This window comes from Aeromonas sp. s5 (assembly GCF_040907865.1).
GTDB lineage: Bacteria > Pseudomonadota > Gammaproteobacteria > Enterobacterales > Aeromonadaceae > Aeromonas > Aeromonas dhakensis.
Window position 1 is genome coordinate 113,263 of sequence record NZ_JBFOCO010000006.1, and the last position, 57,530, is coordinate 170,792.

At 62.2% G+C, this 57,530-nt stretch carries 47 protein-coding genes (1 of these 47 running past the window's edge); 20 read left to right on the forward strand and 27 right to left on the reverse strand.

The window, feature by feature from the left end:
• The first annotated feature begins 142 nt into the window (after positions 1-142).
• The 3 genes from sucC (at position 143) to AB5Y94_RS04810 (ending at position 2,612) form a co-directional block, all read left to right on the forward strand.
• Complete coding sequence (sucC, locus tag AB5Y94_RS04800) at positions 143-1,309, forward strand: ADP-forming succinate--CoA ligase subunit beta (protein WP_005300220.1); 1,167 nt, start codon at positions 143-145, stop codon at positions 1,307-1,309.
• A complete protein-coding gene (gene sucD, locus AB5Y94_RS04805) occupies positions 1,309-2,181 on the forward strand; it encodes a succinate--CoA ligase subunit alpha (protein ID WP_005300222.1) in 873 nt (290 codons plus the stop codon). Before sucC ends, sucD begins: the two co-directional genes overlap by 1 nt.
• A gap of 125 nt (positions 2,182-2,306) precedes the next feature.
• Complete coding sequence (locus AB5Y94_RS04810) at positions 2,307-2,612, forward strand: GNAT family N-acetyltransferase (protein WP_368205079.1); 306 nt, start codon at positions 2,307-2,309, stop codon at positions 2,610-2,612.
• Between the two features lie 308 nt (positions 2,613-2,920).
• On the opposite strand, the gene AB5Y94_RS04815 is transcribed toward AB5Y94_RS04810, so the two are convergent.
• Positions 2,921-3,619 carry an SDR family NAD(P)-dependent oxidoreductase gene (locus AB5Y94_RS04815; RefSeq protein WP_368205080.1) on the reverse strand — a complete coding sequence of 233 codons (699 nt, stop codon included), beginning with the start codon at positions 3,617-3,619 and terminating at the stop codon, positions 2,921-2,923.
• 353 nt (positions 3,620-3,972) lie between these two features.
• Between AB5Y94_RS04815 and AB5Y94_RS04820 the strand changes: the two genes are divergently transcribed.
• From AB5Y94_RS04820 to AB5Y94_RS04835, 4 genes are all read left to right on the forward strand, one after another.
• Positions 3,973-4,224, forward strand: a complete 252-nt coding sequence (locus AB5Y94_RS04820) for a hypothetical protein (protein ID WP_368205146.1) — start codon at positions 3,973-3,975, stop codon at positions 4,222-4,224.
• Positions 4,225-4,386: 162 nt separating this feature from the next.
• Positions 4,387-5,124, forward strand: coding sequence for a helix-turn-helix domain-containing protein (locus AB5Y94_RS04825; protein ID WP_368205081.1), 738 nt, complete (start codon positions 4,387-4,389; stop codon positions 5,122-5,124).
• Positions 5,125-5,231: 107 nt separating this feature from the next.
• Complete coding sequence (locus tag AB5Y94_RS04830) at positions 5,232-5,858, forward strand: LysE family translocator (protein WP_368205083.1); 627 nt, start codon at positions 5,232-5,234, stop codon at positions 5,856-5,858.
• A gap of 233 nt (positions 5,859-6,091) precedes the next feature.
• Complete coding sequence (locus tag AB5Y94_RS04835) at positions 6,092-6,559, forward strand: YcgN family cysteine cluster protein (protein ID WP_017787165.1); 468 nt, start codon at positions 6,092-6,094, stop codon at positions 6,557-6,559.
• Between the two features lie 117 nt (positions 6,560-6,676).
• On the opposite strand, the gene AB5Y94_RS04840 is transcribed toward AB5Y94_RS04835, so the two are convergent.
• The 5 genes from AB5Y94_RS04840 to phnR all read right to left on the reverse strand — a co-directional run bounded on the left by AB5Y94_RS04840 (position 6,677) and on the right by phnR (position 13,030).
• Positions 6,677-8,083: an FAD-dependent oxidoreductase gene (locus tag AB5Y94_RS04840; RefSeq protein WP_368205085.1), complete on the reverse strand. Its 1,407-nt coding sequence runs from the start codon at positions 8,081-8,083 to the stop codon at positions 6,677-6,679.
• Positions 8,084-8,101: 18 nt separating this feature from the next.
• A complete protein-coding gene (locus AB5Y94_RS04845) occupies positions 8,102-9,838 on the reverse strand; it encodes a putative 2-aminoethylphosphonate ABC transporter permease subunit (protein ID WP_368205087.1) in 1,737 nt (578 codons plus the stop codon).
• Positions 9,835-10,929 (reverse strand): putative 2-aminoethylphosphonate ABC transporter ATP-binding protein, encoded by a 1,095-nt coding sequence (locus AB5Y94_RS04850; RefSeq protein ID WP_368205144.1) that lies wholly within the window; start codon positions 10,927-10,929, stop codon positions 9,835-9,837. The genes AB5Y94_RS04845 and AB5Y94_RS04850 overlap by 4 nt, the downstream gene beginning before the upstream one ends.
• Positions 10,930-11,197: 268 nt before the next feature.
• A complete protein-coding gene (locus AB5Y94_RS04855) occupies positions 11,198-12,217 on the reverse strand; it encodes a putative 2-aminoethylphosphonate ABC transporter substrate-binding protein (RefSeq protein WP_081843760.1) in 1,020 nt (339 codons plus the stop codon).
• Positions 12,218-12,322: 105 nt separating this feature from the next.
• Complete coding sequence (phnR, locus tag AB5Y94_RS04860; RefSeq protein WP_167576578.1) at positions 12,323-13,030, reverse strand: phosphonate utilization transcriptional regulator PhnR; 708 nt, start codon at positions 13,028-13,030, stop codon at positions 12,323-12,325.
• A 241-nt stretch (positions 13,031-13,271) separates the two neighbouring features.
• Here phnR and phnW point away from each other — a divergent pair, with 241 nt between their 5' ends.
• From phnW to phnX, 3 genes are read left to right on the forward strand one after another with little or no spacing between them, the layout of a single operon-like run.
• A complete protein-coding gene (phnW, locus tag AB5Y94_RS04865; protein ID WP_368205089.1) occupies positions 13,272-14,414 on the forward strand; it encodes a 2-aminoethylphosphonate--pyruvate transaminase in 1,143 nt (380 codons plus the stop codon).
• Complete coding sequence (locus AB5Y94_RS04870; RefSeq protein ID WP_368205091.1) at positions 14,411-15,835, forward strand: aspartate aminotransferase family protein; 1,425 nt, start codon at positions 14,411-14,413, stop codon at positions 15,833-15,835. The genes phnW and AB5Y94_RS04870 overlap by 4 nt, the downstream gene beginning before the upstream one ends.
• Positions 15,828-16,667, forward strand: a complete 840-nt coding sequence (gene phnX, locus AB5Y94_RS04875; RefSeq protein ID WP_368205092.1) for a phosphonoacetaldehyde hydrolase — start codon at positions 15,828-15,830, stop codon at positions 16,665-16,667. The genes AB5Y94_RS04870 and phnX overlap by 8 nt, the downstream gene beginning before the upstream one ends.
• Before the next feature lie 122 nt (positions 16,668-16,789).
• Here phnX and pflB read toward each other — a convergent pair whose 3' ends face one another.
• The 4 genes from pflB to sugE all read right to left on the reverse strand — a co-directional run bounded on the left by pflB (position 16,790) and on the right by sugE (position 22,546).
• Positions 16,790-19,072, reverse strand: coding sequence for a formate C-acetyltransferase (pflB, locus tag AB5Y94_RS04880; RefSeq protein ID WP_134694988.1), 2,283 nt, complete (start codon positions 19,070-19,072; stop codon positions 16,790-16,792).
• A 41-nt stretch (positions 19,073-19,113) separates the two neighbouring features.
• Entirely contained in the window at positions 19,114-19,962 is an 849-nt protein-coding gene (gene focA / locus AB5Y94_RS04885; protein ID WP_368205096.1) for a formate transporter FocA, read from the reverse strand.
• Positions 19,963-20,343: 381 nt separating this feature from the next.
• Positions 20,344-22,104 carry a 30S ribosomal protein S12 methylthiotransferase accessory factor YcaO gene (gene ycaO, locus AB5Y94_RS04890; RefSeq protein WP_024941585.1) on the reverse strand — a complete coding sequence of 587 codons (1,761 nt, stop codon included), beginning with the start codon at positions 22,102-22,104 and terminating at the stop codon, positions 20,344-20,346.
• Between the two features lie 127 nt (positions 22,105-22,231).
• Positions 22,232-22,546, reverse strand: a complete 315-nt coding sequence (sugE, locus tag AB5Y94_RS04895; RefSeq protein ID WP_368205098.1) for a quaternary ammonium compound efflux SMR transporter SugE — start codon at positions 22,544-22,546, stop codon at positions 22,232-22,234.
• A 339-nt stretch (positions 22,547-22,885) separates the two neighbouring features.
• Here sugE and asd point away from each other — a divergent pair, with 339 nt between their 5' ends.
• Together asd and AB5Y94_RS04905 are read left to right on the forward strand one after the other, a co-directional pair.
• Positions 22,886-24,001, forward strand: coding sequence for an aspartate-semialdehyde dehydrogenase (gene asd, locus AB5Y94_RS04900; protein WP_011705815.1), 1,116 nt, complete (start codon positions 22,886-22,888; stop codon positions 23,999-24,001).
• 568 nt (positions 24,002-24,569) lie between these two features.
• A complete protein-coding gene (locus AB5Y94_RS04905) occupies positions 24,570-27,347 on the forward strand; it encodes a M16 family metallopeptidase (RefSeq protein WP_368205100.1) in 2,778 nt (925 codons plus the stop codon).
• 93 nt (positions 27,348-27,440) lie between these two features.
• On the opposite strand, the gene AB5Y94_RS04910 is transcribed toward AB5Y94_RS04905, so the two are convergent.
• The 3 genes from AB5Y94_RS04910 to AB5Y94_RS04920 form a co-directional block, all read right to left on the reverse strand.
• The gene (locus tag AB5Y94_RS04910) at positions 27,441-28,604 is read right to left on the reverse strand and encodes a PLP-dependent aspartate aminotransferase family protein (RefSeq protein WP_368205102.1); all 1,164 of its coding nucleotides are present in this window, start codon (positions 28,602-28,604) and stop codon (positions 27,441-27,443) included.
• Positions 28,605-28,696: 92 nt separating this feature from the next.
• Positions 28,697-29,767, reverse strand: coding sequence for an isopenicillin N synthase family dioxygenase (locus tag AB5Y94_RS04915; protein ID WP_368205104.1), 1,071 nt, complete (start codon positions 29,765-29,767; stop codon positions 28,697-28,699).
• Between the two features lie 442 nt (positions 29,768-30,209).
• Positions 30,210-30,848 (reverse strand): NAD(P)-dependent oxidoreductase, encoded by a 639-nt coding sequence (locus tag AB5Y94_RS04920; protein ID WP_065017736.1) that lies wholly within the window; start codon positions 30,846-30,848, stop codon positions 30,210-30,212.
• A gap of 101 nt (positions 30,849-30,949) precedes the next feature.
• Here AB5Y94_RS04920 and AB5Y94_RS04925 point away from each other — a divergent pair, with 101 nt between their 5' ends.
• Entirely contained in the window at positions 30,950-31,855 is a 906-nt protein-coding gene (locus AB5Y94_RS04925) for a LysR family transcriptional regulator (RefSeq protein ID WP_368205106.1), read from the forward strand.
• 130 nt (positions 31,856-31,985) lie between these two features.
• Here the strand turns inward: AB5Y94_RS04925 and AB5Y94_RS04930 are convergent, their stop codons facing one another.
• Positions 31,986-32,726, reverse strand: coding sequence for an SDR family oxidoreductase (locus AB5Y94_RS04930; RefSeq protein ID WP_010634159.1), 741 nt, complete (start codon positions 32,724-32,726; stop codon positions 31,986-31,988).
• Positions 32,727-32,990: 264 nt separating this feature from the next.
• Here AB5Y94_RS04930 and AB5Y94_RS04935 point away from each other — a divergent pair, with 264 nt between their 5' ends.
• The 3 genes from AB5Y94_RS04935 (at position 32,991) to AB5Y94_RS04945 (ending at position 37,134) form a co-directional block, all read left to right on the forward strand.
• A complete protein-coding gene (locus AB5Y94_RS04935; RefSeq protein WP_368205108.1) occupies positions 32,991-33,890 on the forward strand; it encodes a helix-turn-helix domain-containing protein in 900 nt (299 codons plus the stop codon).
• Between the two features lie 254 nt (positions 33,891-34,144).
• Complete coding sequence (locus tag AB5Y94_RS04940) at positions 34,145-36,289, forward strand: TonB-dependent siderophore receptor (protein ID WP_368205110.1); 2,145 nt, start codon at positions 34,145-34,147, stop codon at positions 36,287-36,289.
• 38 nt (positions 36,290-36,327) lie between these two features.
• Complete coding sequence (locus tag AB5Y94_RS04945) at positions 36,328-37,134, forward strand: siderophore ferric iron reductase (protein WP_368205112.1); 807 nt, start codon at positions 36,328-36,330, stop codon at positions 37,132-37,134.
• A 162-nt stretch (positions 37,135-37,296) separates the two neighbouring features.
• Here AB5Y94_RS04945 and AB5Y94_RS04950 read toward each other — a convergent pair whose 3' ends face one another.
• Positions 37,297-38,217 (reverse strand): LysR substrate-binding domain-containing protein, encoded by a 921-nt coding sequence (locus tag AB5Y94_RS04950; protein WP_076360592.1) that lies wholly within the window; start codon positions 38,215-38,217, stop codon positions 37,297-37,299.
• A 182-nt stretch (positions 38,218-38,399) separates the two neighbouring features.
• Here AB5Y94_RS04950 and metE point away from each other — a divergent pair, with 182 nt between their 5' ends.
• Together metE and AB5Y94_RS04960 are read left to right on the forward strand one after the other, a co-directional pair.
• The gene (metE, locus tag AB5Y94_RS04955) at positions 38,400-40,664 is read left to right on the forward strand and encodes a 5-methyltetrahydropteroyltriglutamate--homocysteine S-methyltransferase (RefSeq protein WP_368205114.1); all 2,265 of its coding nucleotides are present in this window, start codon (positions 38,400-38,402) and stop codon (positions 40,662-40,664) included.
• Between the two features lie 425 nt (positions 40,665-41,089).
• A complete protein-coding gene (locus tag AB5Y94_RS04960) occupies positions 41,090-41,755 on the forward strand; it encodes an ABC transporter substrate-binding protein (RefSeq protein WP_017780069.1) in 666 nt (221 codons plus the stop codon).
• A gap of 72 nt (positions 41,756-41,827) precedes the next feature.
• Here AB5Y94_RS04960 and AB5Y94_RS04965 read toward each other — a convergent pair whose 3' ends face one another.
• Entirely contained in the window at positions 41,828-42,949 is a 1,122-nt protein-coding gene (locus AB5Y94_RS04965; protein ID WP_368205116.1) for a glycosyltransferase family 9 protein, read from the reverse strand.
• A 284-nt stretch (positions 42,950-43,233) separates the two neighbouring features.
• On the opposite strand from AB5Y94_RS04965, the gene AB5Y94_RS04970 reads away from it, so the two are divergent.
• A complete protein-coding gene (locus tag AB5Y94_RS04970) occupies positions 43,234-44,361 on the forward strand; it encodes an HPP family protein (protein WP_226014450.1) in 1,128 nt (375 codons plus the stop codon).
• A gap of 131 nt (positions 44,362-44,492) precedes the next feature.
• Here AB5Y94_RS04970 and AB5Y94_RS04975 read toward each other — a convergent pair whose 3' ends face one another.
• The 3 genes from AB5Y94_RS04975 to AB5Y94_RS04985 all read right to left on the reverse strand — a co-directional run bounded on the left by AB5Y94_RS04975 (position 44,493) and on the right by AB5Y94_RS04985 (position 47,579).
• Entirely contained in the window at positions 44,493-45,746 is a 1,254-nt protein-coding gene (locus tag AB5Y94_RS04975) for a D-amino acid dehydrogenase (protein ID WP_017787189.1), read from the reverse strand.
• A gap of 151 nt (positions 45,747-45,897) precedes the next feature.
• Entirely contained in the window at positions 45,898-47,415 is a 1,518-nt protein-coding gene (locus AB5Y94_RS04980; protein ID WP_368205118.1) for a cryptochrome/photolyase family protein, read from the reverse strand.
• Positions 47,415-47,579, reverse strand: coding sequence for a DUF2256 domain-containing protein (locus tag AB5Y94_RS04985; protein ID WP_081013253.1), 165 nt, complete (start codon positions 47,577-47,579; stop codon positions 47,415-47,417). Before AB5Y94_RS04985 ends, AB5Y94_RS04980 begins: the two co-directional genes overlap by 1 nt.
• Positions 47,580-48,049: 470 nt before the next feature.
• On the opposite strand from AB5Y94_RS04985, the gene AB5Y94_RS04990 reads away from it, so the two are divergent.
• On the forward strand, positions 48,050-49,435 hold the full coding sequence (locus AB5Y94_RS04990) for a tryptophanase (protein WP_368205119.1): 1,386 nt from the start codon (positions 48,050-48,052) through the stop codon (positions 49,433-49,435).
• 106 nt (positions 49,436-49,541) lie between these two features.
• On the opposite strand, the gene pbpG is transcribed toward AB5Y94_RS04990, so the two are convergent.
• The 8 genes from pbpG to nrfB all read right to left on the reverse strand — a co-directional run.
• Complete coding sequence (gene pbpG, locus AB5Y94_RS04995) at positions 49,542-50,462, reverse strand: D-alanyl-D-alanine endopeptidase (RefSeq protein WP_017782682.1); 921 nt, start codon at positions 50,460-50,462, stop codon at positions 49,542-49,544.
• A gap of 401 nt (positions 50,463-50,863) precedes the next feature.
• On the reverse strand, positions 50,864-51,319 hold the full coding sequence (locus AB5Y94_RS05000; RefSeq protein WP_005300289.1) for an NUDIX pyrophosphatase: 456 nt from the start codon (positions 51,317-51,319) through the stop codon (positions 50,864-50,866).
• A gap of 137 nt (positions 51,320-51,456) precedes the next feature.
• Entirely contained in the window at positions 51,457-52,647 is a 1,191-nt protein-coding gene (gene nrfF / locus AB5Y94_RS05005) for a heme lyase NrfEFG subunit NrfF (RefSeq protein ID WP_368205120.1), read from the reverse strand.
• Positions 52,644-53,243 carry a DsbE family thiol:disulfide interchange protein gene (locus AB5Y94_RS05010; RefSeq protein WP_368205121.1) on the reverse strand — a complete coding sequence of 200 codons (600 nt, stop codon included), beginning with the start codon at positions 53,241-53,243 and terminating at the stop codon, positions 52,644-52,646. Before AB5Y94_RS05010 ends, nrfF begins: the two co-directional genes overlap by 4 nt.
• On the reverse strand, positions 53,240-55,201 hold the full coding sequence (gene nrfE / locus AB5Y94_RS05015) for a heme lyase NrfEFG subunit NrfE (RefSeq protein WP_368205145.1): 1,962 nt from the start codon (positions 55,199-55,201) through the stop codon (positions 53,240-53,242). The genes AB5Y94_RS05010 and nrfE overlap by 4 nt, the downstream gene beginning before the upstream one ends.
• A gap of 172 nt (positions 55,202-55,373) precedes the next feature.
• Positions 55,374-56,327 (reverse strand): cytochrome c nitrite reductase subunit NrfD, encoded by a 954-nt coding sequence (gene nrfD, locus AB5Y94_RS05020; RefSeq protein WP_201891609.1) that lies wholly within the window; start codon positions 56,325-56,327, stop codon positions 55,374-55,376.
• Positions 56,328-56,417: 90 nt separating this feature from the next.
• Positions 56,418-57,092: a cytochrome c nitrite reductase Fe-S protein gene (gene nrfC / locus AB5Y94_RS05025; RefSeq protein WP_054545001.1), complete on the reverse strand. Its 675-nt coding sequence runs from the start codon at positions 57,090-57,092 to the stop codon at positions 56,418-56,420.
• A protein-coding gene (gene nrfB / locus AB5Y94_RS05030) for a cytochrome c nitrite reductase pentaheme subunit (RefSeq protein WP_368205122.1) crosses the window boundary here: on the reverse strand, positions 57,089-57,530 show its 3' portion. It continues 152 nt past the right edge of the window; only the last 442 of its 594 coding nucleotides appear in the window; the start codon falls outside the window, past its right edge; it ends in the stop codon at positions 57,089-57,091. The genes nrfC and nrfB overlap by 4 nt, the downstream gene beginning before the upstream one ends.

Below are 57,530 nucleotides of genomic sequence, written 5' to 3' on the forward strand. Positions count from 1 at the left end.
GCGGGGGCCCTCGCGGCCCTGACGGAACGTCTGAGTGAAAGTGAAATTAGAAAGATAACGAGGGGCCACCCTGGCCTCTTTCACAGGGGATTGAGAAACACGAGCCCCGGACGGAAATACCTACAACACGGATAGAGCATCTATGAATCTGCATGAATATCAGGCAAAACAGCTGTTTGCCGAGTATGGCCTGCCGGTCTCCGAAGGTTATGCCTGTGCCACCCCGCAGGAAGCGGCCGAAGCGGCCGACAAGATTGGCGGCAACACCTGGGTCGTCAAGTGCCAGGTCCACGCCGGTGGCCGCGGTAAAGCGGGCGGCGTCAAGCTGGCCAAGAGCAAGGACGAGATCCGTGCCTTCGCCCAGAACTGGCTCGGCAAGAACCTGGTGACCTATCAGACTGACGCCAACGGTCAGCCGGTCACCAAGATCCTGGTGGAATCTTGCACCGACATCGCCAAGGAGCTCTACCTGGGCGCCGTGGTTGACCGTGGCAGCCGTCGCGTGGTCTTCATGGCCTCTACCGAAGGTGGCGTGGAGATCGAGAAAGTCGCCCACGAAACCCCGGAACTCATTCACAAAGCCGCCATCGATCCGCTGGTAGGCCCGCAGCCTTATCAAGCCCGCGAGCTGGCCTTCAAACTGGGTCTGGTCGGCGATCAGATCAAGCAGTTCACCAAGATCTTCATGGGTCTGGGCCAGATGTTCCTGGACTGCGACTTCGCCCTGCTGGAAATCAACCCGCTGGTCATCACCGACAAGGGCAACCTGCACTGCCTGGACGGCAAGATCAACATCGACGCCAACGCCCTGTACCGTCAGCCGAAGCTGCGCGAGATGCACGACCCGTCCCAGGATGACCCCCGTGAAGCGCACGCCGCCCAGTGGGAGCTGAACTACGTGGCGCTGGATGGCAACATCGGCTGCATGGTCAACGGCGCGGGTCTGGCCATGGGTACCATGGACATCGTCAACCTGCACGGCGGCTCACCGGCCAACTTCCTGGACGTCGGCGGCGGCGCTACCAAGGAGCGGGTGACCGAGGCCTTCAAGATCATCCTCTCCGACAGCAAGGTACAAGCCGTGCTGGTCAACATCTTCGGTGGCATCGTGCGCTGCGACATGATCGCGGAAGGCATCATCGGTGCCGTGAAGGAAGTCGGGGTGAAAGTGCCCGTGGTGGTGCGCCTGGAAGGCAACAACGCCGAACTGGGTGCCCGTAAACTGGCCGACAGCGGCCTCAATATCATCGCCGCAACGAGTCTGACTGACGCAGCTCAGCAAGTGGTAAAAGCAGCGGAGGCCAAATAATGAGCGTTCTGATCAACAAAGACACCAAGGTGATCTGCCAGGGCTTTACCGGCGGTCAGGGTACCTTCCACTCCGAACAGGCCATTGCCTACGGTACCCAGATGGTCGGCGGCGTCTCCCCGGGCAAGGGCGGCACCACCCACCTGGGCCTGCCGGTGTTCAACACCGTTCGTGACGCCGTGGAAGCCACCGGCGCCACCGCCTCCGTCATCTATGTACCGGCCCCGTTCTGCAAGGACGCCATCCTGGAAGCCATCGATGCCGGCATCAAGCTCATCGTCACCATCACCGAAGGCATCCCGACCCTGGACATGCTGGACGTCAAGGTGAAGCTGCAGGAAACCGGCGTGCGCATGATCGGGCCCAACTGCCCGGGCGTCATCACCCCGGGTGAGTGCAAGATCGGCATCATGCCGGGTCACATCCACAAGCCGGGCAAGGTGGGCATCGTCTCCCGCTCCGGCACCCTGACCTATGAAGCGGTCAAGCAGACCACGGACGAGGGCTTCGGCCAGTCCACCTGCGTCGGTATCGGTGGCGACCCCATCCCGGGTTCCAACTTCATCGATATTCTGGAGATGTTCCAGAATGACCCGCAGACCGAAGCCATCGTGATGATCGGCGAGATCGGCGGCAACGCCGAGGAAGACGCGGCGGCCTACATCAAGGCCCACGTCACCAAGCCGGTGGTCTCCTACATTGCGGGTGTCACCGCTCCGGCTGGCAAGCGCATGGGTCATGCGGGCGCCATCATCGCCGGTGGTAAAGGCACCGCGGCCGAGAAATTTGCAGCCCTGGAAGATGCCGGCGTGAAAACCGTGCGCTCCCTGGCCGATATCGGCAAGGCCCTGCGCGAAGTGACCGGCTGGTAAGTTAGCCTGTTATCTCAGATAGCAAAATGCCGCCCTTTGGGGCGGCATTTTTATTTCTAATGATTTGGCATCATTATTCATTCTCGCGAATCTAAAAATATTTTGTATCTTGTCACGGGGGATATATGGAAATTTCATTGCTTGCGGATCATCCGCATGATGTATCGACGATAGTTGGCTGGTATTTCGATGAGTGGGTCTCTCAGGTGCCCGGCGTTACGAAAGAGATGGTACGTAAAAAGGTTGAAGTAAAAGCCTTGAATAGAAACATCCCATTTAGCCTGGTCGCGCATGACGATAGCGAACTGGTTGGAACATTGGAACTGAAAATCCAGGAAAATAAAAACTACCCTGAATATGAGTTCTGGATTGGTGGTATCTATGTTCCAGCGCCGCACCGCAGAAAAGGCATCGCCAAAAAAAATGATTAATGTCGCCAAGGATATGGCTGTTTCCCGTGGTGTTGCGACACTCTACTTGCAGTGTGAAACACATAACGTTGATTTCTATCGTCAGCAAGGCTTCAACGCAATACATAAATCAACCCACGGTCACTGGGAAACGACCATCATGGTATGGCACGCGGTTGTATAAACATGGTTGAAAAGGTAGGTCGCTGGATGGGTGACATTTGGCCTACCTGATTGAGAGAGTTTGCCGTGATTGGTTATTCGTATTGAATGGTTATTAGGCTACAAGCCTGCGCGCGATAGCGTATTGTTCGAGTCGATACTGTGATTCACCACGGAAGTTTACCTGTTTCCAGGCAAATAAAATCCCGTGAATTAACATCATCACGTTCGAGCATGTCAACCAGTCTGCTTGCGGATTGCTCCGGTGTCAGCATCGCATCGGCAGGGGCCATTTTGGTGAGCAGTGCCCCGGGGTGGACCGAGATCACTTTAATACCCATGCTCTCCAAATCATCCGCCATGCAGAGTGACAACATATTCTGGGCCGCCTTCGCAATGCGATAAGAGAAAGAGCACTTGATTCCCTTGGTTGCGCCTGTTGCTTGCATGTTCAATGATCCTCTCCTTGAGCTGATATTGACGATCAAGGATGGTTGCATTCTATTTTCATGGTTCAGCAGGGCTTTGACGGTAGAAAGAGCGCCGACACAGTGCGTTTTAAATTCATAAGTGAGCTGGTCGCTTGTACTGCGCTTGGTATCTATACCCGGGGTGCCGGCGGAACCCGCATTATTTATGACAATATCTATCTTTGTTTGCTCGATAAACCCGGAAAGCTGAGACTCGTAGTTTTCATGAGTTACATCAGCAACAAGTACAGAGACTCCAGGGTACATAGACGTCAGCATGTCATAGGCATTGGCGGTTCTGACGACTGCATAAATCTGATACTTGTGTTCATAAAAAGTCTGGACGAGTGCCAGCCCCAATCCTCTGCTTGCCCCCGTTATCAATACTGTCTTCATCACACTACCCATTAATCCATATGGTCAGTTCATGTTCACCCGCAGGTTCGAATAGCAGATCATATTCTAACCTGCGGGGGAGGCTAGTATGCCACAGCTATTTCCTCCCACCAGCGGGTAGAAATGACAACCGTTAGATGGAGATCTGCCAGTCTGATTATCTGGATGGGATCACATGAATCGCCGGTAGTGACATTACCCTCGCACGACAGGCAAAACCGCCACCAACCTTGAAAAATCGGACATAGCACGTATAACCACGCGCTTGTCAGTGTATTGAGTGAGCATTTCTTCATGCAGCAAACAGACCCCGTGCAGAGCGCCCCCTTCTGGCAGGAAAAAGCCTGCAATAGATGACCACGGCCGAGTGGGAATCCCTGTGCGACGGCTGCGGCAAGTGCTGCCTGAACAAGCAGGTCGACGAGGACACCAGTGCTCCGACTAAGGCAACCGCTTTAAAAAGAGCCGGGCTGTCCTTTCAGATTTCAGTGCTGAGCATTATTATCATTGACTTCTCTTGTTGCCCTGTAATTAATCATGCAACAAATTATGCTGAACCAAACTACTATAAGCAGGCAGGGCAGGAAAACTGTCTGGAGTTCTAATCTATTCATCCCCCTCAACAAATGGATACATAGTTCATAACAAGCGAAGCTATGGGTAAGATGGCCAATCTTGATATTCTAAAAGGGTTGGTGTTAGTGTTGCAGGCCATATACATTAGCCATTTTTTCAATGCACATCAGCCAAGACAGACCTGTTGAAGAGTGGATGCACACAGCTTTGGGGAACATATGACGGCTAAATTATCGATTCGCTCATATACTTTTGTGTCACATACCCACGCACATGACCATCACCAATTGGTGTTTCCTTTAATCGGTGCGGTTGACATGCATACAGGCCGGCATGCAGGAAGAGGGGTTCCTGGGCAATGTATCATAACTCTTGCTAGGGATGAGCACACATTTGTACCAGAAAAAGGGTCATATTTTCTGGTTGCAGATTTAAGTGAACTTCCTGCAAATATAGAGAAGCTACAAGAGTCTTTTGTGAAAATCTCCGAACCTGTTCAAGCCTTCTGCTTCTTTGTTCAAAAGCAACTTGAGTACCGAACCAGTCCGACACTGGAAAGTAGTATGGGGAATTGGTTTTTTCAGCTTCTGAGCGAACAACCATTTTTGCTGAATACAGATAAAAGGATCTCCCGAGCAATAGAACACTTGGAAAATGATATCCGAATGTCGCCTTCACTGGATGAATTAGCTTCTGTCGCTTGCCTGAGCATAAGTCAATTCAAAACACTATTTAAAAATGAAACAGGGAAAACACCAGGACAATATCTGCTGCATTTAAGGATGGAAAAAGCAAGGGCATTGCTGGTCAATACTGACTACCCTGTCAACGTCATAGCGGGCGAGGTCGGGTATCAGGATTCATCTGCATTCAGCTCTAGATTTAGTCATTACTACGGCTATCAACCTAGAAAGCTACGAGCGAGATAATGCACGAATCAGCTTTTGGCAATACTAAATCGGCTTTTGAACAAACTGTAAGTGAGAGTTTAATGGTAACTTTCAGGGACAAGATAAATAACCAAAGGTAATTGTCCGTGATTGACTCGACACTCTTTATTTTCATCACTACATCATTGTTGATCGTCTTGGCTCCAGGGCAAGATATGGTGTTGGTACTATCCAGTTCTATAGCAAGAGGCCCGAAAGCTGGAGTGATTACAGCGTCTGGGGTCGCGACTGGATTGTTGGGCCATACATTTCTGGTAGCTTTAGGCTTAGGTGCCTTGTTACAAGCATCAGAGTTAGCCTTTGATATAATGAAGTATGTTGGTGCGGCTTACCTTTTTTATCTTGGAGTAAAATTATTTAAAGCGTCAGCTATTGGCTTTGAAAATGTGGGAGGCGTCGATGGGAGTATGAGTTCCTTCTTCTTTAAAGGAATGATCTCTAACATAAGCAATCCAAAAATAGCAGTGTTTTATTTTGCCTATCTACCTCAGTTTGTCAGTGTTGATAGTGCGTCATCGACACAAGCATTATTGTTTTTAGGGGCATCTTTTGCGTTCCTTACCTTTTTAGTAAAATTACCAATAGGTTACTTGGCTGGAGTGTTATCTCCTTGGATACAGTCTAAACCTGCTGTTCAGATTGGATTAAACCGTTCTTGCAGTGTTATCTTGATAGGTATGGCTGTAAATCTATTATTCTTAAGTCAACTGTGAGCTGATAGAATAGGTGACAATTGATATTTAGTTGATTTTTTATAGATGTAATGTCCTTGTTTTTTAATGGAGGAGGCCTTGAATCATCCTCTGTTACACCGAGATACCTCCTGTACCTCTTCTCCTGTTGGCAGCATCCATTTGGTCGTCATGTCAAAGCTGCCAACCTTGAAAAATCGGTCCATAGCGCGTATAACCACGCGCTTGTCAGTGTATTGAGTGAGCCTATCTTCATGCAGCAGAACGCGCAGCAAACAGAACCCGTGCAGAACGCCCCATTTTGGCAGGCGAAGAGCCTGCAGCAGATGACCATGACGGAGTGGGAGTCTCTGTGCGACGGCTGCGGCAAGTGCTGCCTGAACAAGCTGATCGACGAGGACACCGAGGAGCTGGTGTTCACCAACGTGGCCTGCAACCTGCTCAATACCAAGACCTGCCAGTGCTCCGACTACGGCAACCGCTTTAAGAAAGAGCCGGACTGCCTGCAGATCACCCACGACAAGATTGCCGAATATGACTGGCTGCCGTCGACCTGTGCTTACCGCCTGCTGGCGGAGGGGCAGAGCCTGCCTGAGTGGCATCCGCTTATCACCGGCAGCCGCAGCGCCATGCACCAGGCCGGTCAGTCGGTGCGTGGCAAGGTGGTGCACGAGGTGGATGCCGGCGACTGGATCGATCATATCATTACCTGGGCCAGCTAACGCCAGCCTGTCTATCCGGCCAGCCGCAAGCCGTACCAACTGCGAAGGGGCAGGGGAGTCATCACTCTCCTGCCCCTTCGGTTTTCTGGCTTTTTCCAAAGCGCTGGGTGAAGGCGCCTATTTGTCCGCCTTGCCCGCCGCATCGGCAAGTTTGGCCAGCTGTTTGTCGTACCAGGCCACCGGGCGGTTCTCATCCTCTGCCCGCTCCTTGCGCCGGATGGCGTTGCGCACCGCCATGGCCCCCAGCCAGCGAAACGGCTCGGGCGGAAAATAGCCGCGCGGACCGCTTACCAGCGCGCATTCGCGCCACGGCTTGTCCTCCTCTCGCACCTCGTCTCTCACCAACGCCGCCAGGATCTGGCCGCCCATCCAGCTCTGGGCCACTCCGTTGCCGGAATAGCCGAGGCCATAGACAACGTTGGGCTGCCCTCGCCAGTGGCCGAAGAAGGGGAGGCCATCCACCGAGCGATCGGAGGCGCCGCACCAGCTGGCGGCGATGGGTACCTCTTTGAGCGCCGGAAAGAAGCGGCGCAGGGTGCGAGTGAGGGGGGCAAGATAACGACTCGGCGCATCGAACCCGGCCAGATGGCGGTTGGCAAAGGCGAAGGTGTTGCCCCCCTTGCCGAGCATCAGCCGCCCTTGCGGAGTGGATCGGTAGTAATGCACAAAGGTGCGGCCATCCACCACGGTGCGGCCGTGCGCAAGCTGCTGGGCGGCCAGTGCACCCGGCGCGGGCTCGGTTATCACCATGTCGGAGGAGACCAGCACGATACTGCGGCGAAACTCGCGAAAGTGCTGCGCCATGGCGCTGTTGAGGGCCAGCACCACCTTGCGGGCACGCACCTCGCCCTGCGGCGTTTGCACCCGTGCAGGCTGGCCCCCTTCGAGGCGCTGCATGGGGGAGTGCTCATAGACCTCAATGCCCAATTCCCGTGCCACCCGCAGCAGGCCGCGCACCAAGAGCGCCGGTTGCACCGAACCGGCGTGGGGGCTGTAGAGCCCCTCCAGATGAACGTGGGAGCCGCTCTGGCTCGCCAGTTCATCCTCTTCAATCACTTGCCACTGGTTAAGGCCGGCCTGCTTCAGCGCCTGCAATACCGGCTCCATCAGCCCGCGCTGCGCCTCGCTGGTGGCGGTGTAGCAGGTGCCCTCGACCCTCAGCTGTGCCTCTATGTTGTGCTTTTCGCAGAAATGGGCGATCTCGTGCACCGCCTGCTCGGATCTTTGCACCTGCCAGGCGGCCTGCTCTTCGCCAAAAAGGCGCGTTAAGGTCAGGTACTTGGCCGACCAGGTGAGCAGGCAGCCGCCGTTGCGCCCGGAGGCGCCGCTGCCGCAGCGATCTTTTTCCAGCACCATGATGCGCAAGTGTGGCTCGGCCTGTTTAAGGGCGATGGCGCTCCACAGCCCGGTAAAGCCGCCGCCGACGATACAGACATCGGCCTCGTGGTGGCCGACGAGGGGCGTGGGGGGCGCGGGTTGTTCGGCGGCGAGCGCTTCGGCCAGCCAGAAGGGGAGAGTGGGCATGATGACTCCTCGACAAGGTTATGGGTGGCGCCAGCGCTGGGTGCGATCCAGCAGGGTGCGGCTCAAAAAGAGCTGGAGCAGCTTGACGGTGGCGGTGGCCAGCAGGATCAGGGTAGCCATGGCGGCGGCCGCGGCGGTGTCGCCGGAGTCCTCCATATTGAGCACGGCGATGGAGGCGAGCACGCTGTCGCTCGAATAGAGGAAGATCACCGCCGAGGTGGTGGTCATGGCGTTGACGAACAGATAGATGAAGATCTCCAGCAGTGCGGGCAGGGAGGCGGGCAGGGTGACTCGCCAGAACGCTTTCCAGAGCGGAATGCGCAATGAGATGGCCACCAGCTCCAGCTCCTTGGGCAGTTGTTTCAGGCTGGTCAGCGCCGTCATATGACCCACCGTGTAGTAGTGGATGACGCAGGAGAGCACCATCAGCGGCAGAGTGCCATAGAGAGTGCCAAAGAGCGGATTGCCGTTGAAAAAGAAGATGTAACCCAGCCCCAGCACCATGCCGGGCACCGCCAGCGACAGCATGGCTAGCAGATGCAGCAACTGACGCAGCCATGTAAAGTGGCGCCCCTTCTCCTGCGCCCAGGCCAGCACCATCACCAGCACGGTGCCGATAAGCGCGGTATAGAGGCCCAGCTGCAGGGTGTTGGTAAAGGGCTGCCAGCCGTAGACGCTGTTGCTGTCAAAGGCGTAGTGATCCAGCGTCAGCCCGAGGTTGTAGGGCCAGAACTGCACCAGCGAGCCGTAAACGGCCATCCCCACCAGCGCCAGAAACAGCAGGGCCCAGAGGGTGCACCAGCCGAGGGCCAGCAGATCCCGCAGCCGATTGGGTTTGGGCTGATAGGGCACCGCCTTGGTGCTGCTCTGCTCCTGCATCTTGCTGCGCACCCTGTGCTCCAGGGCAAAGCTGAGCAGCGCCGGCAGCAGCAGGGTGACGCTGGCGACGGCCCCCAGCGAGAAGTTCTGCATCCCGATCACCTGCCGGTAGATGTCGGTGGCCAGCACGCTGTACTGGCCGCCAATCACCTTGGCCACCCCGAAGTCGCAGATGGTGAGGGTAAAGACGGCGATGGCGGCGCTCAAAAGGCCATAGCGGGAGGTGGGCAGGGTGACGGTGACAAAGGTGCGCCAGCCGCTGCTGCCCAGCACCCGGGAGGCTTCATAGAGGCGGGCGTCGCTCTGACCGAGCGCCGTGATGAGGATCATCAGGGCGTGGGGGAAGCACCAGAAGCCCAGACCAATGATGATACCGATGGGGCCGTAGATGCTCTCGCCGCCGAGCAGCCCCTTGGCGATCCCCTGATTGCCAAACCAGTAGACCAGACTGATGGCGGGCAGCAGGGAGGGCATCAAGAGCGGGATAAGGCCGATGAGGCGAAACAGCCCCTTGCCCGGCATGCAGGTGCGGGTGAGGGCATAGGCGTAGCCAAAGGCGATGGTCACCACCAGCGCGGTGATTAAAATCCCGAGCCAGAGGGTGTTGCCGATGGTGCGCCCCAGATGAGGGGAGTCGAAATAGGCGCTGAAGTTGGCAAGGCCCACCCAGAGGCCGTTCTCATCCTGCAGGCTCTTTTGCAGCATGGTGAGCAGCGGCATCAGCAGACCGCCGGTGAGCAGGGCGATGCCGAGCACCAGCAGGATCAGTTGCAGCAGCTGATCCCGGCTCCAGCCGCGACAAAGCCGCTGCCAGCGGATGTTTTGTCGGGCTGTCGCTGGCGGCAACAGGGAGGAGGTCGTGAAGGGGGCTGTCATGGGCACTCTCCTTCAAACAGTTGCATCGCCCCGGCGGGCCAGTGCAGCGAGCAGCGCATGCCGCTGCGCCAGCCACCCTGTTCGTGGCGGGGCAGCTCGTGGGTCGGGCGCTCCACCAGGATCTGCTGCGGGCCCAGATAGGTGTCGGCGGTGCAGATAAGGCGCTGGGCGGCGCCGAGAAACTCTACCTGATCAATCTGAGCGTCGATGCCGTGCTGCCCAAGACAGGGTTCGCTGGGCGCACTCAGGGTGATTGCCTCGGGGCGGATCGCCACCTGCAATTTGCTGCCGGCCGCGGCCCGGTTGGCGAGTGTCAGCGGCTGCTCGTTAAGGCGCACCTGAGTGGGGCTTAGCACCAGGGTGTCGAGGAAGTTCATGGTGCCGACAAAGCTTGCCACGAAGCGGCTGGCTGGCTGGTGGTAGATCGCCTGCGGGGTGCCCACCTGCACGATGCGGCCGCCCTCCATCACCACGATGCGATCGGCCATGGTCAGCGCCTCTTCCTGGTCGTGGGTCACCATGATGGTGGTAATGCCAAGGCGCTGCTGCAGGGCGCGGATCTCGCTGCGAAGGTGGGTGCGTACCAGTGCATCCAGCGCGCTGAGCGGTTCGTCCAGCAGCAGCAGGCCGGGGGAGAGGGCCAAGGCCCGGGCCAGCGCCACCCGCTGCTGCTGGCCGCCGGAGATCTGGCTCGGGTATTTGTGGGACTGGGCTGTGAGATCCACCAGCCCCAGCCAGTGATCGACCCGCTCCTTGATGAGATCCTGTGCCAGCCCCTGATTCTCAAGGCCGAAGGCGATGTTCTGGGCCACCGTCAGGTTGGGGAAGAGGGCATAGGACTGAAACACGATGCCAAAGTCGCGCTGCTGGGGCGGCAGCTGGGAGATATTGCGCCCCCCTTGCCAGATCTCGCCGCTGTCCGGCAGATCCAGCCCGGCGATGGCTCTGAGCAAGGTGGTCTTACCGCAGCCGGAGGGGCCAAGAAAGCAGATAAACTCCCCCGGCTCAATGGTCAGGGAGATCCCCTTGAGGGCCTGAAAAGTCCCAAACTGCTTGTTGAGATGTTGAATGTCCAGATAGGGCTGGGTCATGGTGCGACTCACTACTGATTTGGTATATACCAGTTTGCGGGTGAAGTGTGACGGTCAGGTGATCTAAGGATGACGGCTTGATGACAGTTAGATGACGATGGGTAGCCAGCAGCTAGCTTGGCCGCTTGTGGATGGGGGCGCCACCCATTGAGGACGACACAAACAGGGGAGGCGATGCCAAAAAACGAAGGCCAACCTGGGTTGGCCTTCGGCAATGGATCTGTCGACGGCGATTTGCTGCCATTGCACAAACCTGTCCTCAACGGGATTACTGCTTGGCTTCGGTCTTGCCGTCGAAGCTGGCGCTCCACTGGGCCAGGATGGCATTGCGCTCGCGGGCGGCCCAGCCAAAGTCGTTGTCGATCATCTGGCTGTTGATGTCCACCGGATAGCCGGCTCTAGGCTTGGCCATCTCCGGGATGGCGACCACGGCGAACGACTTGTTGTAGAGAGCGTTGGCCTGTTCGGTGGCGGCAAAGTCGAGCAGCTGTTTGGCGGCCTCCAGCTTGGGGGTGCCCTTGATGATGGCGGCGGCTTCCATGTCCCAGCCCGAACCCTCTTTCGGGAACACCACCTCGATGGGGGCACCCTTGGCCTTGAGGCTGGTGGCCGGGAAGTCAAAGGAGATACCGATCACCGTCTCGCCGCTGGCGGCCAGCTTGCAGGGGGCCGAACCCGAGTGGGTGTAGCGGTCGATGTTCTGGTGCAGACCGTTCATAAATTGCCAGCCCTGCTGCTCGCCCATGGTCTGCAGCCAGCCGGCGACGCTCAGGTAGCCGGTGCCGGAGGAGCTGGGGTTGGGCATGATCACCTTGCCCTTGTAGACGGGCTTGGTGAGATCGGCCCAGCTAGTCGGCGCCGGGATCCCCTGTTTCTCCGCCTCTACCTTGTTGAAGCAAATGGCGCTGAAGAAAGCGTCCAGACCGATCCAGTGGGGCTCGGCCTTGCTGTCGCGAAAGCGGCTGTCGAGCCTCTCCAGCCCTTTGGGAGCGTAACCGGTCAACATCTGCTGCTGATCGAGCTGCATCAGGCTGGTGGCTGCCAGCCCCCACACCACATCTGCCTTGGGCTGGGCTTTTTCCGCCAGCAAGCGGGCGGTGACCACGCCGGTGGAGTCGCGCACCCACTTGATGTTGATGTCCGGATGCTGGCGCTCGAACGCGGTTTTCAGCTCGCCGAGCTGCTCCGGTTCGAAGGCGGTGTAGACGGTGAGATCGGTGGCGGCCAGTGCCGGGGCTGTCATGGCGGTCAGCACGGCGGCGGCCAGCAGATGGGTTCCCTGTTTCATCCTCTTCTCCATGTCGGTTGGATTGGTATAAACCAGATTGGTCGAGAGAGAGGCTAGGGGAGCTTTATTACGATCCTGTGACGGCCCCGTGACGTTTTGCCTACGTCACTCCTGGGTATCCACCTCGATCTCCAGGCTGTCGTGGCGCCAGTACTCCAGATCGAAGTCGAGTACCCGGCCGTGTTGATCGAAGTTGAGTCGCTCCAGGCGCAGGGCGGGCAGACCCGCGGTGGCCCCCAGTGCCTTGGCCACCTCGTCCGGCAGGGCGGTGGGGAAGAAGCGCACCTGCATGCGGGCGTAAAGAAGATCGTAATGGGCCTGGTAGGTCTCGGTCAGGCTGCCGTTGAGATCCAGCTCCAGCAGGCCGGGCACCCGCTCTGGCAGGCAATGGTTCTCGCAGTAGCAGATGGCGCGCCCGTTGGCATAGCGCAGCCGCTTGAGCAGAAACAGGCTGTCGAACGGCTTGAGCTGCAGCCGCGCCATCAGCGCCGGGGGCACCGCCTGGCGGCTTTTTTCCAGCAGCTCGGTGCGCGGCTCCCCCCCTTGCTCCCGCACTATCTGGTGAAAGTTGGAGGTGCGTCTGGGATTGAGGCGAAAGCGCGGCGGAGTGACGAACCAGCCGCGGCGATCCTCCCGATAGATAAGGCCATTGGCCTCCAGCTGTACCAGCGCCTCGCGGATGGTGACTCTTGTGGTGCCGTAGAGTTCCCCCAGCAGCCGCTCGGAGGGGAGCTTGTCGTTGGGGGCCAGGCCCCCCGCCAGGATCTGGTTGGCGAGGGCATCCTTGATCTGCAGGTATTGGGGTTTGCTCATGAAAGTCCCTGGTTGTGCAATGGGTTGGGCACAGGTCTGGTCGTCGATCCGGTCGCTAAACAGAGGTGTCAAAGTACATTGGTAAAGACCTGTGTTGCCCCTGTGGTTCTGGCTTCCTAGATTATCGCGATCCCGGCGCCGAAAATGAATTTTTTGTTGCACGTAAGGGCACCCCTTTGACCTTGGCGGGGCTGTTACCCACAATGCGCTCATTCTGGTATATACCAAAAGGAGCGAAGTCATGACCCATATTCCTGCGGCCCCCGCCGCCGCCGATTACCTGCTGCTGACCCCGGGCCCCCTCTCGACCACCGCGACTGTGCGTGCCGCCATGCTGCAAGACAGTTGCACCTGGGATGCGGACTACAACCAGGGTGTGGTGGAGCCCATTCGCCGCGAGCTGGTGCGCCTCGCCACCGGCCCTGAATATGAAAGCGACTACAGCGCCGTATTGCTGCAGGGGAGCGGCAGCTATGTGGTGGAGAGCGTGCTGGGCTCGGCCATCGGCGCCGATGAGTGCCTGCTGATCATCAACAACGGTGCCTACGGCGCCCGCATGGGGGAGATGGCCCGCTGTCTTGGCCTGCGCCACCACGAGCTGGACTGCGGCGAGACAACCCGCCCGGAACCCGCAGCCATCGAGGCGATACTGGTGCGCCACCCCGAGATCACCCACTTGGCCATGGTGCACTGCGAGACCACCACCGGCATGCTCAACCCCCTTGAGGAGGTGGCTGCGCTCTGCCAGCGCCGCGGCATCCGCCTGATCGTCGATGCCATGAGCAGCTTTGGTGGCATCCCCATCGATATGGGCCGCCTTGGCATCGAGTTTCTCATCAGCTCCGCCAACAAGTGCATTCAGGGGGTGCCGGGCTTTGGCTTCGTCATCGCCCGCCGCGCCGCGCTCACGGCCTGCGCCGGTCGTGCCCGCTCGGTCTCCCTCGACCTGCATGCCCAGTGGCAGACCATGGAGCAGCAGGGGGGCAAGTGGCGCTTTACCTCGCCCACCCATACCGTGCTGGCCTTTGCTCAGGCTCTGCGCGAGCTGGAAGAGGAGGGGGGCATCGTCGCCCGCCATCAGCGTTACAGCGAGAATCAGCGCACGCTAGTGGATGGCATGGCCGCCCTCGGCTTTGAACCGCTGCTGCCAGAAAAATGGCAATCCCCCATCATCACCGCCTTCTACTCTCCGGTCCATCCTGACTACCGCTTCGCCGACTTCTACCAGCGGCTCAAGGGGCAGGGTTTTGTCATCTATCCGGGCAAGGTCTCCCAGGCCGACTGTTTCCGTATCGGCAATATCGGCGATGTGACTCCGGCGCGGGTGCGCTGCTTGCTCGCCGCCATGGCCAGCGCCTGCTACTGGCAAGGGGACGCGCGATGACCAGCCTGCTGGCCCTGGGTCGTGATCTGCATGACGAGAAGCTGCACGGCAGCGGCCGCGCCGACAGCGAAGGGGATATCAACCTTGGCGTGGGTCGGGCGCGCTGGTGGGCAGGTCAGAGCGAAGATGTACAGGCCGGATTGGCGGAGGATAGCCGCTACTTTCTCCATCAGGCCCTCTCCACCCCTTGTCTCGATTTGATTGAGGGGGCGCAGGGGAGCTGGCTGACCAGCGTATCGGGCAAGCAGTACCTGGATTTTCACGGCAACAGCGTTCATCAGCTGGGCCACGGTCACCCCAAGGTGGTGGCCGCGGTGCAGCAGCAACTCGCCGACTTGCCGTTCGCTCCCCGCCGCTACACCCATAGGGTCGCCATCGACTGCGCCCGCACCCTGGCCGAACTGGCCCCTGGCGATCTCAACCGGGTGCTGTTCGCCCCCGGCGGCAGCGAGGTGGTGGGGATTGCCCTGAAGCTTGCCCGTTTCATCACCGGCAACAGCAAGGTGGTGTCCCTGTGGGATGCCTTTCACGGCGCCTCCCTCGATGCCATCTCGGTCGGTGGCGAGGCCTGCTTTCGCGCCGGTATGGGCCCCTTGATGGCCGGAGTGGAGCGCATCCCGCCCCCCACCCGCTATCGCGGTGTCTGGTATCGCGGAGAGGGGGATGACCTGCACTACGCCGATTATCTGGAGTACGTCATCGAGAAGGAGGGGGGAATAGGCGCCTTTATCGCCGAGCCCATTCGCAACACCGATGTGCAGGTGCCCTCAAGGGCATATTGGCAGCGGGTGCGGGAGATCTGCGATCGCCACCAGGTGCTGCTGATCGTCGACGAGATCCCCAATGCCCTGGGTCGCACCGGCCACTGGTTCAGCTTCGAAGAGTTCGGCATCGAGCCTGACATCATCTGCCTTGGCAAGGGGCTGGGGGGCGGGGTGGTGCCCTTTGCCGCGCTTATCACCCGGGATCGCTTCAATCAGGCGGCGGCTATTTCGCTCGGTCACTACACCCACGAGAAGAGCCCCGTCGGCTGTGCGGCGGCCCTCGCCACCATCACCACCATCCGTGAAGAGGGACTGCTGGAAAAAGCGCGGGAGGATGGCCGCTTTATGGCGCGCGAACTGGCAGCGCTTGCTGAGCTCCACCCTCTTATCGGCCAGGTGCGCGGTATCGGTTTGCTCTGGGCGCTGGATCTGGTGGTCGATCACCAGAGTCGTACCCGCAATCGCCAGGCTGCCGAGCGGCTGCTCTACCGCTGTCTGGAACTGGGGCTCAGCTTCAAGGTCTCCCAGGGCAACGTCATCCAGCTCTCGCCACCGCTCAATATCGCCCGCGCCGATCTGGTGCGCGCCATCGCCATTCTCGATCGCGCCCTTGGCGAGATTGCACTTTCCCCGAAACAGGAAGATCACCATGACTGACTTGCAGACTGCCATCGACCCGACCACAGACATAGAGGCGCTGATCCTCGACTGGGCCGGCACCGTCGTCGATTTCGGCTCCTTCGCCCCCACCTCCATCTTCGTCGAGGCCTTCGCCCGCGCCTATGACTTTGCTGTGACCCTGGATGAGGCGCGCCAGCCCATGGGGCTGGGCAAATGGGATCATATCGCGGCGCTCGGCCGGCTGCCCTCGGTGGATGCCCGCTGGCAGGCTCGCTTCGGCCACCCCATGAGCCACGCCGAGGTGGACCACCTCTATCACACCTTTATGCCGCTGCAGATTGCCGCCGTGACCCGCTTCGCCACCCCCATCCCGGGTGTGCTGCCGGTGCTGGAGGCTCTGCGAGCTCAAGGGCTGCGGATCGGCTCCTGCTCCGGTTACCCCCGTCCGGTGATGGAGGCGCTGGTACCGGCGGCGGCTGAGCATGGCTATCGGCCGGATCACTGGGTCGCCACCGATGACCTCAAGGCGGGCGGCCGCCCCGGCCCCTGGATGGCGCTGGCCAACGTGATTGAGCTGGGAATAAGCGCCGTGCATCGCTGCATCAAGGTGGATGATGCCGTGCCAGGCATCAGCGAAGGGTTGAACGCGGGCATGTGGACCGTGGGATTGTCGGTTTCCGGCAACGAATTTGGCGTTACCTGGGAGGAGTTTGCCGCCATGAGCGAGGCGGAGATCGCCGCCCGGCGCGCGCCGGCCGAGGCCAAGCTGCGGGCGGCGGGGGCCCACTACATCATCGACACCCTGGCGGATATCGCCCCGGTTATCGCCGACATCAACCGCCGTCTGGCGGCAGGCGAGCGGCCCTGAACAAGGCGGGATGAGAGGAGGGGAGAGCCGGCCTTGCCTGCAGGTTTTCAGGCCATGCTCCCTGACTATCAGGCATAAAAAAACCGGCGCCTGGGCGCCGGTTTTTGCTCACCGAGACTCTATTACAGAGAGGCGGTGAAGGTACGGGTGATGACGTCTTGCTGTTGCTCCTTGGTCAAGGAGTTGAAGCGAACGGCATAACCGGATACGCGGATGGTCAACTGCGGATATTTCTCCGGGTTTTCCATGGCGTCCAGCAGCATCTCACGGTTCATCACGTTGACGTTCAGGTGCTGACCACCTTCCAGGTTGGCTTCATGGTGGAAGTAACCATCCATCAGGCCGGCCAGGTTGGCTTTCTGGGCTTCCATGTCTTTGCCCAGGGCATTCGGCACGATGGAGAAGGTATAGGAGATACCATCTTTGGCGTAGGCGAACGGCAGCTTGGCGACGGAAGTCAGGGAAGCAACGGCACCCTTCTGGTCACGACCGTGCATCGGGTTGGCACCCGGGCCGAACGGCGCACCGGCGCGACGGCCATCCGGGGTGTTACCGGTCTTCTTGCCGTACACCACGTTGGAAGTGATGGTCAGCACGGACTGGGTAGCCACGGCGCCGCGGTAGGTGTTGAGCTTCTGAATCTTCTTCATGAAGCGCTCGACCAGGTCGCAGGCGATGTCATCGACGCGAGCGTCGTTGTTGCCGAACTGCGGGTACTCGCCTTCGATTTCGAAGTCGATGGAGACGCCATCGGCATCACGTACCGGCTTGACCTTGGCGTACTTGATGGCAGACAGGGAGTCAGCGGCTACGGACAGACCGGCGATACCGCAAGCCATGGTGCGATAGACGTCACGGTCGTGCAGCGCCATCAGGGAGGCTTCGTAGCTGTACTTGTCGTGCATGTAGTGGATGATGTTCAGGGCGGCGACGTACTGCTTGGCCAGCCAGTCCATGAAGTGATCCAGTCTGTCCATCACGTCGTTGTAGTCGAGGTACTCGGAGGTGACCATTTCGGTTTTCGGACCGACCTGGATCTTGAGCTTCTCGTCCATACCGCCGTTGATGGCGTACAGCATGGTCTTGGCCAGGTTGGCACGGGCACCGAAGAACTGCATCTGTTTGCCGACGATCATCGGGGACACACAGCAAGCGATGGCGTAGTCATCGTTGTTGAAGTCCGGACGCATCAGGTCGTCGTTCTCGTACTGAACGGAAGAGGTCTCGATGGATACCTTGGCACAGTACTTCTTGAAACCGACCGGCAGCTTCTCGGACCACAGGATGGTCAGGTTCGGCTCGGGGGACGGGCCCATGGTGTACAGGGTGTTCAGCATACGGAAGCTGTTCTTGGTGACCAGGGTACGGCCGTCAACGCCCATACCAGCCAGGGTCTCGGTGGCCCACATCGGGTCGCCGGAGAACAGTGAATCGTATTCCGGGGTACGCAGGAAGCGAACCATGCGCAGCTTCATGACCATGTGGTCCATCAGCTCCTGGGCTTCTTGCTCGGTGATCAGGCCTTTTTGCAGGTCACGCTCGATGTAGATGTCCAGGAAGCTGGAGGTACGACCGAAGGACATGGCCGCGCCGTTCTGGGACTTGACTGCCGCCAGGTAGGCGAAGTAGGTCCACTGTACGGCTTCTTTGGCGGTCTTGGCCGGAACGGAGATGTCGCAACCATATTTGGCAGCCATCACCTTCATCTGGGCCAGGGCACGGTGCTGCTCGGAGATCTCTTCGCGCAGACGGATGGTAGCTTCCAGGTTGACACCGTTTTCCAGGTCAGCCTGCAGGGACTTGAACTGGGCCAGTTTGTCGGCCATCAGGAAGTCGATACCGTACAGGGCAACACGACGGTAGTCACCGATGATACGGCCACGGCCGTAGGCATCCGGCAGACCGGTGATGACGCCGGACTTGCGGCAGTTCAGGATGTCTTTGGTGTAGACGTCGAACACGCCCTGGTTGTGAGTCTTGCGGTACTCGGTGAAGATCTTCTCGACCATCGGGTCCAGCTGACGACCGTACACTTCGCAAGAGGTCTTGACCATCTTGATACCGCCGTTGGCGATGATGGCGCGCTTGAGCGGTTTGTCGGTCTGCAGACCGACGATTTGCTCCAGGCCCTGATCGATATAGCCGGCATCGTGAGCGGTAATGGTGGAGGGCAGGTCGGTATCAAAATCGACCGGCGCGTGAGTGCGGTTCTCGATCTTGATGCCTTCCATGACCTTGTCCCACAGCTTGGTGGTAGCTTCGGTCGCGCCAGCCAGGAAGGACTCGTCACCTTCATACGGGGTGTAGTTCTTCTGGATGAAGTCACGGGTGTTGACAGAGGTCTGCCATTCACCGGCTGCGAAGCCTTCCCATGCTTGTTGGAACTGTTCGTTAAGTTCTGCCATTTTCATTACCTCTCAAGGTATTTATGTGTCTGCCGCCATCCTTAATGATGGCGACGGAAGATAAACCAGTAAGTCAGTCCTACCATGACGCCACCACCAATGATATTGCCAATGGTGACAGGGATCAGGTTGTGCAAGACGAAATTGGATACGGTCAGGTCGGCAAAGGTCGCCGGGTCCTGGCCGATGGCCAGCCAGAATTCCGGGCCCGCGACGCTGTGAATGGCGATACCGACCGGGATCATAAACATGTTTGCGATGCTGTGCTCGAAGCCGGAGGCGACGAACATGGCGACGGGGAGCAGCATCACCATCACCTTGTCGGTGGCACTGCGGGCGCCGAAGGCCATCCACACGGCGAGACACACCATGAGGTTACAGAGGATGCCAAGCGCCACGGCTTCGAAGAAGGTATGGTGGATCTTGTGCTGGGCCACTTTCATGGCGTTCAGCCCCCACTGACCATCCGCCGCCATGTACTCGGCCGACATGATGATGAGGCCGACGATGATGAGCCCGCCGATGAGGTTGCCGAAGTAGACGAGTCCCCAGTTCTTGAGCAGCTGGGCCCAGCTGATGCGATTGGCCGCCTTGGCCACCAGGGTCAGGGTGGTGGAGGTGAACAGCTCGGCGCCGAGCAGCACACAGAGGATGAGGCCGAGGGAGAAGCAGAGACCACCGACCAGCTTGGCCATGCCCCAGGACATGCCGCTCGAGCCGGTAGTGACGGTGATGTAGAAGACGAAGGCGATGGCGATGAAGGCGCCTGCCGTGATGGCCAGAGGGATAGTCTTGTATGCGGGCTTGGTGGCCTTGGCATAGGTAATGTCTTCGGCCAGTGCGGCGATGGCTTCGGGCTTCAGACAATCAAAGGGAGATTCTGCTTTCAATTCTCGTTACCTGCATATTTTGCCTGTGGAAATCATAACAAAGGGGCAGATCCCCAAAATTGACACCGATCAAGAATTACAGATTGTGAATGTAATTTTACTACAAATATTTGAGTCCCCCGGCAGCGATTCTTTACACCAGGTTTCAGCTGAAACAGAAACGTGGTTTTTTTAATGTTATGATTTTAAACAATTTATTTTTCATCCCTGAAAAAGTGTACCGGCAAGGCATCTTTGCATCTCCCCAGCACTCGCTACTCCTTGTTGGCAACCCCCTAAGAGGTATTTTTTGTTTTTTATTTCATCTTTGAATAACAAATGGCCACTTGGCTGACCATAAAAGAGAAGGGGCCATCAGGGCCCCTTCGGAATGTTACCACATCAACCCCATGAATGGGCTCGTTTGGCCTTCTGCAGCTTCTCGTAGGCAGCCAGCAGCTTCTGATGCAGCGGGAACTGGCTGAGGGAGAGATCGGCGGCAGCCAGTCCGTGGAAGCGCGCTTCACCGCTGGCGTGGGCCCAAGCCTGCGCCAGCGTCTCTTCGCCATACATGCGGGCAAACACGGCGCGGTACTGCTCGGGGTCACGATCCTCGTCCAGGAACAGCTCGACGCAGGCGCGCAGGGCACGATAGTAGTTGGCGCGATCGGCCGGGAACACCGACTGGTTGAACTCCATGGTCCAGTCGATGAGATCGAGCGCTGTGTCGAGTTCTCCGGCGGCCAGCGCCAGCATGGCTTTGAGCTCGCCCACCCGCAGGGTGTGCAGGGCGGTGCCCTTGGCGGCGGCGATGCCGAGCAGCTCGCGCACCCGGGTGCGCTCGTCGTGACCCTCTTCATCCAGCTGGTCAAACAGCGCCATGTATTGCTCCGCGTCCCACTCCAGCGCCGGCAGCGCCAGGATGGTTTCCCGCAGGTGGGCACCCATGGTGTTGTTGGCCAGCAGCAGATCTTCGGCCGGATAGATGTCGGACATGCCTGGCACCAGGATGCGGCAGGCGTAGACGCCCAGGTGCTCGTAGTCGGCGATGTAGACCGGCTGCTCCAGCTCGTGGAAGATGCCGATCAGGTGGTCGAACTCCTCCTGCGAGGTGCCGCGGAAGTCCCAGTCGGCAAACTCGAAGTCCGCATCCTGCTTGAACAGGTCCCAGCTGATGAGGCCTGAGGAGTCGATGAAGTGGGTCTCCAGGTTGTGGTGATCCGCCACCTGCTCGTTGTCAAACGAGGGTGGTACGAACACATCCAGATCCTTGAGGCTGCGGCCCTGCAGCAGCTCGGTGACGGTGCGCTCGAAGGCCACTTCGAAGCGCGGGTGGGCGCCGAAGGAGGCAAAGCAGGTGCCGTTGCTCGGGTTGAGCAGCACCACGCAGATGACCGGGTAGCGACCGCCGAGCGACGCATCGAAGCTGTAGATGGGGAAGCCTTCGGCTTCCAGCGCCTCGATGGAGGCCTTGATGCCGGGGTAACGGGCAATGACCTCGGCCGGGATCTCCGGCAGGCTCAGCGCTTCTGCGATGATCTTGTTTTTGACGTGGCGCTCGAACACCTCGGACAAGCCCTGGGTGCGGGCCTCGGTCTTGGTGTTGCCGGCGCTCATGCCGTTGGAGACGTAGAGGTTGCCGATGATGTTCATCGGGATGTAGACGGTCTGGTGATCGGACTGGCGCTCGAAGGGCAGGGCGACGATGCCGCGCTCCTCGTTGCCGGATTGCAGATCCACCAGCATGTCGGCGGTCACTTCACCGTCCGGGTTGTAGAACTTGCGGGTGAAGCTGTCGAGCAGACCGGCGGGCAGCTGATCCCCCTCGATGGGGAACCACTTCTCGTTCGGGTAGTGCACGAAGTCGCCATTGGCAACCTGCTCGCCCAGATAGAAGTCGGCGAAGAAGTAGTTGGTGGAGAGACGCTCGAAATATTCGCCGAGGGCGGAGGCGAGCGCCGCCTTCTTGCTGGCACCCTTGCCGTTGGTGAAACAGAGGGAGCACTCCTTGTCCCGGATGTGCACGGACCAGACGTTGGGCACGGGGTTGAGCCAGGAGGCCTCTTCGATATCAAACCCCAGGGCTTGCAGCTTGGTCTGGAAACGTTCGATGGAGTCTTCCAGCGCCGCGTCCTTGCCGGGAATAAAAGTGTGGTCGGTCATCACGATATCCTGATTTTTATTGGCTCATGTTTGGCCGCAGATAATAGCAGGGGTCGGCGCGTTTGGCAGGCAAAAAACGGGGCCCATGCCCCGTTTTGCTCTCCTTTCAACCGCCTTGGGGCGTGCCTCAGCCGATGAATTTCAGACCCAGGATCCCGCCGATGATCAGCAGCAGGCAGAGCACCCGGGCGAGGGTGGCCGGTTCGTTGAACAGCCAGATCCCCATCAGCACGGTGCCGACTGCGCCGATGCCGGTCCAGACCGCGTAGGCGGTGCCAAGGGGCAGCTGTTTGACCGCCATGGCGAGCAGCAGCACGCTCACCCCCATGGCGAGCAGGGTCAGCAGGGTGGGCAGGGGACGGCTTAAGCCATCGGTATATTTGAGACCGATGGCCCAGGCGACCTCGAACAGGCCGGCCAACAGCAGGAGCAACCAGGACATAAGGAAGATTCCGCAGGAAGCAGGGCCGTCCCTGCGCATCAGGAGGCCTCGGGGTCGTCCCCGAGGGGCAGCGGGGCTGCCGGTCGGTCTCAATGATGCCCCAAGTCGTGACGGGATGCCAACCGGCTGGCCGCAGGTCGGCCAGGCTGACGGATATTGCAGCGAACGGCACAGAATATTGCGCAATTCGACTTGCGCCCGCCGTCACAATCCGTAATGTGGACAGACGCATTTTTCGCAACCCATATTTTGTGAACCGCTTGTAAACGGCCCGCGCCGGACAAGGGATCACGGGTATCACACTCGGTTTCTATAAGCAGCTATCCAGGGTAGGACATTATGAAAAAAGTAGGTTTGGTCGGTTGGCGTGGCATGGTGGGTTCGGTGTTGATGAGCCGGATGCAGGAAGAGAAGGATTTTTCCCGCATTCAGCCCACCTTCTTCACCACCTCCCAGGCCGGTGAGGCCGCCCCCAATTTCGGCGTCGATGCCGGCACCCTGCAGGATGCCTTCGACATCGAGGCGCTGGCCGCACAGGACGTCATCATCACCGCCCAGGGCGGCGACTACACCAAGGATGTCTATCCGCGCCTGAAAGCCGCCGGCTGGCAGGGCTACTGGATTGATGCCGCCTCCTCCCTGCGCATGGAGAAGGATGCGGTCATCATCCTGGATCCGGTCAACGGCGACGTCATCGAACATGCCCTGAACAACGGCATCAAGACCTTCGTCGGCGGCAACTGCACCGTCAGCCTGATGCTGCTGGCCCTGGGTGGCCTGTTCAAGGCCGATCTGGTTGAGTGGGTGAGCGTGGCCACCTATCAGGCTGCCTCCGGCGGCGGTGCGCGCCACATGCGTGAGCTGGTCACCCAGATGGGGCTGCTGCGTGATGAAGTGGCGGTGGAACTGGCGGATCCCGCCTCCGCCATCCTCGACATCGAGCGCAAGATCACCGAGAAGACCCGCTCCGGCACCCTGCCGGTGGACAACTTCGGCGTGCCGCTGGCCGGTGGCCTCATCCCCTGGATCGACACCAAGCTCGACAACGGCCAGAGCCGCGAAGAGTGGAAGGGCCAGGCCGAGACCAACAAGATCCTGGGCATCGAGAACGCCGCCATTCCGGTGGATGGTCTGTGCGTGCGCATCGGCGCCCTGCGCTGCCACAGCCAGGCCTTCACCATCAAGCTGAAAAAGGATGTGCCGCTGGCCGAGATCGAAGCCCTGCTGGCCGCCCACAACGACTGGGTGAAAGTGATCCCCAACGATCGCGACATCACCGCCCGCGAGCTGACCCCGGCCGCCGTCACCGGCACTCTCAGCATCCCGGTCGGTCGTCTGCGCAAGCTCAACATGGGTCCGGAGTACCTGGCCGCCTTTACCGTGGGCGATCAGCTGCTGTGGGGCGCCGCCGAGCCGCTGCGCCGCATGCTCAACATCCTGCTGGACCGCGGGTGATGGCAATCGGGAACGACGACAGGGGGCTCAGGCCCCCTGTTTTTTTGGCAGGAACAGGGCAGGCTCGATGCCATTGACGCTGCAAGGCATGGGGTCTTGGTTTTGTAATGCAGTGGTACTGTTATTAACTAAATAGATATTAACAGTGGCCATCGATTATTTCCTGACTGTTCAATCAGTGCCGGAAATATATTCCCGCCGCCGCACTGGTAGCCGACTCGCTCTATTCCATCTGTACCACAAAATAGGGGGAGGTGGGCTCGCGGGATGGGCGGGATATATGCCTTGTTACAAATGAATATCCATTCAAGATATCCACTGCGAGCCTGATTGATTACACTGACCGCCTGGCCAGGCCGATACCACGAGGCCGCGGCAGCAGGTGATCCGACGCGGCGTGGCGGCCGGCTCGCGGCAACCCTGTGGGGGGCGAAAATAATATTTATATGCTCAATAGTGCGCGTTACGCCCATGGCGTGCCGTCGCCGTTTTCCCCTTGCTGCGAGACCAATGAAGGGCAGCAGCGGTGACCCATAATAATGTTCAGGTTCGAGAATTGGGAAATTACATGAGAGTCGTGTGGAGTTTGCTCTATTTCTTCAGTGTCTTGGCCTTGGCCGGCCCGGTGCTGGTCAAGGAGCAGAAAAGAGTGGCCGATCCACTGATCGTGCCCTATCAGCAATATCGGCTCGACAATGGCCTGACGGTGATCCTGACCCAGGATCACTCCGATCCCCTGGTGCACGTGGCGGTCCACTACCGGGTGGGGCTGGAAGAAGAGGCTCCGGGCCAGTCCGGGCTGGCCCACCTGTTCGAGCACATGATGTTTCAGGGCTCGGCTCACGTGGGGGAGGAGGGCCATAACCGCCTGCTGCAACAGATGGGATCAAAGGATGTGAACGGCTGGACCCAGGAGGATCAGACCCGCTATTTCCAGACGCTGCCGGCCAATCAGCTGGAGAAGGTGCTCTGGCTGGAGGCGGATCGCATGGGGTTTCTGCTCGATACTCTCTATCAGCAGAAGCTGGACGTGCAGCGCGACATCATCAAGAACGAGCGCGCCAACCTGGTCGAAGATCAACCCTATGGGCGCTTCTATGAGGCGCTGAATCGCACGCTTTACCCGCCCAATCACCCCTACTTCAACACGCCGTTTGGCCGGGCTGCGGATCTGGATCGCCTCACCCTGGAGGATGTGCGCCAATTCTTCCTGCGCTGGTATGGGCCCAACAACGCCACCTTGGTGATCGGCGGTGACATTCAACCGGCCCAGACCCTGGCCTGGGTCGAGCGCTATTTCGGGGCCTTGCCCGCCACACCGGCCCAGACTCGGCCGCTGGTGCGTCCGGTGACGCTGAAGAAGAGCCGCTATCGCACCCTGACCGATCGGGTGGCCGAACCCCTGCTGGTGCTGGCCTATCCGACCGTCTCTGCCAGTGATCCCGGGGTCGAGGCTCTCGATCTGCTGGCGGATCAGCTGGGGGGCTCGGCCAGCGGCCTTCTGCAGCGAGAGCTGCAGCAAAGCGGCAGGCTGGTCTCCGTCTTTGCCAGCCATGAATGCAATGTGCTGGCATGCAAGTTGATGATCCATGCCATTCCTAATCTGGCCAAAGGGGCCGAGCTTGGCCCCATCAAGGCGGAGATCGATCGGGTCATCGGCCAGCTCGCCAGCGACGGGGTCACCCGCGAGCAGCTGGCCCACTCGGTCAATGCCCTGCGCGCCAAACGGATTTGGCCGCTGGACAGCGTGGCCGGCAAGGTGGAGCAGCTGGGCACAGGTTATACCCTGTTTCAGGATCCCAACTTCCAGTACCGCAACCTCAAGCGCCTTGCCCGGGTGACGCCGGCCGATCTGCAGCGGGCATTGACGCGCTATGTGTTGAACAAGCCCAGGGTGGTGCTGAGCGTGGTGCCGGCCGAGCATCCCGAGTGGCAGGCGGGCAACCCCAACTTCGTCGAGCCGCCCCCCTTGCCGCTGGCCCGGCCGCTGCAGACGCTGGCTCCCAGGCAGATCAAGGAGACCCTGGATCGACGCCAGGAGCCGGCCAGTGGTGGTGCCTTGCCGGTGCCCATGCCGACCCTGTGGCATGCCAAGCTGGGTGAGCGGGTCTCTCTGCTCGGCCACTACAGCGATGAAGTGCCGGCCTTTGCCATGAGCATCAACTGGCCGGGCGGTGAGCGGGCCGAGCCGCAGGGCAAGGGCGGGGTCGCCACCCTGACCGATGCCATGCTCTCCCTTGGCAGCGAACAGCTGCAGGAGGCGAGCATCGAGGAGCGGGCGCGCCAGCTGGGAGCCAGCATCAGATTCGAACATGGTGAGGAGCGCAGCTCCATCGAGGTCCAGGGGCTCACCTCCCATTTCGAGGAGGTGCTGGCGCTGGTACGGGAATTGGTGCTGCAGCCCGCCATGCGCAGCGCCGATTTCGAGCGCAGCCAGTTTGACTACAGCCAGTGGCTGCAACAGCTGGCTCGCGATCCCCAGTGGCAGGCGGACTGGCAGTTCGGTGCCCTGCTCAAGGGGAGCAAGCCGCTGGATCCCGTGGCCAGCCTGCGGGCGCTGACCCTGGACGATGTGCGCCATTTTTATCAGTCGGTCCATCGCAGCGGGGAAGCCCAGGTGGTGGTGAGCGGGGATCTGGCCCAGGAGCGGGTGATGAAAGCCCTCGGCTTTCTGGTCGAGCCAGCGGGTCAGCCGGCGGCCCTGCGCTCTCTGGAGTGGCGTGGGCAGCAGGCCAAACGGGCCATCTATCTGCTGGACAATCCCGGGGCTGCGCTCAGCCAGATCCGGGTGGGGCGGCGCGCCATGGCAGAGGATGCCTTCGGCGAGCAGTACCTGACCCGGCTGATGAATGTCTCCCTCGCCGAGCGGTTGAACATCCGGCTGCGTGAGGAGCTGGGTTACACCTACTTTATCGGCGCCACCTTCGAGGGCAACGTCGATGCGGGTTATTTCCTGCTGCAAAGCAGCGTACGCAGCGCAGTGACCGGGGCGGCGCTGCGGCAGATCCTGCAGGAGCTCGACAAGTATCAGCGGCTGGGGCCGACCCGGCTGGAGGTGCGTACCCTGCGGGATCGGGTGCTTAATGGCCAGGCGCTCGACTACGAGACGCTGCCGCAGGAGGTGGCCTACATGCAACCCATCCTGCTCAAAGGGTGGCCGCAGGATTATGTGGAGCAGCAGGTGAAGCAGGTGAGCCAGCTTTCCCCCTTTACCCTGCGCGAGCTGGCCCGCCGCTGGCTCGATCCCGACGACATGGTGATCCTGGTTGTGGGGGATGCCAAGACGCTGGCTCCCGAGCTGGCCGCGTTGGGCTGGCCGGTGCAGCGCCTCTCCGTCACACCCTAGCGGGTTGCCCCTATTGGGCGACGGCCGCAAGCAAAACAGCCCGCCCCCTGGCAGGGGGCGGGCTGTTTTTTTGCGTTCAAAAGCGGCTGACAGTCAGATCAGGGCCAGGGCGGCGGCCAGATCGGCGATCAGATCGTCGGCATCTTCCACCCCGATGCTGAAGCGGATGAGATCGTCATTGACCCCGGCGGCGAGGCGGCTCGCCTCGTCCATGGCGGCGTGAGTGGTGCTGGCCGGATGGCAGGCGAGGCTCTCGAGATCCCCCAAACTCACCGCCTGCACGAACAGCTGCAGGTTGTCGAGCAGGGTGGCGCAACGGGCAAACCCACCTTCCAGCTCGATGCTCACCATGCCGCCAAAACCGCTGGCGAAGGCGCCGAGGGCATCGTGGCCCGGATGGTTGGCAAGCCCCGGGTAGATCACCTTCTTCACCGCCGGATGGGCGGCCAGGAAGTCGGCCACCTTCTGGGCGTTGTGCAGGTGGGCATCCATGCGCAGGGGCAGGGTCTTGACCCCGCGCTGCAGCAGGTAGGCCTCCTGCGGGCCTATGGGGGAGCCGATGTGCTTGAGGGCCACGGTACGGATCGACTTCATCAGCGTGTGAGAGCCCGCCACCACCCCGGCGATGATGTCGCCGTGACCGCCCAGGTATTTGGTGCCGCTGTGCATCACCAGATCGACCCCGAGCTCCAGGGGGCGCAGCAGATAGGGGGTGAGGAAGGTGTTGTCACACACCGTAATGGCGCCCACCTTGCGGGCCGCTTCCACTACCACCCGCGGATCTACCACCTTGAGGGTGGGGTTGGTCAGGGTTTCGAACAGTACCACCTTGGTGGCGGGGCGGATGTCGGTCAGCAGATCCTGATCGCTCTCGTAGGCGGTGACCTTGATGCCGGCGCGGCTGAAGGTCTGCTTGAGAAACGCATCGGTGCCGCCGTAGAGCGGGCCGATATAGGCCACTTCATCGCCGCTGTCGGCCAGGGCATACATGATGGCGCTCACCGCCGCCATGCCGCTCGCCACCACCAGCGCCTCGTCGGCCCCTTCCAGCGCCGCCAGCTTCTGCTCCAGCTCGGCGGTGGTGGGGTTGCCAAAGCGGCTGTAGATGAAGCCGGGGGCTTGACCTGCGAAGCGCTCCTTGCCCGCCTGGGCGTTGAAGTAGCTGAAGGTGCTGCTCTGGTAGAGCGGGGTGGTGAGGGCACCGGTCTGGGGATCGATCCGCTGGCCGCTGTGCACGCTCATGGTTTTGAATTTCATTGTATTGCTCCGTCATTGCCAGGCTGTGGCCCAACTGCTTGTGTCGTCTGAAGGGGGCGTCGCGGCGCCCCCGTCTATTAGGTATGGCAGCGTCAGGCGAGTTGTGGCTCGCGCCGATCGCGCTTTGTAGTTTGCCCGTTTGTCATCTGCGGATTGGCCGACGGCGGGGCGACGCCATAGTGGCGGACCGCCACATCCGGGTGGGAGCGCAGCCTCCCTTTGAGTACGTTCTCCCCCACCTGATAAAAGAGCGGGTTGGTCGGGTCGCTCTCGGGCCCCAGCGCCTGGGCTGCCAGCGCGGGGGAGAGGCTGAGCAGCGGCACGGTGGCATCCAGCCGCGCCGCCATGAAGAAGGCACAGGAGAGGCGAGATACTCCGGGCGGCGGGCTTGCCACCCGGTGCAGCGTAGCCTTGAGGTAGCCGTTGGAGGCGAGTTCCAGCAGTTCGCCGATGTTGACCACCAAGGCGCCCGGCAGGGGCGGCGCCGAGATCCAGCCATTCGCTGTCTCCACCTCGAGTCCGGAGTGATGATCCTGCATCACCAGGGTCAGGTAGCCGGGATCCTTGTGGGCACCCACCCCCTGACCGCTGCCACCCTCGGCTTGCCCCGGGTAGTGAATGAGTTTCATGTGCTGATAGGGGGCGCCGCGAATACTGTCGTCAAACACCCCGGCCGGTTGTTCCAGCACCTCGGCGAAGGCGGCCAGCAGGGTGAGGCTGATGGCGCTCAACTTCTCCTGCCACGCCAGCAGCTGCGCCTGCATGTCGGGCAGGGCGGCAGGCCACTGATTGGGGCCGATCAGCCGCTGCCAGGGTTCACGGATCTGCGCTGAAGGCAGGGCCTGCGCCTCGTTCATGATATCGAACTGCTCGCGCAGATCCGGCCGCGCCCGGGTGAGCTCGGCCCCCACCTGGTTGTAGCCGCGAAAGTGGGGGGAGTGCACCATCTGCACCGCCAGCTTCTCCTGCTGCGGCAGGGCGAAGAAGCGGGCCGCCAGCGCCAGGGTTTCCTGCTGCTCTTGCTCGCTCAGGCCATGGCCGACCAGATAGAAAAAGCCCACCTCGCGGGCCGCCCGGCCAAGGGTGGCCAGCATCTGGCGACGGGTCTCGGGGGCGCCATCGAGGGCGGCGAGATCGATGATCGGCAGTGGTGAATGTTCCATGTGCACCTCCTCACTGACCAGGGGCGGGATGTTACCCGCACACCTGACATGAAAACGACGACGCCCTGACCGATAAACCGGCCGCGTCCCTGTTGCCAGGGATGGCGCCATTTGGATTGAGGGAGATGCTACTGTTCGGAGTTATAAGACGGAAACAACAAATTATTCTTAGTTATATACAAAAATCGAAATAGAATTCGCCACCCATCCGGGTGGCTGCGGATTGAGCGGCGATAATGGCAATATACCGGCGCACTTGGCACCCATGTTGGCCTGACCCGACATGCACCGGCTTGTGTGCAATGTGAGCGCGACTTGAGCCAAAAAGAGGCGAGCATCGCTGGCAGCACAGAGATGCGCAAATACAGAGATGCAAAAAGGGAGGCTGATGCCTCCCTTTTTGTGACGGGCGCTGCGGCCCGGTATTGTGCCTGGCTCAGGTTCAGTAACCCAGGGTGAAACGCTGGCGCAGGTGGGCCGGTTTTTCCGCTTCGTTGAGCACGCCATCGGCCAGGTCGCCGACCGTGATCCCGGCCGGTTGTTCACCGCTGAACAGCACCTGATCGGCACCGAGCCGGTAGCCGCCGCGCTTCTCGCCGGGTTCCAGGAACACGGGCGGGGAGACGAAACGCCAGTCGAGGGCAGTTTCACGGCGCAGGGCGGTGAGGCCGTCGCGGGCAGCCAGGGCCCCCTGTTTCCACTCGGCCGGGAATTCCGGGGTATCCACCAGTTGCACGCCCGGGGCAATTTCCAGACTGCCGGCACCGCCGACCACCAGCAGCCAGCTGTTGGCCGCGACGGCGGCGGCCACGATGGCGCTGGCCCCCTTGAGGTACTGGTCGTAGATGTCCGGGGTGGTCCAGCCCGGGTTGTAGGCGCTGATCACCCGATCGTGCCCCTTGAGCACCTTGGCCAGCGCCTGGCTGTCCTGGGCATCCACCGCCACGGCGGTGACCTGCGGGTGAGCGGCGACCTTGCTCACGTCACGCACGATGGCGGTGACGTGATGGCCGCGGCTGACGGCTTCGTTGAGGATGGCTGTACCGACAAAACCGCTGGCACCGATCAGGGCAATTTTCATGGGAGATTCTCCTTCACTGTTGGAATGGGGCTATCCTACGCCCCCGAATGTGATTTAATAATCCGTTGTAAATTGCATTCACTTATAAGCTGGATTTAATAATGGAACAGCTCAAGCGTTACGCCATCTTCGCCGCCGTGGTCGAGGCGGGCAGCATGACCGGCGCCGCCAAGGCCCTCGGCATGACCCCCTCCGCCGTCAGTCAGCATATCAGCCAGCTGGAGAGCCTGCTCGGCCTCACCCTGCTGCACCGCTCCACCCGCCGCCTCAACCTGACCGAGGCGGGGGAGGTGGTGTGGCAGGGGTGCCAGTCTCTGCAGCAGACCCTCAACCAGACCGAGCTGCGCCTCTCTGAGGTACGCGACAGCCTGCTGGGGGAGGTGCGGATCACCGCCCCGGTGGGGATGGCCGGCCAGCCGCTGGCGCGGGCACTGTCGCCGTTGCTGCAGGCCCACCCCGGCCTGTGCATCCAGATCATCGCCGACGACGAGAAGCGGGATCTCATCAAGGAGCGCATCGACGTGGCGCTGCGGGTCGGCACGCTCTCGGACTCCACCTTGGTGGCGCGCAAGCTGGGCCAGACCCGGATGCTGCTGTGCGCCTCGCCCGCCTATCTGGCGCGCAAGGGCACCCCGCGCAGCCCGGAGGCGCTGCTGGAACACGACTGGCTGGCCGCCGACATGCTGAGCGGCGGCCTGACCTTCTTCGACGAGAAGGGGCAGGGGCACAGGGTCAAGCCCAAGCCGCGGGTGGTGTGCAACAACGTGCTGCCGCTGCGCCAGTTCACCCTGGCGGGGCAGGGGGTGTCGCTGCAGCCGGAGGGGGAGATCGCCGAAGATCTCGCCTCGGGTCGCCTGCTGGAATTGCTGCCGGGCTTTCGGGTGCCGCCCATGGAGATCCACGCCATCACCCCGCAGCGGGAGATCCCGGAGAAGGTGCGCCGGGTGATCGCCGCCCTGCGCAGCCACTTCGCCGAGCCGGTGGGGGCCGCGACGACACGTCCGTAGTCCGGGCAAGGAAGAAGGCCGTCCCGGTTGGCCGGAGCAAACCAGGATCAAACAAAGAGGGCAGCCCGCGGGCTGCCCTCTGTCGATGCGCTATGTCGATTAGATAAGGCCGATGAGACAAGGCCAGGCCTCACTTCATGTAGAGGCCGCCGTTGATGGCCAGGGTCTCGCCGGTGATATAGGCACCCGCCTCGCTGGCAAGAAACACCACTGCGGCGGCGATCTCTTCCGGCTTGGCCAGCCGGCGCATGGGGATGTCGGCCTTGATGCTGTCGAGGATGTCGGTGCGGATCGCCTCCACCATGGGGGTGGCGGTGTAGCCGGGGGCGATGGCGTTGACCGTCACCCCGAAGCGGGCCCCTTCCGCCGCCAGCGCCTTGGTGAAGCCCAGCATGCCCGCCTTGGCCGCCGAGTAGTTGACCTGGCCGAACTGCCCCTTCTGGCCATTGACCGAGGAGATGTTGATGATGCGGGCATCGCGCTGCTCGCACATGGCGTCAAACAGCGGCTGGGTGACGTTGTAGAGGCTGCACAGGTTGGTGTGGATCACCTCGAACCACTGCTCCGGGGTCATCCGCTTGAAGGCCCCGTCCCGGGTGATGCCGGCATTGTTGACCAGCACGTCCACCCGTCCTTCATCCTGCAGCAAGCGGCCCAGGGCCTCGCGGCACATGGCGGTGTCGGCCACGTCCAGCGCCAGCAGCCGCACCTGATCCGGCCGAAAACCCTGCTCTGCATACCAGTCGTGCGCCGCCGCCCCGTTGGCGCTGGAGTGGGTGGCGATGATGCGATACCCCTGGGCCAGCAAGGCGGTGGTGATGGCGGATCCGATGCCGCCACGGGCTCCGGTGATCAAGGCAACTTTCTTCATCTAGGCTCTCCCTGCATAAAAGATTCGAACGAGGACTTTATGGGCTTTTTTTGGTAATTGATATATTTGTTTTCAAACAATCTGACAGGGAAACGCGTCACTTTTGTGACAACCTGCCAAGCTGGCTTGACGGACCAGCACTCGAGCCACCTGGCAAGAGGGCGGACGTGACCATATCGCCCAGCTCTTGCCGCCAAGGTGGCGGCCATGTTTAATGGGGTCCTTGCGCGCAGCGCCTTGCCGACAGCCAGATCCGATCTCGTCATGACCAGCTTGCCCACCATCCCCGACGCCGTGCCTCAGCCGCACAGCCAGCTGACCCGCATTGAGCGGGTGCTCGACTATATCCACGCCAACCTGGATCAGCCGCTGGCGCTGGCCGAACTGGCGGAGCAGAGCTGCTGGTCGCGCTGGCAGTTGCAGCGGGTGTTCCTCCATGAGACGGGGCTGACGGTGGCCCACTATGTGCGCGAACTCAAGTTGAGCCAGGCGGCAGAGGCGCTGCTGTCTGGTCGCCAGCGGGTGCTGGATCTGGCGCTCTGTTACGGTTTTGGCTCCGAGGTGAGCTTCAGCCGCGCCTTCAAGCAGCAGTTCGGTTGCTCGCCGCTGGCCTATCGCAAGCGGGGCCTGCGGCTGGGGCTGCGTACCCCTCTGGTGCGGGCTACCCTGCCGCAGCCCATGCCTGCCAGGCTGGTACAGGTGCGGATCGAGAGCCAGTCGGGCTTTATCCTGCACGGGGTGAAGGGGCTGATCCACGGGCTGTTTGCCGCTGCCCCCGACTTTCAGCAGACGGTGCCCGCTATCTGGCGCGCCCTGCGCGCGGCGGGTGGTTTGCCACCCGGGCAGGAGCGGGTGGGGGTGGTGGATGTTTCTGGTGCCGGCGAGTCGCTCCCCTACTGGGCGGGTAGCGTGATGGAGGAGGGGGGCAGCCTGCCAGACGGTCTGGCACGCCTCCCGGTGCCGGCCCAGACCTACGCGGTGCTGAGTCACGTGGGCCCGGTCAGTCAGCTGGGGCAGACCCTCAACTGGTTCATCCTGCACTGGCTGCCGAGCTCCGGCTATCGCGGGCTGGACGGTTTCGAGCTGGAGCGTTACGCCCCCGATTTTGACGGCAACCAGCCGGATGCCCGCATGGAGTACTGGCTGCCCGTCGCCCCTCTCTGAGCTGGCCGCCTCTTGCCCGGCGGATGCCGGGTGCGGCTATTCCCTCCTTCCCTTTTGACTGCGCCAGGCTTTGCTATCCATTCGACATCATCTGCGTTGCTGCCGTCAGTTGAGGTTGCCGGATGGGGCCAAACTGACCACAGTTTCTCCCTCTTCAGCGCCAACATGCCCCAAATTGTTAATTCAAGGGCAAAATGACCCAATAAAATGCAAATGAGATTTGTTACTATTCAATCATTGCATTCGAGGATCAGATGTACGCCACTCACCCCCCTTTGACCCTGGTCGCCGCGACTCTCTCCGCCCTGTTGGCAAGCCCTGTGCAGGCAGCCGCCACCGAGCACCCGACACAGACCCGGGCCGACGAGACCCTAACCGTGCTCGGCGAGACCTATCGCAACACCGCGACCAAGACCCGGCTCGCCCCCCTGGAGACGCCCCAGACCATCTCGGTGGTGGAGGGTGACATCCTGGAACAGCGCGGCATCAGCTCGGTGAGCGAGGCGCTGCGCTACGTGCCTGGCGTCAACACCGAGCTGCGGGGCGGGGCGGTCAACCGGCTGGATCTGTTCAACATCCGCGGCTTTGACAACTACCAGAACTTCTACGACGGCCTGCTGCTGCAGTACAACGACTGGAACCTGCAGCCCCAGATCGATCCGGTGGCCATCGAGCAGCTGGAGGTGTTCAAGGGGCCCACCTCCGTGCTCTACGGCAGCATGCCCCCAGGCGGCATGGTCAACCTCATCGCCAAGCGCCCCCAGCGGGAGAGCAGGCACAGCGTCAGCGTGGCGAGCGGGACGGGCACCCTCAAGGAGCTGACCCTCGACAGCACCGGCGCCCTCAACGACCAGTTTGCCTATCGGCTGGTGGGGCTGGCTCGCCAGAAAGAGGGCCAGGCGGTGACCTCAGAGGAGGAGCGCTACGTGCTGGCACCCTCTCTCGACTGGCAGTTGAGTGACCGCACCCTGCTGAACCTCAACCTCTATTACCAGAAAGACCCGCAAGCCGGCATCTACACCACTGTGCCGGCCAGCGGCTCGGTCAAATCCAACCCGCTGGGCCAGCTGGGCAGCGACACCTTCCTTGGCGATGAAAACTGGAACCACTACAGCCGGGAGGTGACCCTGCTCGGCTACAAGCTGAGCCACGACTTCAACGCCAACTGGCAGCTGCTGCAAAACGCCCGCTACATGGATGCCTCGGCCAACCAGCAGAACACCTACAACGCGGCGCTGGCGGCCGACCACCGCACCCTGGCCCGCAACGCCTACCTGACCGATGAAGACTCTCGCGGCTTTGTCATCGACAACCAGCTGGCGGGCAAGGTGCAGACCGGCAAGGCCCAGCACAACCTGCTGCTGGGGGTGGATTACCAGTATCTGGATGCGCGCATTCTCTACCGGGATACCCTCGACTATGCGGCCCCTGCCATCGACATCTTCAACCCGAACCACCAGCAGATAGTGCCGGCAGACCTGGTCTTCAACTATCAGGACAACCGAACCATCCGCCAGTACCAGAGCGGCCTCTACCTGCAGGATCAGGTGCGCCTCGATCGGCTGGTGGCCATCGGCGGCGCCCGCTACGACCGCTACCGGATGGACACCGACAGCCGGACCCTCTATCAGGGGGCGGCGAGCAACAGCCTGGCCCAGATTGATCAGGACAACCTCTCGCTGCGCCTCGGCGCCCTCTACGAGCTGGATCACGGTCTCTCGCCCTATGTGAGCTATGCCGAGAGTTTCGAGCCGGTGGCGGGGGCGGACAAGCAAGGCCAGGCGTTCAAACCGGCCACCGGCCGGCAGTGGGAGGGGGGGCTCAAGTTCCTCTCCGAGGACATGAGCAAGACGGCCACTCTCTCGGCGTTTCACATCACCAAGCAAAATGCTCTGGTGACGGATCCGGCCAACGTCTACGGGCCCAAGCTGCAGACCGGCGAGATGGTCTCCAAGGGGGTCGAGCTGGAGGGGAGACTCGATCTCACCAGCCGCTGGGATCTGGCGCTGAGCTATACCCGTCAGGATATGGAGATCACCCGCGACACCACCAGCCTGCAGGGCAAGACGCCGGTCTGGGTACCCAAGCAAATGGCTTCGCTCTGGAGCAACTACCTGCCGGCCGGCCCGCTGGAAGGGGCGCGCCTGGGGGCTGGCCTGCGCTACGTGGGAGAGGCCCAGCTTGATGCCGCCAACACCGACACAGTGCCGGATTACCTGCTGATGGACATGGCTGCCTCCTACGATCTGGCCCGGCTCAGCCAGCGTCTGCAAGGGGTGGAGGTGTCACTCAGCGCCAGCAACCTGTTCAACAAGACCTACTACTCCTGCTACGACCAGAACAACTGCTGGTTCGGCGCAGAGCGCAGCGTGGAGGCGCGACTCAAATACGTATTCTGACTCTGCGTCCCGGGCCGCGCCCGGGACTCTCCCACCCCATGAGCGGTGCCGGCCGTCGTGTCCGCAGCCCGGGGACGCGGCGCGAGCCGGATCTGCAGTCACTGGCGGATCACGGTGCCCTGTTTGCGGCCGCCGCCGGACTTATCCCGTCCCTCAAGGGGCGGCTGGTGGCTGCCGGCGAGGGCGCGGCGCTGTTGATGGCGACCAAGCAGGCCACGCCAGCCGAGGTGGCGGCTACGCTGCACGAGTATTGGCGGCTGGCCCATCCGGAGGCAGGCCCCGCCTACTGGCTCACCCGCAGCTGGGGCATGCTCTGCTGGCAATCCATCTATCTGGCCATGGTGGCCGTCTACCGGCTGCGGGCCGTGCCAGCGCTGGAGAGGCTGGGCCAGGGTTGTCAGGATGGGTTGGTATCGGGCTTTACCTTGCCGGCTGAGCCCATGATCAAGGGGGAGCTGGAGGTGTTGATCAAGACGGCGGGTGAGCGGCTGCAGGCCCATTGGCAGGCGCTGTTCACTGCGTTCGGGCAGGTGCAGCGGCTGCGGCCCGGTTTCGTGCGCCCGCTCTTGGCGGACGATCTGCTGGCGGCACTGGTGCGGGTGCCCGCGTTCTTTGACGAGATAAGCCCCGCCGAGGTGGCGGCCCATGCGCCGCACTGGCTTGCCGCCTGCGGCCTGCCGGCCGAGCATCTGGCGGGCTGGCAGCCGGCGCCCTGGCCGCCAGCGGCCGGCTTGGTCGGTTACGTGCGCCAGCGCTGCTGTCTGCACTACAAGCGCCGCGATGGTGAGCTCTGCGCCAACTGCCCGCGGCGGCGGGGGGCGGCGAGCTGTGAAGAGGGTGCTTGAATAAGAAGCCCTGCGTGATGACAAGCCGCTCCAAGGCGGCTTTTTACTGCGCCTTGCCGTATGGATGACTGCGCTTTTACATCGCCCATGTTTGATTCGAATGAGCCCAAACAGGCTCTGCTGTCTGCAGGTAAGCCGGCGCCGCGTCCCTTCTCTTGCAAGTTACTGCGCTTTTACGTCGCCCATCTTGCTGCGAATGCGCTCGAACAGGCTCTGCAGACAGGCTTGATCCCGGTCGGCGGCGCGCACCGCGCCATACATGTGGCGGCGCACCCCCTCGGCGAGCGGGCGCGCCTCGAGCAGCCCCTGGCGCACGAACTCCTCGCAGGCCCAGCGCGGCAGGGCGGCGACGCCAAGGCCGGCGGCGGCCATCTGCAGCATCACGGAGGTGTTGTCCACCGGCTTGCAGCGGGCGGGCTCGATGCCGGCCGGCTGCAGGAAGCGGCTGAACACGTCCATCCGCGCCCGCTCCACCGGGTAGACCAGCAGCACCTCGGGGCGCAGATCCTCAGGCTTGATGGTCTGCTGGCCACAGAGGGGGTGGTCCGGCGCCATCACCAGCACCAGCTCGAAGGCGAACAGCGGCTCGAAGTGGAGATCGCCGCGGGCCTGCACGTCCGAGGTGAGCAGCAGGTCGAGCTGGCCGCCGAGCAGGGCGCTGATGGCATCAAAGCCCGGCACCGACTCCACTTCCAGGTCAACCCCCGGCCACTGACGGCGAAAATCTGGCAACAGCGGCAGCAGCCACTGGATGCAGCTGTGGCAATCGAGCGCCAGGTGAAGGCGACCGGCGTCGCCGCTGTGCAGGGCCTGCAGCTGTTTCTCGGTCTGCGCCAGCGCCGGCAGCACCTGACGGGCCAGCCCCAGCAGCTGGTTGCCGGCCGCAGTCAGCACCAGCGGGCGGCTCTTGCGCAGATAGAGCTCCAGATTGAGGCGGGTCTCCAGCTCCTTGAGCTGGTGGGAGAGGGCGGACTGGGTGAGGTTGAGGGTCAGCGCCGCACCGGCCAGCGAGCCCTGCTCGGCCAGCGCGCTCACCGTTTTCAGGTGCTTGATGTCGATCCCCGGGTTGCTTGACACCGCCATGGTATCCCTCCTTGTTGTGCCTGGGCGGCGGCTTGTTGCCCGCCTTGAGAATTTCTTGAGAGCCAGTTGAAAAGGATTCAATAGCCAACGCCACCTTATCTTGTCATTTTGGATGTGTAAACATCTGGATGGCTAAATCATCCAGTTCACCATCAGATGAATGAGCATAAGGAATGGAACCTATGACCTGCGCACACACCCTGGGCTTTCCCCGTATTGGCGCCAAGCGCGAGCTGAAATTTGCCCTCGAATCTTACTGGCGCGGCGAAACCAGCCAGGCGGAACTCATCGCCACCGGCAAGAGCCTGCGTGAGCGTCACTGGCAGGCCCAGCAACAGGCCGGCGTAACCCTGCTGCCGGTGGGTGACTTCGCCTGGTACGATCAGGTGCTCGGCACCAGCCTGCTGGTGGATGCCATCCCCGCCCGTCACCGCCATGGCGACACCGATCTCGATACCCTGTTCCGGGTCGCCCGTGGCCGTGCGCCGACCGGTCCGGCCGCCGCCGCCGCCGAGATGACCAAGTGGTTCAACACCAACTACCACTACCTGGTGCCCGAGTTCAGCCGCGACCAGCGTTTCAAACTGGGCTGGAGCCAGCTGTTTGACGAAGTGGAGGAGGCCAAGGCGCTGGGGCTGCCGGTCAAGGCGGTGCTGCTGGGCCCGGTCTCCTACCTGTGGCTCGGCAAGGAGAAAGAGAGCGGCTTCTCCCGCCTCGAGCTGCTCGACCGCCTGCTCATCGTCTACCAGGAGATCCTGGCAAAACTGGCCGCCCAGGGGGTGGAGTGGGTGCAGATCGACGAGCCGGCGCTGGCGCTGGACCTGCCGGACGAGTGGCGCCTCGCCTACCTCAACGCCTATGAGCGTCTGGCCGGTCCCTGCAAGCTGCTGCTGACTACCTATTTCGGTTCGGTTGCCCATCAGCGCGACATCATCACCAGCCTGAAGGTGGATGGCCTGCACCTGGATCTGGTGGCGGCCCCCGAGCAGCTGGAGACCCTGGTCCCGCACCTGCCGGCCCAGTGGGTCATCTCGGCCGGGGTCATCAACGGTCGCAACGTCTGGCGTGCCAATCTGGCCAAGCTGGTGCCGACCCTGAAAGCACTGAAAGCCAAGCTTGGCGAGCGGCTTTGGGTCGGCTCCTCCTGCTCCTTGCTGCACAGCCCGGTAGACTTGACCCTGGAGCACGAGCTGGATCCCCAGACCCGCAGCTGGTTCGCCTTTGCCCTGCAAAAATGCTACGAGCTGGGCCTGCTGGCTGACCATCTCAATGGCGGGGAGCTGGACAAGATCACCGCTTACAGCCAGCCCATCGTGGATCGGGAGTCTGACAGCCGGGTGCACAAGAAGGCGGTGCAGTCACGCCTCGCCAGCCTCACCAACAGCGATTTCGAACGCCACAGCGCCTACCCGGTGCGGGCCGAGGCACAGCGCGCGGATCTCAAGTTGCCGCTGCTGCCGACCACCACCATCGGCTCCTTCCCGCAGACCTCGGAAATTCGGGTACTGCGCCAGGATTGGCGAGCCGGTCGTATCGACGGCAGTGCCTACGAGGCGGGCATTCAGGCCCAGATCAAGGATGCCATCGAGCGTCAGGAGGCCATCGGGCTGGACGTGCTGGTGCACGGCGAAGCCGAGCGCAACGACATGGTGGAGTACTTCGGTGAGCTGCTGGATGGCTTTGCCATCACCCGCTTCGGCTGGGTACAGAGCTATGGCTCCCGCTGCGTCAAGCCGCCGGTGATCACCCGCGACATCGACCGACCCACACCCATGACCCTGGCGTGGACCCAGTTTGCCCAGAGCCTGACCGACAAGCCGGTCAAGGGTATGCTGACTGGCCCTGTGACCATCCTCTGCTGGTCCTTCCCCCGCGAAGACGTGAGCCGCGAACAGTCTGCCCTGCAAATTGGCCTGGCCATTCGCGACGAGGTGGCAGACCTGGAAGCTGCCGGCATCAAGATCATCCAGATCGACGAGCCGGCGATCCGCGAAGGGCTGCCCCTGCGCAAGCAGGATCATCAGGCTTATCTCGACTGGGCGGTGCGCGCCTTCCGTCTGAGCGCGAGCCCGGTGGTGGACAGCACCCAGATCCACACCCACATGTGCTACAGCGACTTCAACCTCATTATCGAGGCGGTGGCGGCGCTCGATGCGGACGTGATCACCATCGAGACCAGCCGTAGCCAGATGCAGCTGCTTGGAGCGTTCGAGCGCTTCAACTACCCCAACGAAATCGGCCCGGGCGTCTATGACATCCACTCGCCGAACGTGCCGAGCCAGGGCTGGATTGAGGATCTGATCCGCAAGGCCGCCAAGCAGATCCCGGCAGAGCGGCTCTGGGTCAACCCGGACTGCGGCCTCAAGACCCGCGGCTGGGAAGAGACAGAGGCCGCCCTCAAGGTGATGGTCGATGCCACCAAGGCGCTGCGTGCCGAGCTGGCCTGAAGAACATCTGCAAACAACAAGAGAGTACGGGCATAACGAAGAGGGAAGGCGCAAGCCTTCCCTCTCTCTTTTTATGCCGGATCAGCCGTTGATGTTGGCCGGGGGAGGGTCTGTAGCAATGACGGCGCGGGCAGGCCGGGTGGCACGTCGGTCCCGGAACACTGGACGCCCCCCCATAACCCCCGCCATGTTCCCCCTGCTTTGCAAGGCTGGCTCCCCGACCAGCAAGCGTGGCCGCTTGACGATATCACCCCGCCTGCGCCGGCGAGGTCTCGCCCATTTTTTCATTCGATGCGCTTGCGCTAGGCTCAGGGCAGGGTGATGACGGTGGGGCTGACATGATGAAAGCGGGTCTCTGGTTCGGGTGTTTATGGGGGCTGCTGTTGGCGGCATCTTCCCAGGCGGTTGCCGTCTCTTCGCTCAACATGGTCTATTTCGATGATTTTGCCCCCTACTCATGGCGTGACGAGGAGGGCAAGATGCGCGGCCTCATGGTGGATGTGATGGACAGGGTCGGGCTCGAGCTTGGGGTTCAGGTGCATCATGAGGGATATCCCTGGTTGCGGGCGCAGAAACTGGTTCGTGCCGGTCAAGCCGACGGCTTCGTCACCGTGCCGACCCGGGAGCGGCGAGCCTATACCCGGGTGGTCGAAGCCCCGGTGGCCTTCTCCCCCTTGACCCTGTTCACGCAAACCGGGCATCCGGCTCTGGCCCGTCTCAACCAGGCCCGCGCCTTGAGCGATCTCAAGGCGTTCACCATTCTCGACTACATCGGCAATGGCTGGGGCAAGGAGAACCTGGTCGGTTTCAAGGTCCATCTCACCAGCAATGTGGACAATGTCTTCAAGTTGCTGGCGGCCGGTCGGGGGGATCTGATGATCACGGATCCTCTGGTGGCGCGCTTCAAGCTGGCTCAGCTGGGATTGGCGGGGACGATCACGGAAGTCCCCCTGCAACTGGAGCTGACGCCGCTCCACCTCTGTATTGCCAACTCATCCCCCTTCGCCGCCAGGGTGGACGAGTTGACTCGCATCTTGGCGCGATTGCGGCAAAGTGGCGAGTTGGCCAGGATGGAGGCTCGCTATCGTTGACGCTGATGATGAAAAGAGGAGTGGACCGGCAGGACGAGCTGAATCGCCCTGCCGGTGTGGGCGCTGGCTGGATCAGCCCGCAGCAGGGAGCGGCAAGGGCGCACCTGGCAAGCAAGGGGCCGGGGTTGGCGCAGGTAACCTCTCCTGATTGAGCGGGGTGCGTGCCATGACCCCGGCCAGCCAGTGGTGATCGAGGAGGATGGCATTGCGATCGCCGATCACCAGATTGAGGTGCTGGGCACCGAGGCAGCCGTAGCGGGCGGGATCGGTCTGGGTAAAGAGGCCGAGGCAGGGCACGCCGCTGGCGGCGGCCAGGTGCAATGGCCCGGTGTCACCGCTGACGAAGAGGGAGAGGCCGCCGGCAAAGCGGGCCAGCTCGCTCAGGCTGGAGAGGGCAACCTGCACGTCGCCGAGCTGGGGCTGGGGATCGGCGGGATCCTCGAGCTGGATCAGCAGGGCGGCGGGATAGTGGCGGCGCAGATCCCCGAGCAGTCGTTGCCACTGGGGCAGGGAGAGCCCCTTGCCCTTGCGGGCACCGGTGAAAAAGCCGATGAGCGGCCGTTCCGGGTAGTCCTGCCTGAGCGCCAGCAGCCGCGGGCTGGCGCTGTGCAACAAGCTGCCGAGTTCAATCTGATCGGCGAGATGACCGTGCATGCCGAGCAGTTGCAGCGGCTGGTGGGCGTAGTGACAGTGGTCGTTGGGAGTGAGGGGCTGGGGGAACAGGGCATCCCCCTTGGCATCGTCAAAGCCCAGCTTCTCGCGGGCCTTTACCCAGCCGGCGATGAGGTGATCGGTGCTGGAGGCAAAGGGCACATAGACCCGATCGTAATGCTGACGGCGCAGTTGCCACAGCACCGACAGGGAGGCCAGCAGCCGCTTGCCCTGCAACCTGACCGGGTGAATGCGCTGCAGCTGCAGATCGGCCAGGAAGGGGAGCAGCTGGCCGCCGATGCACACCAGCTCTATCTCGGCATGGGGGTGGGCACTGCGTACCTTTTGCAGGAAGGGCAGCAGAAACAGGTTGTTGCCGATGCGGCAGGTGCTGCGAATGACCAGGATCCGCTGGGGAGGCTGGCTGCCGGCCGGCAGTCGGCCTTGACGCGCGAGCCAGGCGAGGGCGGCCCGCTCCAGCCCGGCGGTCCAGCAGCGGCGCTGACCGTCGAAGCGGCGCAGGGCATCTCTGATAGTGCTCATAAGTAGTGGCTCCGTGCATGAATATGGCCTCAAGGTGACACGACATTTCTTAAGCCGAGGTTAAGAAAAGAGAAAAATGAGGGGGGTACGCCATTTTTTGTAAGAATTTGTTGCTGAGTCACAGTTTCAGAGTGCTCGGATGGAACAGGGGTGTTTCCGTATGATTCCTGTTTTCCTGGGGCGGGATGGCTGAGCGGAGTAGATCGCACCTCCTGGTGGTATTTGCCAGCGGTATGTCGTTAAAATCGCGCATTTGAAATGAATGTTATCCTCGCAGGAGCCCCATGCAGTTCAGGGATTTCTTTCCGGTATCCACCAATACCAGTCTCAAAGAGAGTTGTTACGGTGCCCTTGGCGCCTTCGTCGGGCTGTTGGGAACCGCCCTCTTGTGCCGTTGGGGACTGGGGCTTGAGGCCCATTGGCTGATCGCCCCCATGGGGGCCTCTGCCGTGCTGCTGTTTGCCGCGCCTGCCAGCCCGCTGGCCCAACCCTGGTCCATCCTGGTGGGCAACGGGGTCTCGGCGTTGATGGGGGTGCTGAGTGCCAGCCTGGTGGCGGATCCGGCGCAGGCCGCCGCCCTTGCCGTGATGCTGGCCATCGCCGCCATGTTGCTCACCCGCAGCCTGCATCCGCCCGGCGGCGCCGTGGCCTTGACCGCGGTCATCGGCGGCGAGGGGATCCGCCAGCTCGGGGTCGGCTATGTGCTGTTGCCGGTGCTGCTCAACTCGCTGCTGTTGCTGCTATTGGCGCTCTGCTACAACCGGCTGCTGGGGCGTCGTTATCCCAACAGCGGTCAGGCCCGGCCCAACCGCCATCAGACCGCCGATCCCCAGCCGAGCGAGCGGGTGGCGACCCAGGCGGAGGACATCGACTTTGCGCTGGAAAAGCACGGCGAGCTGCTCGACATCAGCCGCCAGGATCTGCAGGCGCTGCTGCAGGAGGCCCAGCTGCATGCGCTGCGGGCCAGGGTGGGCACGGTGCGGGTGCAGGAGGTGATGTCGCGGGATCTGATCCTGATAGCGGCGCCGCAGCCGGCCATGGCGGCCTGGCAACTGCTCTCCCACCATCAGGTCAAAGCGCTGCCGGTGGTGGACGAGGCCGGCCGGCTGACCGGCATCATCACCCTGCACGACCTGATGATCGACCGGGTACTGCAACAGCCGCGAGGCGCGGCAGAGCTGGCTGAGTTGCGGGTCGCAGATCTGATGACCCGCAAGGTGTCGACCGCCCGCCACGATCAGCCGCTCTACGATCTGGTGGGGGCCTTCTCCGATGGCGGCCTGCACCACATGCCGGTGTTAGATGGCGAGCAACTGGTGGGGATCCTGACCCAGTCGGACATGGTAGCAGCACTGTTCAACCTGGCGCTGCACCCGGCGCAGGGTGAAACCGGCGCGCCGGTCAGCCCATAAGAAAGGCCCCTCGCGGGGCCTTTTTGTTGTCTGTGCCTTGGCATTGTATGGCTGGACAAACCGAACAAGGTCAAAACAAGAGGGAGTGCCAGGCACTCCCTCGTTGGGATAAGAGAGACGAAGGACAAGGCTCAGCCGTAGCGGGCCAGGGTGAGCCCTTCATCGCTGATGGCGGTGTCACTGCCACTGATGAGATCGCACAGCAGCTGGCCCGAGCCCGCCGCCATGGTCCAGCCCAGGGTGCCGTGGCCGGTGTTGAGCCAGAGGCCGGGGATGGGGCTTGGGCCCACCAGCGGGGTGCCGTCCGGCGTCATGGGGCGCAGCCCGGTCCAGAAGTCGGCGCGGCTGATGTCGCCCCCCTCGGGGAAGAGATCACCGACCACCATGGCCAGGGTGTCGTGCCGTTTCGGGTTGAGGGCCAGGTTGTAGCCCGACAGCTCCGCCATGCCGCCGACCCGGATCCGCTCATCGAAACGGGTGATGGCCACCTTGTAGGTTTCGTCCAGCACAGTGCTGCGCGGCGCGGCCTCGGCGTTGATCATCGGCAGGGTGAGGGAGTAGCCCTTGACCGGGTAGACCGGCAGATCGAGCCCGAGCGGGCGCAGGAAGCCGGTGGCATAGCTGCCGAGGGCACAGACGATGGCGTCGGCCTTGAAGCGCTGCTCGCCGGCCCGCACCGCCACGGCGCGTCCCTGCGCCAGCTCGATCTCATCGATGGCGCAGTTGAACACGAACCTGACCCCCAGTCGCTGCGCTTCCGCTGCCATGGCCTTGGTGAAGCGGAAGCAGTCGCCGGTCTCGTCCCCCGGCAGGCGCAGACCGCCCACTATCTTGCCGCGTACCCGGGCCAGTGCCGGTTCTGCCCCTTCACAGCCATCGGCATCAAGGGACTGATAGGGCACGCCGTACTCTTCCAGCACCTCGATATCGCGTTTGCTGGCATCGAGCTGGGCCTGACTGCGGAACAGCTGCAGGGTGCCGAGCTGGCGCCCCTCGTAGTCCAGCGCCAGCTCGTCGCGCAGCAGCTTCATGCAGTCGCGGCTGTATTCGGCCAGACGCACCATGCGCCCCTTGTTGACCGCATAGGCTGCCGGGGTGCAGTTGGCAAACATCTTCAACATCCAGCGCAGCTGGAAGGGATCCGAGGTCGGCCGCACCGTGAAGGGGGCGTGTTTTTGCAGCAGCCACTTGGCGGCCTTGAGGGGAATGCCGGGGGCCGCCCAGGGGGCCGCGTAACCGGGGGAGATCTGGCCGGCATTGGCGTGGCTGGTTTCAAGGGCCACCCCGTCACGCCGCTCCAGCAGGGTCACCTTGTGACCCGCCTTGGCCAGATACCAGGCGCTGGTCACGCCGACCACGCCACCACCGAGTACCACTATGTCCATCTTGTCTCTCCTTGACTGGGGCCCTCACATTAATCAGCCGCCACAGGATATTCAACTGGTGTAGATATAATTGGGATATATATCTATTTACAATTATTTAACTGGTTTTCAATGTTGAAATTTGTGGACTTGTTGGCATTAGCTGTGGCAGTCAGAGCTGCTCCAACCGGATCAGGTACTGCTCCGCCGTCGCCAGGATGGCGTGCTGCTGTTCGGCGGCCTGGCCATCCCAGTTGGCATAGGGCAGGGCGAGGCGAGGATTGCTGCCAAGTTTGTCCCGGTTGCGCCATAAAAAATGCCAGTAGAGGCTGTTGAAGGGGCAACTCCCGTCGCCGCTGCGGGCCTTCACCTGATAGTGGCACCCCTTGCAGTAGTGGCCCATCCGCTCGAGATAGGCGCCGCTGCTGGCGTAGGGCTTGCTGCCCATCAGGCCGCCATCGGCAAACTGGCTCATGCCGCGGGTGTTGGGCAGCTCCACCCACTCGATGGCATCCACATAGATGCCGAGATACCAGGCATCCACCTCGTCAGGATGGATCCCCGCCAGCAGGGCAAAGTTGCCGGTCACCATCAGCCGCTGGATATGGTGGGCATAGGCGTGCTCCAGAGACTGGCGGATGGCGTGACGCACGCAGGCCATCTTGGTTTCGCCGCTCCAGAAAAAGCCGGGTAGCGGCCGCTCGGCCCCGAGAAAATTGCTGCGCCGATAGGCGGGCATCTTCTCCCAGTAGAGGGCGCGCACGAACTCGCGCCAGCCGAGGATCTGGCGGATAAAGCCCTCCACTTGCGCCAGGGTGATGGTGGCCTGATTGGCCTGCCAGTGGGCCTCGGCTGCGCGGATCACCTCGAGGGGGTGGAGCATCTTGCTGTTGAGGGAAAACGACAGGCGGCTGTGAAACAGGCTCCAGCCCCGCTCGCTCAGGGCATCCTGATAGCGGCCAAAGTGGGGCAGGCAGTGCGCCAGAAAATGGGCCAGCAACTCGCGGCTCTGACGCCGGTTGATGGGCCACGGCAGTCTGCTGGCATCTGCCTCGCCGATGGTGCTGACCCCGTGGCGGGTCAGCATGGCGTCGATGTCGCTCACCTCGTTGGCAAAGGTGAGCGGTGCCGGGAGCGGCTGACGCTCCGGCAGTTTGGCGCGGTTCTCGTCATCAAAATTCCAGCGCCCGCCAAGGGGCTGGCCGTGCTCATCGAGCAGCACCCTGTATTGCTTTCGCAGGGCGCGGTAGAAGAACTCCATTCTGCTGTGGGGGTAGCGCTGCCAGCCATCGCGGGGGGTGAGAAAATGTTCGCTCTCCACCTCGGTGGCAGGGATGGCAAGGCCAGCCGCCCAGCTTTTTAGCTGGCTGGCGAGGCGCCACTCGTCCGGGCTCTGCCAGGCAACGCTGTCGGCCTGATGTGCTTCGAGCTGGGCTGCCAGCAGACTGGGCAAGTCGGGCCAGCGGGCGCTCTCATCGAGAGTCAGGTAACAGACGCGGTGGCCAGCTTTTTTGAGAGCCGCCGCGAAGGCGCGCATGGCGGCAAAGAAGGCCAGCACCTTCTGGCGATGGTGGCGGCAGTAATCGGTCTCCTGACGCAGCTCCGCCATCAGATAGCAGACCGGATCCGGCGTGCGAAACCAGCTGTGACTGGCATTCAGCTGATCGCCGAGCACCAGGCGCAGCTCCATCAGACATGCTCCCCATTATGTTGATGACTGTGGTGACGATCGCGGCGACAGCGCTCGCTGCAGTAGCGCACTGCCTCCCAGCAATTTGCCCACTTGCGCCGCCAGCTGAAGGGACGCTGGCAGACGGGGCAGATCTTCTCGGGCAGATGGGGTTTGCGATGCATGGGACTTCCGATGGTTGGCAAGGGGCGGCGTGAACAGGGTCAAGTCACCGGGATAACAGCTTAACGAAGCGGGGTGCTGGGGGGATCACTGTCGCCTGTATCGAGTCCGCTGAATGGGCGCTTTGTGAGCAGACGCACAACCCGTTGACACTCAGATTGTTTGCATGGCAACCAGTTGTTAACTTGGGGAGGCTGCCTGCTGGCAGCACCCATCAATGGATCTTATTGGCCACCGACTGGTTACAACCGACATGGAGGGGAGTGATGCCAATCGTGACAGCTACGCCCCGGGCAGCTTGCCTGCTCGCCCACTGGTACACCCGGGATCCCATTCTGACCCTCGACTTTCCTCACCGCTGATTGGCGGTACCCGCCGTTTGAATTTGTCAGCCGGACGACCCTGATCGCCCCGGCCTCTTTGCCAATTCCAATTTCAAACACACTGGCGTTGCGCCGGTGAGGAGTCTTTTATGCGTCGTATACCCGAACCGTTTCGTATCAAGATGGTCGAGCCCATCAAACAGACCACTGGCGCCGGGCGCCGCGCCGCCCTCGAGGCCGCTGGCTGGAACCCCTTCCTGCTGCTGGCCGAGGATGTCTACATCGATCTGCTGACCGACAGTGGCACAGGTGCCATGTCCGATCGTCAGTGGGCGGGCATCATGATGGGGGATGAGGCCTATGCGGGCAGCCGCAACTTCGTCGAGCTGGAGCGCACGGTGCGCGAGATCTTTGGTTACCAGCATGTGATGCCCACCCACCAGGGGCGCGGGGCCGAGCAGATCCTCTTCCCCGAACTGGTCAAGCGCTGCCGGGGCAAGGCGCCGGTCTTCATCTCCAACTACCACTTCGACACCACCAAGGCCCACGTGGAGTTGGCCGGCGCGCGGGCCATCAACCTGCTCACCCCGAAAGCCCTCGACACCACGGCCCCCTACGCCTGGAAGGGGGATTTTGATCTCCCTCGCCTGAGCGACACCATCGAGACGCTGGGGGCCGACAACGTGGCCGGCATCATCATCACGGTCACCTGCAACAGCGCAGGCGGCCAGCCGGTTTCCATGGCCAATATGGAGGCGGTTGCCGAGCTGGCCCATCGCCACCATATTCCGGTGGTGATCGACGCCGCTCGCTTCGCCGAGAACGCCTGGTTTATCAAGGCGCGGGACCCGGCCTATGCCAAGTGCAGCATCAAGGAGATAGTGCGCCAGATGTTTGCGCTGGGGGACATCTTCACCATGTCGGCCAAGAAGGACGGGTTGGTCAATATCGGCGGGCTCTGCTGTTTCAAAGAGGATCTCGAGCTGTCTCGCGCGGTGCAGGTGCGCTGCGTGGCGATGGAGGGGTTTGTCACCTATGGCGGCCTTGCCGGGCGGGACATGGCGGCGCTCGCCATCGGCCTGCGCGAGGGGATGGATGAGGAGTATCTCACCTACCGCATCAGTCAGGTGGCTTATCTCGGCGAGCGGCTGGCCGAGGCCGGTATCCCCATCCAGACCCCCACTGGCGGCCATGCGGTGTTTGTGGATGCCAAGAAGCTGCTGCCCCATATCCCGGCCGAGCAGTTCCCGGCCCATGCGCTCGCCTGCGAGCTCTATCTGGAAGGGGGCGTGCGCGGGGTGGAGATAGGCTCCCTGCTGCTGGGGCGCGATCCCGCCACCGGCAAGCAGGAGGCGGCGGACTTCGAGCTGTTGCGTCTGACCATTCCGCGCCGGGTCTACACCCGGGATCACATGGACTATGTGGCCGATTGCCTGATCGCGGTGAAGGCGCGGGCCAGCGACATTCGCGGGCTCACCTTCGACTACGAGCCGCCGCTGCTGCGTCACTTCACCGCACGGCTCAAGCCGCTCTGATCGCCAGCACTTCGGCGCCGTAGCCAGCAGGCTTGGCCACAAGGCTCAACAAAAAAAGCCCCCGCACCTGGATGCGGGGGCTTTTTTGGCGATGATCGCCGGGAGCCTACTGGCTGCTGAACAGCTTGGTCCGGGGGCTGGACTGGGCGGTCAGGCTCATGCGACCGGAAGTCTCCAGCCAGGATTTGATCCGTTTGGCATCGGCCACCCGGGCGTTGGGGGTGTCGGCGTTGAGCAGCACCATGATCACCGGCTCGCGGTTGATCTGGGTGGCCATCACCAGGCAGCGACCCGCCTCACGGATGTAGCCGGTCTTGGAGAGGGAGATGGGCCAGCTCCCTTCGCGCACCAGCCGGTTGGAGTTGAGGTAGTGCAGCTGACGCTTGCCGTTGCGCACCATGCGCTCCTCGGTGGAGGAGTACTGGCGAATGAGCGGATAGGTGGATGCCGCCGCCACCAGCTTGGCGAGATCGTGGGCGCTGGAGACGTTGCGAGGGGTGAGCCCGGTACTGTCGGAGAACTGGGTGCTCCACATGCCTAGCATGCGGGCCTTGGCATTCATCGCTTCGATGAAGGCGCGCTGGCCACCGGGGTAGTTCCTGGCCAGCGCTGAGGCGGCGCGGTTTTCCGACGACATCAGGGCGATGTGCAACATGTCGGCCCGGCTCAGGCGCGAGCCCACCGCCAGTCGCGACCCGGTGCCTTTGAGTCTGTCCACGTCGGCCATGGTAACGGTCAGCATCTCGGAGAGACGCTGGTTGGCATCGAGCACCACCAGTGCCGTCATCAGCTTGGTGATGGAGGCTATCGGCATCACCCGGTTGGCGTTGCGCTCCGACAGCACTTCACCGGTGCGCGGGTTGGCCACCACGAAGGCGGCGGAGCTCAGCGCCAGATCGTTGCGCTGCTCCAGAAAGCTGTTGGGGGAGTGGGACTGGGCTGAAAACGGATTGGCCTGGGCGCTCTCCATGCTGACGGGAACGAGGAAGGCACCGAGCAACAGGGTAAGAAAAGGGCGAGTAATCATGATTTGACGCTACCGTACGGCTGACAGGGATATTTGGCTAAGTTATATGACGGTAATTGACGCTTCACAACGTCTAATGGCCCGATATTTCAATTTTATGGGATGGCGCACCTTGAAATAACGGTAATGAGCGCTATGGGCGGCTTCATACGAGTAATGATGGGGCTGGTCGGCGTGAGAAACATGGCTGCGGTGTGCGGCTGGTGGCGCCCTCTTGCCGTCAGATGATCGATCTTTTAGCGGTCTCTATTGCCAGCATCCCTATCTTCACTCATTCCTGGTGATAATCTCTGTTGAAAACGGCCTGTTCAGGGGGGCAACATGTGCTGATGGCGGCCATGGCCGGCAGCGGATCACCACAGGATCAAGAAGATAACGAGAGGGCTCCTGGCATTCACGCGCTATGGCGTCATGGCTACCCGCATCAGCGCCGAGGGGCTGTTTTCGACAAAGTAGTGCCAGAGATGGTCATAGAGTGCCTGCTGGCCGGGGAAACTCACCAGTGCCTTGGCCTCGGCCAAGGTGCACCAGCGATATTCGGTATGCTCATCATTGAGGGTGACCACCTGATTGGGCGGGCAATAGACCACAAAGACCGGCACTACCTCCACCGTATTTGAAGCGCTTTCGTAAAATTGTTCCAGATAATGGGCTGTGTATAATTCGCAAACCCTGATACCCGTCTCTTCGCCAAACTCGCGAATAATGGTCTGCCAGCCAGTTTCCCCCGCCTCGACCGTGCCCGCCACATGGCACCAGAAACCACCCTTTACGCGTTTCATCACCAGCAGCTTTGTTTCACCATCAATCGTTGAGAGGGCGACACCGGAGACGGTTTTACAGCGAATGGGGATCATGGGAGTGGCTCCAAAATAAGGTTCAATGGACGCCTATTGTTCGGCCGCCGACGGGAGGTTGGCAAGTTATTTCCCTGCCGGCGGCGTTTGTGCGGGCCCAACGTGACAGGGGCATTCAGCCCCTGTCACGCGTGCGGTTAGCCTCCCATCATACGGGCGGTCTGGATCGCCTCGATCAGCGCGGCCCGGTTGATGCGGGGGCGCTCCTCGTCCAGCAACTGCTGCCAGAGGGCGATGGCCCGGGAGTAGCGACCGTGCAGGAAGTGATCGGAGGCGAGCAGCATCAGGGCACTCACCTCACCCTTGTCCTGTTTGAGCGCACTACCCAGCAGGCGCTGCGCCTCCGGGGTCAGCTGTTGACCCGCCTGGTAGTAGAGCACGGTGGCTTGGGCGGCCTGGGTCGCCGCGCTGGCGCCCCCCTCCAGCAGGGCGAGGCGTTGGTAGGCGAGCAGGGCGTTGGCGTACTCGTCCCGATAGAGATACAACTGGCCGAGCGCCGCCCAGCCATCGAGATCGGCGGGGTTGGCTTGCAGGCGCTGGTGCAGGGCGCCCAGCTCCTTGTCCTGCAGATCCCGCGGGCTCAATCCCGCCAGCGGATCGGGGCGCAACTGATAAGCTTGCCACGCCTGATAGCGGCCGGTGCCGGCATAAATGCCGGCCATCAGCGCCAGCAGCAGGGTCCCAAGCAGTATCCAGGAGCGCAGCCAGGACAGCGGACGGGCGGTGCGGTCCTTGGCTAGCAGATCGTGCAGGGCCTGTTCGGCAGGTGGGGTGGCGTTGGCGAGGCGAGCCAGCTCCAGCTCCCGGTAGAGGCGGCTGTGGGGGGCAAGCCCCGCCTGCTGCTCGGCCATGATCAGCCGGTTCAGCTCGGCCCTGGGGTCGTGGGCGAGCATCCCCTCTGCTCTGTCGCCGATAAGCGGCATCCGCGCCGGTTGCCGGCGATGCAGGCTCCTGCGCAGGCGATTGAGCGCCAGCAACAGCAAGAGGGCGGGGCCGCCCCACAGCAGCGCCGTGCTGCGCTTGAAGGGGGGATCGTAGCGCACGAAGTCACCGAAGCGCGCCGTCATGCGGGCGATCACCTGCTCATCAGACTGTCCCTCGTCCACCCAGCGGTAGACCTCGAGCCGCAGATCCCGGGCGATGGGGGAGTTGGACTCCACCAGGTTCTGGTTCTGGCACTGGGGGCAGCGCAGGGCGCGAGCCAGCTCCTGAGCGCGGGTCTGCCGCTCGGGGTGGCGAAACTCATAGGTGTCGACCCCGCTGGCAATGGCCCCGAGGCTCAAGGTCAGCAAGAGCGGCGCGATCAGGGCGTGGCCGAGACGGCTCATGGCTTGCTCTCCTGCACTTCTCTCTCCACTTGTATCTCCACTTCTCTCTCCACTTCGGGCTGGCTGGCGGTGTTGCTGCGGGCCTTTGCCAGCAGGGGGGCAAACTGGCGTTGCCAGATCTCCCGGGTGAGCAGGCCGGTATGGCGGGTCAGCAGGGTGCCGTCGCCGGCGAAGAGATAGGTCTCCGGTGTGCCGTAGACGCCGAGCTCCAGCGCGAGTCGGCCGTCGGGGTCGGCCAGCACGGCGCGATAGGGGTTGCCCGCCTCGGTGAGCCAGGCGCGAGCAGCGTCTCCCTTGTCCCGGTAGCTGAGGCCATAGAGGGGCACGGTACTGGCCAGCTCGCCCAGCAGCGGATGCTCGGCACGGCAGTTGGGGCACCAGCTGGCCCAGACGTTGAGCACGAAGGGTTCCCCCTTGAGCGCCGCAGTGTGGATGGAGGGGCCACCAAGCAGATCGTCACTCTGCCAGGCAGGCAGGGTGCGCCCAGCGACTGCCTCATCCTGGCTGTAGGGGTTGTTGCCAAGGCCGAGCCAGAGCAGGGCACCGAGCCCCAGGGTGAGCACGAGTGGCCCGAACAGGCGCAGACGGGCGTTCATAAGGTCTCCTGTTCAAGCCGAGGGCTGGGGGCGGCAGCTGGCGCAGGATGGTTAGCCAGCAGCGGCCGGCGGGCAAGCAGGCGCAGGGCACCGCCCGCCATCATCAACAGGCCGCCGAGCCAGATCCAGCGCACCAGCGGCTTGTAGTGCAGCCGCATGGCATAGGCGCCGGGCCCCATCTTCTCGCCAAGCACCACGTAGAGATCGCCGAGCATTCCCCACGCAATGCCGGGCTCGTTCATGTTCATGGTGCGCACGCTGTAGTGGCGCCGCTCTGGGGTGAGCCTGGCTACCTCCTGGCCCTCCCGATGCACGCTCAAGGTGATGCGCTCGGCGGTGTAGTTGGGGCCGATGATCGGCTCGCTCCCCTCATAGCGAAACTCAAAGGCGCCGAGCCGATAGAGCTTGTCGGCGGCGAGTACGGCGCCCCCCTCCTGGCTGTGGTGACTCACCTGCGCGATGCCGAGGGCGCACACCGCCACCCCGAGGTGGGCCAGCAGGCTGCCGAACCGATTGAGGGTGATCTCGCGCAGCGACGTCGGTTGCAAGAGCGGGAGCAGCAGGCTGGCCATCAGCCAGAGGCTCAGCACGTTGGCCGCGAGCCCCAGCCAGCTTGCCCGCAGCGGCTCGGGATAGGCGAGGCTCAGCAAGGCGCCCCCCAGCAGGCCGAGCAGGCATGGAAGCAGCACCTTGATGCGGCGCTGGGCTGCCAGATGCTGCCAGCGCAGGCGCGGCAGCTGGGTCATCAGCGCCATCAGGCAGAGGGCCAGCGGCACGAAGATGGTATTGAAATAGGGGGCGCCTACCGAGAGCGAGCCCAGATGGAGCGACTGGAACACCATGGGGTAGAAGGTGCCGAGCAACACGCTGGCGCAGGCCACGCAAAGCAGCAGGATGGCGGCGCCGAGCAGCCCCTCTTTTGACCAGAAACCGAAGCGGGCATAGGGGGCGCGAATATCCGCCCGCAGGGCAAACAGGGTGAGGGCGCAGGTCAATAGCAAGCCGAGCAGCAACAGCAGGGTGAGGCCACGGCTGGGGTCGACCGCAAAGGCGTGCACCGAGGTGAGCACCCCGGAGCGCACCACGAAGGTGCCGAGCAGGCTCAGCGAAAAGGTAAAGATGGAGAGCAGCAGCACGGCGTGGCCGTAAGCGCCGCGCTTCTCGCACACCACCAGGGCGTGCAGCAGGGCGGTGCCAAGCAGCCAGGGCAAGAGAGAGGCATTTTCCACCGGATCCCAGAACCACCAGCCGCCCCAGCCGAGCTCGTAATAAGCCCACCAGGAGCCCAGCACGATGCCGGCGGTGAGAAACACCCAGGAGCCGAGCGCCCAGGGGCGGCTCCAGTGGGCCACGGCGCCATCAAGCCGACCCGAGTGCAGCGCCGCCATGGCGAAGGCGAAGTTGACTGCAAAGCCGACATAGCCGAGATAGAGCAGGGGCGGGTGAATGATGAGGCCGATATCCTGCAGCATGGGGTTGAGATCGCGCCCCTCCAGCGGCCCCGGGAACTGGCGGTCAAACGGGCTGGAGAAGATCAGGGTATAGAGGCCGAACAGCCCGACGATCAGCCCCATGATGGCCAATACCCGGGTTGTAATCAGCGGATCGACCCGCCTGGAGCAAAGGGCCACCAGGGCGCCCCACAGCCCCAGCGCAAAGACGAAGAACAGCATGGAGCCCTCGTGGCCGCCCCACACGGCCGCCAGCTTGAAGCCAAGGGGCAGGGCGCTGTTGGCGTGCTGGGCCACATAGACCAGGGTAAAGTCATCCTGGCCAAAACAGCTGGCGAGCAGCAGCAGGGCGGCCAACAGCAGGAGTGCGACCAGGAGGGCCAGCGGTGTTGCGCAGCCGAGCAACGGGCGTGAGGCGAGCCGCAGCCCCAGCCAGGGCAGCAGCCCTTGCAGCAGGGCGAGCCCGGTCGCCAGCAACAGTGAGAGATAGCCGAGCTCCGCCAGCACACAACCTCCAGTCAATCTTTGATGTCATTCATGTCATGCCACACACGCCGCGTCGTCTCCCTTTGGGGGAAAACATTGCCAAGCAACGGGTGTGGCATCACCAGAAATTCATTGGGCCAGCAACAAACCAGCGCCAGTCACCCGAGGGTGGCTGGCGCTGGTGATCATACCGTTATACGACAGTCATTTGACCGGCGTATAGCACGAAGTAGCGCAGCAGCAGGATCCCCACCAGGGTCAGGCTGCAGACCAGCACCAGATAGCCGTTTTTGGCCCGCAGCGGTGCGGGGGCCAGCAGGGCCAGCAACTGGGGCAGTAGCATGCCGATGCCCACCACCCCGAGCCAGAATACCTGAGCCCAGAAGCCGCTGCCGATGGCAGCCCACATGGCTGCCTCCTTCTGGCCGCCACCGAAGTAGAGGCCGGTAAAGAAGCAGACCAGCAGCAACACCTCCACCGCCAGCACCGGCCGCTCAAAGCGGTGGACGAAGCTCACCCCCTGGCTGTGATGGTTCTCCTTGAACAGGGTGACCGCCAGCAAGATGGTGGCGGCGATGCCAGAGCTGACGCCGGAGATGAGGAACAGCACCGGCAGTACCGGGTTGTTCAACAGCGGATAGGTCTTGAGCGCCGACAACAGAAAGCCGGTGTAGGCGCCGAGCAGCACGGCGAGCAGCAGCAAGAGCGGCGCCAGCAGCCGCTCGATGCGGGCAAGCCAAGCGATGAGATCATCCACAAAGGCGAACTTCTCTTGCAGCAGGTGACTGCGCAAGGTCTCGATCTCGGTTCGAAACACCACCGCCAGCCAGGCAAACAGCACCGCCATGTAGATCTGGAACAGCATGACCCCCATCGACATCACGGAGTCGAACTGGTAGTGGAACATTAGCTTCCAGAAGGTCCAGGGGCGGGCCAGGTGGAAGATGAGGATCAGTAACCCCAGCACCACGCTCACCGGCGCCAGAATGGCGGTCGCCTTGATGATGCCGCTCTCGCTGCCGGCCCCCTTGCGGCGCAACAGCACCGAGAGGGTAGTGGCGCCGGCGGAGATGCCGAGCAGAAAGAGATAGATGGCTATGGGCCAGTCCCACACGAGGGAAGGGAAGTGAAATGCGTCATGCCACATGGTCATTCCCTCCATCGGTTATTGCCGTGGTAGATGGCGATGGGGCAAATCCCCACACCAGCGAGGGGAAGTGAAACGCCGCTTGCATGGTCATGACTTTATCTCCCCTTTGGGCACGCGGTACATCTTGGGCGAGGTGCCGAGTGCCTGCTTGTAGCGATAGGTGGTCTCCTTAACCAGCCGTTTGGCGATGGGACTGTCCGGGTCATCCAGATTGCCGAACACCAGCGCCTTGGTGGGGCAGGACTCCACGCAGGCCGGCTCCTTGCCCGCCGCCAGGTTGGTCTTGCGGCAAAAGTCGCACTTGTCGGCAACCTTGGTCACAGGGTTGATAAAGCGCACCTGATAGGGGCAGGCGGCCAGACAGTACATGCAGCCGACGCAGAGATCCGGGTTGACGTCGACGATGCCATCCTCCTTGCGGATATGGGAGGCACCGGTCGGGCAGACGTGCACGCAGGGGGCGTTGTCGCAGTGCTGGCAGGACTTGCGAAAGAAGTGGTACTCGGCATCGGGAAATTCACCGATGGGGCCGGAGCGGATGATCTCGAGGCGCGAGACCCCCTCTGGCACCTGATTCACCTCCCGGCAGGCATCCATGCAGGCGGTACAGCCGATGCAGGCCGTCTCGTCGTGGATCATGCCAAAGCGGACCCCGTCGATGGTCTGGCTGTGGGCGAGGGTGGTGGCACGAGCAGCCCCCGTCATCATGATGAGGGCCCCCGCGCTCATCCCCGCCATGAATTGACGGCGAGAACAGCTCATTGTGCCTCCTTGCCCGAGGTGGTGTTCGCCTTGGCCGCCTTGACGGCCTCATGCTGCTTGCTGTGGCAGTCGACGCAGAGCTTGATGCGGGACTTCTCCGGAATTGCCACCATGGGCTCCTTGGCCGGGTGCAGCTGGTGGCAGCTGGTGCAGGTGAGCTTGGTGGCGTGCACGTCGTGGGCCCAGAGCGCCTCGCGCAGCACTTTGGGCTCGTGACAGCTCATGCAGACCCCGTTCTGCTCGACGATGGGGTAGCTCTCGGTGCTCTGTTTGTTGTTGAAGCTGTCGCTAAAGCGCATCACGTCCTTGACCCCTTCCCGGTGCTGGGGGGAGGGTTGACCATGGCAGTTGGTGCAGGTGACCGGCGCTAGGTTGTTGGGGTTGGTCGCCTGGCCATGCTTGCCGTGCATGCCGTACTCCTGCTCCTTGTGGCAGTCG

Bases quoted from the DNA above. Each gene is read 5' to 3' on its own strand.
- sucC (WP_005300220.1), top strand. From the start codon at position 143: ATGAATCTGCATGAATATCAGGCAAAACAGCTGTTTGCCGAGTATGGC.
- sucD (WP_005300222.1), top strand. From the start codon at position 1,309: ATGAGCGTTCTGATCAACAAAGACACCAAGGTGATCTGCCAGGGCTTT.
- AB5Y94_RS04810 (WP_368205079.1), top strand. From the start codon at position 2,307: ATGGAAATTTCATTGCTTGCGGATCATCCGCATGATGTATCGACGATA.
- AB5Y94_RS04815 (WP_368205080.1), bottom strand. From the start codon at position 3,619: ATGAAGACAGTATTGATAACGGGGGCAAGCAGAGGATTGGGGCTGGCA.
- AB5Y94_RS04820 (WP_368205146.1), top strand. From the start codon at position 3,973: ATGACCACGGCCGAGTGGGAATCCCTGTGCGACGGCTGCGGCAAGTGC.
- AB5Y94_RS04835 (WP_017787165.1), top strand. From the start codon at position 6,092: ATGCAGCAGAACGCGCAGCAAACAGAACCCGTGCAGAACGCCCCATTT.
- AB5Y94_RS04840 (WP_368205085.1), bottom strand. From the start codon at position 8,083: ATGCCCACTCTCCCCTTCTGGCTGGCCGAAGCGCTCGCCGCCGAACAA.
- AB5Y94_RS04845 (WP_368205087.1), bottom strand. From the start codon at position 9,838: ATGACAGCCCCCTTCACGACCTCCTCCCTGTTGCCGCCAGCGACAGCC.
- AB5Y94_RS04850 (WP_368205144.1), bottom strand. From the start codon at position 10,929: ATGACCCAGCCCTATCTGGACATTCAACATCTCAACAAGCAGTTTGGG.
- AB5Y94_RS04855 (WP_081843760.1), bottom strand. From the start codon at position 12,217: ATGAAACAGGGAACCCATCTGCTGGCCGCCGCCGTGCTGACCGCCATG.
- phnR (WP_167576578.1), bottom strand. From the start codon at position 13,030: ATGAGCAAACCCCAATACCTGCAGATCAAGGATGCCCTCGCCAACCAG.
- phnW (WP_368205089.1), top strand. From the start codon at position 13,272: ATGACCCATATTCCTGCGGCCCCCGCCGCCGCCGATTACCTGCTGCTG.
- AB5Y94_RS04870 (WP_368205091.1), top strand. From the start codon at position 14,411: ATGACCAGCCTGCTGGCCCTGGGTCGTGATCTGCATGACGAGAAGCTG.
- phnX (WP_368205092.1), top strand. From the start codon at position 15,828: ATGACTGACTTGCAGACTGCCATCGACCCGACCACAGACATAGAGGCG.
- pflB (WP_134694988.1), bottom strand. From the start codon at position 19,072: ATGGCAGAACTTAACGAACAGTTCCAACAAGCATGGGAAGGCTTCGCA.
- ycaO (WP_024941585.1), bottom strand. From the start codon at position 22,104: ATGACCGACCACACTTTTATTCCCGGCAAGGACGCGGCGCTGGAAGAC.
- sugE (WP_368205098.1), bottom strand. From the start codon at position 22,546: ATGTCCTGGTTGCTCCTGCTGTTGGCCGGCCTGTTCGAGGTCGCCTGG.
- asd (WP_011705815.1), top strand. From the start codon at position 22,886: ATGAAAAAAGTAGGTTTGGTCGGTTGGCGTGGCATGGTGGGTTCGGTG.
- AB5Y94_RS04905 (WP_368205100.1), top strand. From the start codon at position 24,570: ATGAGAGTCGTGTGGAGTTTGCTCTATTTCTTCAGTGTCTTGGCCTTG.
- AB5Y94_RS04910 (WP_368205102.1), bottom strand. From the start codon at position 28,604: ATGAAATTCAAAACCATGAGCGTGCACAGCGGCCAGCGGATCGATCCC.
- AB5Y94_RS04915 (WP_368205104.1), bottom strand. From the start codon at position 29,767: ATGGAACATTCACCACTGCCGATCATCGATCTCGCCGCCCTCGATGGC.
- AB5Y94_RS04920 (WP_065017736.1), bottom strand. From the start codon at position 30,848: ATGAAAATTGCCCTGATCGGTGCCAGCGGTTTTGTCGGTACAGCCATC.
- AB5Y94_RS04925 (WP_368205106.1), top strand. From the start codon at position 30,950: ATGGAACAGCTCAAGCGTTACGCCATCTTCGCCGCCGTGGTCGAGGCG.
- AB5Y94_RS04930 (WP_010634159.1), bottom strand. From the start codon at position 32,726: ATGAAGAAAGTTGCCTTGATCACCGGAGCCCGTGGCGGCATCGGATCC.
- AB5Y94_RS04935 (WP_368205108.1), top strand. From the start codon at position 32,991: ATGACCAGCTTGCCCACCATCCCCGACGCCGTGCCTCAGCCGCACAGC.
- AB5Y94_RS04940 (WP_368205110.1), top strand. From the start codon at position 34,145: ATGTACGCCACTCACCCCCCTTTGACCCTGGTCGCCGCGACTCTCTCC.
- AB5Y94_RS04945 (WP_368205112.1), top strand. From the start codon at position 36,328: ATGAGCGGTGCCGGCCGTCGTGTCCGCAGCCCGGGGACGCGGCGCGAG.
- AB5Y94_RS04950 (WP_076360592.1), bottom strand. From the start codon at position 38,217: ATGGCGGTGTCAAGCAACCCGGGGATCGACATCAAGCACCTGAAAACG.
- metE (WP_368205114.1), top strand. From the start codon at position 38,400: ATGACCTGCGCACACACCCTGGGCTTTCCCCGTATTGGCGCCAAGCGC.
- AB5Y94_RS04960 (WP_017780069.1), top strand. From the start codon at position 41,090: ATGGTCTATTTCGATGATTTTGCCCCCTACTCATGGCGTGACGAGGAG.
- AB5Y94_RS04965 (WP_368205116.1), bottom strand. From the start codon at position 42,949: ATGAGCACTATCAGAGATGCCCTGCGCCGCTTCGACGGTCAGCGCCGC.
- AB5Y94_RS04970 (WP_226014450.1), top strand. From the start codon at position 43,234: ATGCAGTTCAGGGATTTCTTTCCGGTATCCACCAATACCAGTCTCAAA.
- AB5Y94_RS04975 (WP_017787189.1), bottom strand. From the start codon at position 45,746: ATGGACATAGTGGTACTCGGTGGTGGCGTGGTCGGCGTGACCAGCGCC.
- AB5Y94_RS04980 (WP_368205118.1), bottom strand. From the start codon at position 47,415: ATGGAGCTGCGCCTGGTGCTCGGCGATCAGCTGAATGCCAGTCACAGC.
- AB5Y94_RS04985 (WP_081013253.1), bottom strand. From the start codon at position 47,579: ATGCATCGCAAACCCCATCTGCCCGAGAAGATCTGCCCCGTCTGCCAG.
- AB5Y94_RS04990 (WP_368205119.1), top strand. From the start codon at position 48,050: ATGCGTCGTATACCCGAACCGTTTCGTATCAAGATGGTCGAGCCCATC.
- pbpG (WP_017782682.1), bottom strand. From the start codon at position 50,462: ATGATTACTCGCCCTTTTCTTACCCTGTTGCTCGGTGCCTTCCTCGTT.
- AB5Y94_RS05000 (WP_005300289.1), bottom strand. From the start codon at position 51,319: ATGATCCCCATTCGCTGTAAAACCGTCTCCGGTGTCGCCCTCTCAACG.
- nrfF (WP_368205120.1), bottom strand. From the start codon at position 52,647: ATGAGCCGTCTCGGCCACGCCCTGATCGCGCCGCTCTTGCTGACCTTG.
- AB5Y94_RS05010 (WP_368205121.1), bottom strand. From the start codon at position 53,243: ATGAACGCCCGTCTGCGCCTGTTCGGGCCACTCGTGCTCACCCTGGGG.
- nrfD (WP_201891609.1), bottom strand. From the start codon at position 56,327: ATGTGGCATGACGCATTTCACTTCCCTTCCCTCGTGTGGGACTGGCCC.
- nrfC (WP_054545001.1), bottom strand. From the start codon at position 57,092: ATGAGCTGTTCTCGCCGTCAATTCATGGCGGGGATGAGCGCGGGGGCC.